This window comes from Alteromonas aestuariivivens (assembly GCF_003367475.1).
GTDB lineage: Bacteria > Pseudomonadota > Gammaproteobacteria > Enterobacterales > Alteromonadaceae > Alteromonas > Alteromonas aestuariivivens.
The window spans coordinates 634,387-683,359 of sequence record NZ_QRHA01000001.1 but is presented as its reverse complement, the minus strand read 5'-3'; the positions used below and the strand labels follow the sequence as shown (position 1 = coordinate 683,359).

At 51.1% G+C, this 48,973-nt stretch carries 44 protein-coding genes (1 of these 44 cut by a window edge); 18 read left to right on the top strand and 26 right to left on the bottom strand.

What is annotated here, in order from left to right; all coding sequences use genetic code 11:
* Positions 1-386 precede the first annotated feature (386 nt).
* The 4 genes from pssA to rluD all read right to left on the bottom strand — a co-directional run bounded on the left by pssA (position 387) and on the right by rluD (position 5,762).
* On the bottom strand, positions 387-1,232 hold the full coding sequence (pssA, locus tag DXV75_RS02860; RefSeq protein ID WP_115591693.1) for a CDP-diacylglycerol--serine O-phosphatidyltransferase: 846 nt from the start codon (positions 1,230-1,232) through the stop codon (positions 387-389).
* Between the two features lie 155 nt (positions 1,233-1,387).
* Positions 1,388-3,958: an ATP-dependent chaperone ClpB gene (gene clpB, locus DXV75_RS02855; RefSeq protein ID WP_115591692.1), complete on the bottom strand. Its 2,571-nt coding sequence runs from the start codon at positions 3,956-3,958 to the stop codon at positions 1,388-1,390.
* A gap of 101 nt (positions 3,959-4,059) precedes the next feature.
* Positions 4,060-4,779, bottom strand: a complete 720-nt coding sequence (pgeF, locus tag DXV75_RS02850; RefSeq protein ID WP_245953091.1) for a peptidoglycan editing factor PgeF — start codon at positions 4,777-4,779, stop codon at positions 4,060-4,062.
* Positions 4,779-5,762: a 23S rRNA pseudouridine(1911/1915/1917) synthase RluD gene (rluD, locus tag DXV75_RS02845; protein WP_115591690.1), complete on the bottom strand. Its 984-nt coding sequence runs from the start codon at positions 5,760-5,762 to the stop codon at positions 4,779-4,781. Before rluD ends, pgeF begins: the two co-directional genes overlap by 1 nt.
* A 174-nt stretch (positions 5,763-5,936) precedes the next feature.
* Here rluD and DXV75_RS02840 point away from each other — a divergent pair, with 174 nt between their 5' ends.
* The gene (locus DXV75_RS02840; RefSeq protein WP_115591689.1) at positions 5,937-6,704 is read left to right on the top strand and encodes an outer membrane protein assembly factor BamD; all 768 of its coding nucleotides are present in this window, start codon (positions 5,937-5,939) and stop codon (positions 6,702-6,704) included.
* A 56-nt stretch (positions 6,705-6,760) separates the two neighbouring features.
* Here DXV75_RS02840 and DXV75_RS02835 read toward each other — a convergent pair whose 3' ends face one another.
* The 3 genes from DXV75_RS02835 to DXV75_RS02825 form a co-directional block, all read right to left on the bottom strand.
* Positions 6,761-7,444, bottom strand: a complete 684-nt coding sequence (locus DXV75_RS02835) for a ChrR family anti-sigma-E factor (RefSeq protein ID WP_115591688.1) — start codon at positions 7,442-7,444, stop codon at positions 6,761-6,763.
* A 4-nt stretch (positions 7,445-7,448) separates the two neighbouring features.
* A complete protein-coding gene (locus DXV75_RS02830) occupies positions 7,449-8,048 on the bottom strand; it encodes a sigma-70 family RNA polymerase sigma factor (protein ID WP_115591687.1) in 600 nt (199 codons plus the stop codon).
* Positions 8,049-8,162: 114 nt separating this feature from the next.
* Positions 8,163-8,738 (bottom strand): LON peptidase substrate-binding domain-containing protein, encoded by a 576-nt coding sequence (locus DXV75_RS02825; RefSeq protein WP_115591686.1) that lies wholly within the window; start codon positions 8,736-8,738, stop codon positions 8,163-8,165.
* Positions 8,739-8,887: 149 nt separating this feature from the next.
* Between DXV75_RS02825 and DXV75_RS02820 the strand changes: the two genes are divergently transcribed.
* The 6 genes from DXV75_RS02820 (at position 8,888) to DXV75_RS02795 (ending at position 14,231) form a co-directional block, all read left to right on the top strand.
* The gene (locus DXV75_RS02820) at positions 8,888-9,319 is read left to right on the top strand and encodes a nuclear transport factor 2 family protein (RefSeq protein ID WP_115591685.1); all 432 of its coding nucleotides are present in this window, start codon (positions 8,888-8,890) and stop codon (positions 9,317-9,319) included.
* Entirely contained in the window at positions 9,316-10,044 is a 729-nt protein-coding gene (locus DXV75_RS02815; RefSeq protein WP_115591684.1) for an SDR family NAD(P)-dependent oxidoreductase, read from the top strand. The genes DXV75_RS02820 and DXV75_RS02815 overlap by 4 nt, the downstream gene beginning before the upstream one ends.
* 18 nt (positions 10,045-10,062) lie before the next feature.
* Entirely contained in the window at positions 10,063-11,331 is a 1,269-nt protein-coding gene (locus DXV75_RS02810; RefSeq protein WP_115591683.1) for an NAD(P)/FAD-dependent oxidoreductase, read from the top strand.
* Entirely contained in the window at positions 11,331-12,065 is a 735-nt protein-coding gene (locus DXV75_RS02805) for a DUF1365 domain-containing protein (protein WP_115591682.1), read from the top strand. Before DXV75_RS02810 ends, DXV75_RS02805 begins: the two co-directional genes overlap by 1 nt.
* The gene (locus tag DXV75_RS02800; RefSeq protein WP_115591681.1) at positions 12,065-13,324 is read left to right on the top strand and encodes an SAM-dependent methyltransferase; all 1,260 of its coding nucleotides are present in this window, start codon (positions 12,065-12,067) and stop codon (positions 13,322-13,324) included. Before DXV75_RS02805 ends, DXV75_RS02800 begins: the two co-directional genes overlap by 1 nt.
* Before the next feature lie 118 nt (positions 13,325-13,442).
* Positions 13,443-14,231 carry a substrate-binding periplasmic protein gene (locus tag DXV75_RS02795; RefSeq protein WP_181898333.1) on the top strand — a complete coding sequence of 263 codons (789 nt, stop codon included), beginning with the start codon at positions 13,443-13,445 and terminating at the stop codon, positions 14,229-14,231.
* A gap of 74 nt (positions 14,232-14,305) precedes the next feature.
* Here DXV75_RS02795 and DXV75_RS02790 read toward each other — a convergent pair whose 3' ends face one another.
* Both DXV75_RS02790 and pomA read right to left on the bottom strand, forming a co-directional pair.
* Entirely contained in the window at positions 14,306-15,244 is a 939-nt protein-coding gene (locus tag DXV75_RS02790; protein WP_115591679.1) for a flagellar motor protein MotB, read from the bottom strand.
* Positions 15,245-15,249: 5 nt separating this feature from the next.
* Complete coding sequence (pomA, locus tag DXV75_RS02785) at positions 15,250-16,011, bottom strand: flagellar motor protein PomA (RefSeq protein ID WP_115591771.1); 762 nt, start codon at positions 16,009-16,011, stop codon at positions 15,250-15,252.
* A 249-nt stretch (positions 16,012-16,260) separates the two neighbouring features.
* Between pomA and xseB the strand changes: the two genes are divergently transcribed.
* The 3 genes from xseB to dxs all read left to right on the top strand — a co-directional run bounded on the left by xseB (position 16,261) and on the right by dxs (position 19,373).
* Positions 16,261-16,506, top strand: coding sequence for an exodeoxyribonuclease VII small subunit (gene xseB, locus DXV75_RS02780; RefSeq protein WP_115591678.1), 246 nt, complete (start codon positions 16,261-16,263; stop codon positions 16,504-16,506).
* Between the two features lie 73 nt (positions 16,507-16,579).
* The gene (locus DXV75_RS02775) at positions 16,580-17,470 is read left to right on the top strand and encodes a farnesyl diphosphate synthase (protein ID WP_115591677.1); all 891 of its coding nucleotides are present in this window, start codon (positions 16,580-16,582) and stop codon (positions 17,468-17,470) included.
* A gap of 37 nt (positions 17,471-17,507) precedes the next feature.
* Positions 17,508-19,373: a 1-deoxy-D-xylulose-5-phosphate synthase gene (gene dxs / locus DXV75_RS02770; RefSeq protein WP_115591676.1), complete on the top strand. Its 1,866-nt coding sequence runs from the start codon at positions 17,508-17,510 to the stop codon at positions 19,371-19,373.
* Positions 19,374-19,486: 113 nt separating this feature from the next.
* Here dxs and DXV75_RS02765 read toward each other — a convergent pair whose 3' ends face one another.
* From DXV75_RS02765 to lpxD, 10 genes are all read right to left on the bottom strand, one after another.
* The gene (locus tag DXV75_RS02765; RefSeq protein ID WP_115591675.1) at positions 19,487-19,972 is read right to left on the bottom strand and encodes a phosphatidylglycerophosphatase A family protein; all 486 of its coding nucleotides are present in this window, start codon (positions 19,970-19,972) and stop codon (positions 19,487-19,489) included.
* Positions 19,972-20,937, bottom strand: coding sequence for a thiamine-phosphate kinase (thiL, locus tag DXV75_RS02760; protein ID WP_115591769.1), 966 nt, complete (start codon positions 20,935-20,937; stop codon positions 19,972-19,974). Before thiL ends, DXV75_RS02765 begins: the two co-directional genes overlap by 1 nt.
* Positions 20,938-20,991: 54 nt before the next feature.
* Positions 20,992-21,414 (bottom strand): transcription antitermination factor NusB, encoded by a 423-nt coding sequence (gene nusB, locus DXV75_RS02755; RefSeq protein WP_115591674.1) that lies wholly within the window; start codon positions 21,412-21,414, stop codon positions 20,992-20,994.
* Between the two features lie 15 nt (positions 21,415-21,429).
* Positions 21,430-21,903 (bottom strand): 6,7-dimethyl-8-ribityllumazine synthase, encoded by a 474-nt coding sequence (gene ribH, locus DXV75_RS02750; protein ID WP_115591673.1) that lies wholly within the window; start codon positions 21,901-21,903, stop codon positions 21,430-21,432.
* Between the two features lie 113 nt (positions 21,904-22,016).
* Positions 22,017-23,114: a bifunctional 3,4-dihydroxy-2-butanone-4-phosphate synthase/GTP cyclohydrolase II gene (gene ribBA / locus DXV75_RS02745; RefSeq protein ID WP_115591672.1), complete on the bottom strand. Its 1,098-nt coding sequence runs from the start codon at positions 23,112-23,114 to the stop codon at positions 22,017-22,019.
* Positions 23,115-23,145: 31 nt separating this feature from the next.
* Positions 23,146-23,811 carry a riboflavin synthase gene (locus DXV75_RS02740; protein ID WP_115591671.1) on the bottom strand — a complete coding sequence of 222 codons (666 nt, stop codon included), beginning with the start codon at positions 23,809-23,811 and terminating at the stop codon, positions 23,146-23,148.
* Between the two features lie 19 nt (positions 23,812-23,830).
* Complete coding sequence (gene ribD, locus DXV75_RS02735; RefSeq protein WP_115591670.1) at positions 23,831-24,913, bottom strand: bifunctional diaminohydroxyphosphoribosylaminopyrimidine deaminase/5-amino-6-(5-phosphoribosylamino)uracil reductase RibD; 1,083 nt, start codon at positions 24,911-24,913, stop codon at positions 23,831-23,833.
* An 84-nt stretch (positions 24,914-24,997) separates the two neighbouring features.
* A complete protein-coding gene (gene nrdR, locus DXV75_RS02730; protein ID WP_115591669.1) occupies positions 24,998-25,447 on the bottom strand; it encodes a transcriptional regulator NrdR in 450 nt (149 codons plus the stop codon).
* A 54-nt stretch (positions 25,448-25,501) separates the two neighbouring features.
* Positions 25,502-26,758 carry a serine hydroxymethyltransferase gene (gene glyA, locus DXV75_RS02725; protein WP_115591668.1) on the bottom strand — a complete coding sequence of 419 codons (1,257 nt, stop codon included), beginning with the start codon at positions 26,756-26,758 and terminating at the stop codon, positions 25,502-25,504.
* 128 nt (positions 26,759-26,886) lie between these two features.
* Positions 26,887-27,915, bottom strand: a complete 1,029-nt coding sequence (gene lpxD / locus DXV75_RS02720) for a UDP-3-O-(3-hydroxymyristoyl)glucosamine N-acyltransferase (protein WP_115591667.1) — start codon at positions 27,913-27,915, stop codon at positions 26,887-26,889.
* A 353-nt stretch (positions 27,916-28,268) separates the two neighbouring features.
* Here lpxD and ettA point away from each other — a divergent pair, with 353 nt between their 5' ends.
* The gene (gene ettA / locus DXV75_RS02715) at positions 28,269-29,936 is read left to right on the top strand and encodes an energy-dependent translational throttle protein EttA (protein WP_115591666.1); all 1,668 of its coding nucleotides are present in this window, start codon (positions 28,269-28,271) and stop codon (positions 29,934-29,936) included.
* A gap of 105 nt (positions 29,937-30,041) precedes the next feature.
* On the opposite strand, the gene DXV75_RS02710 is transcribed toward ettA, so the two are convergent.
* A complete protein-coding gene (locus tag DXV75_RS02710; RefSeq protein WP_181898332.1) occupies positions 30,042-31,451 on the bottom strand; it encodes an arylsulfatase in 1,410 nt (469 codons plus the stop codon).
* A 106-nt stretch (positions 31,452-31,557) separates the two neighbouring features.
* On the opposite strand from DXV75_RS02710, the gene DXV75_RS02705 reads away from it, so the two are divergent.
* On the top strand, positions 31,558-32,574 hold the full coding sequence (locus DXV75_RS02705) for a Kelch repeat-containing protein (RefSeq protein ID WP_115591664.1): 1,017 nt from the start codon (positions 31,558-31,560) through the stop codon (positions 32,572-32,574).
* A gap of 80 nt (positions 32,575-32,654) precedes the next feature.
* The gene (locus tag DXV75_RS02700) at positions 32,655-33,815 is read left to right on the top strand and encodes a glycoside hydrolase family 43 protein (RefSeq protein WP_115591663.1); all 1,161 of its coding nucleotides are present in this window, start codon (positions 32,655-32,657) and stop codon (positions 33,813-33,815) included.
* A 46-nt stretch (positions 33,816-33,861) separates the two neighbouring features.
* Here DXV75_RS02700 and DXV75_RS02695 read toward each other — a convergent pair whose 3' ends face one another.
* Positions 33,862-35,292 carry a sulfatase family protein gene (locus tag DXV75_RS02695; protein WP_220272496.1) on the bottom strand — a complete coding sequence of 477 codons (1,431 nt, stop codon included), beginning with the start codon at positions 35,290-35,292 and terminating at the stop codon, positions 33,862-33,864.
* A 13-nt stretch (positions 35,293-35,305) separates the two neighbouring features.
* A complete protein-coding gene (locus DXV75_RS02690; RefSeq protein ID WP_220272495.1) occupies positions 35,306-37,198 on the bottom strand; it encodes a glycoside hydrolase family 2 protein in 1,893 nt (630 codons plus the stop codon).
* Positions 37,199-37,432: 234 nt separating this feature from the next.
* On the opposite strand from DXV75_RS02690, the gene DXV75_RS02685 reads away from it, so the two are divergent.
* From DXV75_RS02685 to DXV75_RS02665, 5 genes are all read left to right on the top strand, one after another.
* On the top strand, positions 37,433-38,998 hold the full coding sequence (locus tag DXV75_RS02685; RefSeq protein WP_115591662.1) for a glycoside hydrolase family 27 protein: 1,566 nt from the start codon (positions 37,433-37,435) through the stop codon (positions 38,996-38,998).
* Positions 38,999-39,057: 59 nt separating this feature from the next.
* Entirely contained in the window at positions 39,058-40,323 is a 1,266-nt protein-coding gene (locus DXV75_RS02680; RefSeq protein WP_115591661.1) for a nucleoside hydrolase-like domain-containing protein, read from the top strand.
* A 72-nt stretch (positions 40,324-40,395) separates the two neighbouring features.
* On the top strand, positions 40,396-41,514 hold the full coding sequence (locus DXV75_RS02675; RefSeq protein WP_115591660.1) for a family 43 glycosylhydrolase: 1,119 nt from the start codon (positions 40,396-40,398) through the stop codon (positions 41,512-41,514).
* A 12-nt stretch (positions 41,515-41,526) separates the two neighbouring features.
* Positions 41,527-41,892 carry a hypothetical protein gene (locus tag DXV75_RS02670; RefSeq protein ID WP_115591659.1) on the top strand — a complete coding sequence of 122 codons (366 nt, stop codon included), beginning with the start codon at positions 41,527-41,529 and terminating at the stop codon, positions 41,890-41,892.
* 353 nt (positions 41,893-42,245) lie between these two features.
* Positions 42,246-42,662: a hypothetical protein gene (locus tag DXV75_RS02665; protein WP_115591658.1), complete on the top strand. Its 417-nt coding sequence runs from the start codon at positions 42,246-42,248 to the stop codon at positions 42,660-42,662.
* Between the two features lie 345 nt (positions 42,663-43,007).
* On the opposite strand, the gene DXV75_RS02660 is transcribed toward DXV75_RS02665, so the two are convergent.
* The 4 genes from DXV75_RS02660 to DXV75_RS02645 all read right to left on the bottom strand — a co-directional run.
* Positions 43,008-46,265 (bottom strand): TonB-dependent receptor, encoded by a 3,258-nt coding sequence (locus DXV75_RS02660; protein WP_115591657.1) that lies wholly within the window; start codon positions 46,263-46,265, stop codon positions 43,008-43,010.
* 331 nt (positions 46,266-46,596) lie between these two features.
* Positions 46,597-47,262 carry a ThuA domain-containing protein gene (locus DXV75_RS02655; RefSeq protein WP_181898331.1) on the bottom strand — a complete coding sequence of 222 codons (666 nt, stop codon included), beginning with the start codon at positions 47,260-47,262 and terminating at the stop codon, positions 46,597-46,599.
* An 80-nt stretch (positions 47,263-47,342) separates the two neighbouring features.
* Positions 47,343-48,140, bottom strand: coding sequence for a 3-keto-disaccharide hydrolase (locus DXV75_RS02650; protein WP_115591655.1), 798 nt, complete (start codon positions 48,138-48,140; stop codon positions 47,343-47,345).
* A gap of 10 nt (positions 48,141-48,150) precedes the next feature.
* Positions 48,151-48,973 carry the 3' portion of a sulfatase-like hydrolase/transferase gene (locus DXV75_RS02645; RefSeq protein ID WP_115591654.1) on the bottom strand. 818 nt of this gene lie beyond the right edge of the window, so only the last 823 of its 1,641 coding nucleotides appear in the window; the start codon falls outside the window, past its right edge; its stop codon occupies positions 48,151-48,153.

Below are 48,973 nucleotides of genomic sequence, written 5' to 3'. Positions count from 1 at the left end.
AGCCATGATCAAACTCTTCAATTAAATAGTTCGAAATTTATGAATCGTCGGTTGACACTCGTTAACGAGTGCCCACACAGATTGTCTTGTTATCAATTTTTAAAGAACAGGGCCGTTTCCGGCTTGCCCGAGCTGCGCTGTAGCGCTTGTCTCAAGCGGGATGCGTATCTTACTCTGCATCCTTTTTTTGTCAACCGAATTTTTTAATTTTTTCTAAAAACTTTCGGAGGACTTTAACGCTTCTGGTGAGGTGTTTTGTGTCTCTCCCGAAGCGAGGCGCGCATTCTACATCCGTGACGCTTTAGGTCAACCCCAAAACAAAAAAAACATAAAAAAAGCGACCCGCTCGGTCGCTTTTTGAACACTCTGTGCATTACACAATCAATTTAGCTGTTGGATGGCTCATGCGTGTCATTCTGGTTGCCAGATTTATCGCCTTTCTGGCTGTCAACTTTGGCACTTTTACTGTCGCCGATATCAAAATCGGCATCTTCTTCATGATCACCGACCACATCCTTTAATGTAACCTTATCCACCATGCGGAATGTATTGATTGGGCCCGCCAACGCGTAAAGAACAAAAACCAAAAACAACACCAGGGCAGGTTCAGTCGCTACCACCACAAATATCAACATGATGATCAACAAAGCAACGAATGGCACTTTGCCGTTCCAGTTCACCTCTTTAAAAGAGTTATATTTAAAGTTACTGACCATCAACAAGCCGGCTGCGGTAGTAACAAAAGCCACGATCACACCATAATCGTTGCCATTCATGCCATACTCGACACCCACCCAAACCAGACCGGATACCACTGCCGCAGCAGCTGGCGAAGCCAGGCCCTGGAAGAAGCGTTTATCGGCAATACCAACCTGGGTATTAAAACGTGCCAGCCTCAAAGCGGCGCCTGCGACATAAATGAACGCCGCCAGCCACCCCAGTTTGCCCAGCTCGCTTAGACCCCAGTTGTATGCAACCAATGCCGGTGCCATACCGAAGGACACCATATCGGCCATTGAATCGTATTCTGCACCGAACGCACTTTGAGTGTTTGTGATGCGTGCGACCCGGCCATCCAGACCGTCAAATACCATGGCAACAAAAACCGCTACCGCGGCTGCCTCAAAGTGGCCATTCATGGAAGAAACCACTGCGTAAAAACCGGAGAACAGGCCGGCTGTCGTCAGTAGGTTGGGGAGTAGGTATATCCCCTTGCGCTTGTTATCTGACATAGTTCCTCATTAACTGATTACTGCTTCCCCTATTATTTCATAACCACCCTTCATCTCATAGCCCTACAAATTATTAGGAATATTACCCGGGTGCTCACACTTGTCGGCCTGCATTGAATGAAAAAGGGCTGCCTGGTTCGGCAGCCCCTTCATTACTAAACGATACTCAGTTCGTCACCATCGGTGTCTATGCGTATGGTTGATTCTGGCATAATCTCCCCTGACAATAATTTTTGTGCCAGTGGATTTTCAATCTGGACCTGAATCGCCCGCTTCAGGGGCCGAGCACCAAACACCGGATCAAAACCGGCTTCAGCCAGTTTTTCCAGTGCGGATGCTGAAAGTTCCAGTTTATAGCCCTTATCAGCCAACCGATTGCGCAGAGAGGCCAGCTGGATTTTTGCAATCGCTTTAATTTGCTCTTTACCCAATGGGTGGAAAACCACAATATCATCTACCCGGTTAATAAACTCAGGGCGAAAATGTTGCCCGACTACGCCCATCACCCGGGCCTTCATTTCATTGTACTGGCTTTCCTGATGCTGATCCTGAATGATGTCAGACCCCAGGTTAGACGTCATAATCACCACGGTATTCTTAAAGTCTACCGTTCTGCCCTGGCCATCAGTAAGACGACCATCGTCCAGTACCTGCAGCAATATATTGAATACATCCGGGTGAGCCTTTTCCACTTCATCAAGCAGGATCACAGAATAAGGCTTGCGCCTGACCGCTTCAGTGAGATAACCACCTTCTTCGTAACCGACGTATCCGGGTGGTGCCCCCACCAGTCTGGCTACGGAGTGTTTTTCCATGAACTCGGACATATCAATGCGCACCATGGCCTCTTCGGTATCAAACATGAATCCGGCCAGGGCCTTGCACAGTTCCGTTTTACCCACCCCGGTAGGCCCCAAAAACAGGAATGAGCCTATCGGACGGTTCGGATCGGCAAGGCCAGCTCGTGAACGGCGAATGGCATTGGAAACCGTATTTACCGCTTCTTCCTGGCCTACAACTCGCTTGTGCAGCACATCCTCCATGCGCAGCAGTTTTTCTCGCTCACCTTCCAGCATTTTGGCGACCGGAATACCGGTCCAGCGCGAGAGCACTTCGGCAATTTCGGTGTCTGTTACCTTGTTCTTGAGCAGCAAAGTTTCCCGATTCTCAGATTCGGCGGCTTTTTCCAGCTTCATTTCCAGTTCTGGTATTTTACCGTACTGCAATTCCGACATGCGATTCAGATCGGAGGCCCGACGTGCTATCTCCAGGTCGAGTTTGGCCTGTTCCAGTTCGGACTTGATCGACTGAGTGCCCTGCATGGCATCTTTTTCTTCATGCCAGACCTTGTCCAGCTCGGCGTATTTGTTTTCCAGCTGTTCCCGCTCGAGCTCTATCATTTCCAGCCGCTTATGGCTGGCGTCATCGGTTTCCTTTGCCAGCGCCTGTTCTTCCAGTTTAAGTTGAATAATGCGCCGCTCAAGGCGGTCCATCTCTTCCGGCTTGGAGTCGATCTGCATGCGAATGCTGGAAGCGGCCTCGTCAATAAGATCGATGGCTTTGTCCGGAAGCTGACGATCACTAATATAACGGTGTGAAAGCGTGGCTGCGGCCACAATTGCCGGATCGGTAATGTCAACCGAATGATGCAATTCGTAGCGCTCTTTTAGTCCGCGCAATATTGCAATGGTGTCTTCGACACTGGGTTCATCAACCAGCACTTTCTGGAAACGACGCTCAAGGGCCGCATCCTTTTCAATATACTGTCGGTATTCATCAAGGGTGGTGGCGCCCACACAATGCAACTCACCTCTGGCCAGTGCAGGTTTAAGCATATTACCGGCATCCATGGCGCCATCGGATTTGCCCGCCCCAACCATGGTATGCAGCTCATCAATAAACAAGATCACCCGGCCTTCTTCTTTGGAGAGTTCATTGAGTACCGCTTTTAAACGCTCTTCAAATTCGCCCCGATATTTGGCCCCGGCAACCAAAGCTCCCATATCCAGCGACAGGACCCGTTTATTTTTCAACCCCTCCGGCACCTCGCCATTGATGATCCGTTGAGCAAGGCCTTCGACAATCGCTGTTTTACCCACCCCCGGTTCGCCAATCAATACAGGGTTGTTCTTGGTACGTCGCTGCAACACCTGCACTGTGCGGCGAATTTCCTCATCACGGCCAATGACCGGGTCCAGCTTGCCCTGCTCGGCTCGTTCGGTCAGGTCGGTGGTGAACTTCTCCAGTGCCTGGCGCACATCTTCGGCATTGGGGTCGGTAACCTTTTGCCCGCCGCGCATGTTATCAATGGCTTTTTCAATTTGCTCTTTACTGACATTCAACTGACGCAGAATGTCACCGAGACGTCCTTTGTCCTGAAGCGCGGCAAGTACAAAAATTTCCGAGGTGATGTATTCGTCTTTTCGCTGTTGAGCAATTTTGTCGCACAAATTGAGCAGCACGCCACTGTCTTTACCCAATTGCACATCTCCGCCAATACCCTCAACCCGGGGTAAGCGATCTACCGCTTCACTCAGCGCAGAGCGCAGTGCATTAACATTTACGTTAGCCTGATCCAACAACGGACGCACAGAGCCACCCTGCTGATTCAGCAAGGCGGTCATCAGATGGACTGGTTCAATAAACTGGTGATCGCGCCCCAATGCCAACGATTGAGCATCGGAAATTGCCAACTGGAACTTACTGGTAAATCTGTCTAAGCGCATGGATTCATTCCCCTGCAAATAACCCTGCATAATTTATGGGTTCAGTTACAAAAGGATTCAAGCCAACAGACTAAATTCTACACACATCTTTTTGATGTGAATCAAAGCATACCGATGACAGAGACCTGGCGGCCGGTTTGTGTCAGTCCCTGATGCTGGGCCCGGCGGTGAGAATAGAATTGCGTTTCGTTCGAATAGGTGCACAGATTGGATTGCACCACGTTAGAGATACCGCATTCCTGCAACTGAATTGCAGCGATTAATGGCAAATCAAGCCAGGCTTTGCCTTGGTCTGGATGCGAAACCAATGCATCAGGCCAGGCCTCAAACCGCCGGGCCAAATTCAGGGGGACTTCATAGCACCCTGCAGAGATTGCCGGACCGACCCAGGCCATCAGGTGTTCCGGCCTGGACTCCATTTGCCTCACCGTTGAAGCAATGATTTCAAGTTCCAGCCCCTTCCAGCCGGCATGCACCGCAGCAACCTCTGTACCTAGCGTATTACACAGAAGAACAGGAACGCAATCCGCAGTCATCACCGCACAAAAAAATTCGCTGCTGCGACTGATGGACGCATCAGCCCGGCGCTCAACTGCAGGAAAAGTAACACAGTGGTTACTGTGAACCTGCTCGAGCCAGACGATTTTATCTGAATGTGGCAGCCGCGCCCTGTTTGATAATACGTGGGCGGGGTTGTCCCCAACATGATCCCCCACATTCAGACTGTCATAAGGAGGCAGACTCCCCCCCCCGTTACGCATTGTGGTATAGGCAACCACATTATCGGGCGCGTTCCACTCAGGCCTTATCAAGGGTATCACTACAGGTCAAAATCCGGATTCTGGCGGGTATCTTCACGCACCTGCCCGATAAGATGGACCATGTCGTCAGGCAACGGTGCCTGCCAGGTCATCCATTCATCAGTTTCCGGATGAAACAGTGACAATTGCACGGCATGCAGAGCCTGACGATTAAAACCTCTCAGTGCTTCAACAAACTCCGGGGAAGCTCCTCTGGGTAGCCTGGGCCGACCACCGTAAACTGGGTCACCCACCAAAGGATGCTTGATGTAGGCCATATGTACCCGGATCTGGTGGGTACGCCCGGTTTCCAGTTTCAGTCTTAAATGGGTGTAAGCACGAAACTTCTCCATAACCCTGTAGTGAGTCACTGCCGGCTTGCCCGTTTCCCGTACAGCCATAAGGGTGCGCTTGGTAGCATGGCGTCCAATCGGGGCGTCCACCTCACCGCCTGCAACCATGGTTCCCATCACCAGCGCTTCGTATTCACGACTCATCACCCGGTTCTGCAACTGATCAACCAAATGGGTTTGCGCCGACAGGGTTTTAGCCACGACCATCAGCCCTGTGGTGTCTTTGTCCAGCCGGTGCACAATTCCAGCCCTGGGCACTGTATCAATGTTGGGAACATGGGCCAGCAAGGCGTTTAAAATGGTTCCGTCATGATTGCCTGCGCCGGGATGAACGACCAAATCCGCAGGTTTGTTGATGACCAGAATACTGTCGTCTTCGTAAACGATATCCAGAGCGATTTTTTGTGGCTGGCTGGATACCTGAACTTCGACGCGCGCTTCTATCTCTATTTGCTCGTCGCCAAACATCTTTTGCCGCGGAGTGGTGAGCACCGCCCCGTTTACGCTGACATTGCCATCCAGTATCCAGGTTTTTAATTTGGAACGTGAATACTCGGGGAACAAATCCGCTAAAACCTGATCTAACCTTTGCCCAAAATGGTGAGACCCCGTCACAGCGCTCAAGCTCACCTGGTTGTCCGATTGACTCATAACATCCGTCAGTTGTGGTAAAACCGCTATTATAACAAGCTTTATTCTGCTTCACTGTATTGTTTGGCAGTTTTGTATGGAGTTTACAACTTTGAGTGCGTTAGAATGGCAGGAATCTTAGTAATTCAACACGCATAACACAGAGTACGGTTAAGCAGGAAAACAAAAATTATTATGAAATCACTTCGTTTAATGATGCCACTGGTTGTCGGTATCATGGTCTCAGTGACCGGATGCAGTTCTTCCGATGAAGCAACTGAGCAGGCCGCCATGGTGAACATGGGTGAACAGGCCCTCTATGCAAAGGCCAAAGCCAATATAGAAAACGGCAATTTCAGCGCCGCCGCACAAACTCTGAGCGCCCTGGACTCTCGCTACCCTTTCGGGCCACTTTCTCATCAGATCCAACTGGACCTGATTTACAGTTACTATAAATCCGGTAAAACCCAGGAAACCCTGGCAACCATCGATCGCTTCCTTCGGCTAAACCCGAATCATTCCGATGTGGACTACGCCATGTTCATGCGTGGCCTTACCAACATGGAAGCCGACAATAATATGTTCCAGGAGTTGCTAAGTATTGACCGGGCCGACCGTGATCCGGCGAAATCCCGGGAAGCATTTGAAGATTTCAGAAAACTGATTGAGCAATACCCCAACAGCAAGTATTCCGCCGATGCACGCAAGCGAATGCTGTATATCAAGAACCGGCTGGCGAGATATGAAGTTGCCATCGCGAGATTTTACATGCGCCGTCAGGCATACGTAGCGGCTGCCAACCGTGGCCGTTATGTGGTTGAGCATTATCCGGATTCAGACCAGGTCCAGCAGGCCCTTGAGATTATGGTTGCCAGCTATGACCAACTCGGGCTTGAAGAACTGAAGCAAAATGCAATAAAAACGCTGAAGCTGAATTACCCGGACAGCGACTTTATCGGTTAAAACTCAAAAAAGCTCCTTCGGGAGCTTTTTCATTGGTGAATCGTCTTGCCTTACGCCTATCTGAAAAACAAATGGCTGAAAGGATTTAGCAGACGAGCCAAACCGGACGTAAAATGCAACGGCTGATCCAATACACTGAACACCAGGCAACCTTCTGCAAATTCCGTTTTTGGTGCATGGGTGTGCTCTGAATCAAGGTAGATGAAATCACCAGTGTCATAGTCGTTCAGACCATCACTGAATTTTCCATCCAGTACCAGTGTGAACTCTGTCCCCCGGTGCGTGTGCTCAGGCACACTGCCCCCTTTTGCCATGTAGATAAAATTGGCTACCCCGTGGCATCCCAAATCAACAGGCGCCTGCCACAAGCGCCCGACAAGACTGGTCCAGTTACCGGTTTTTCCGGCCAGATTTTGTAAGGTTCGGGGCAAACGAAAAGATTTTCCATCCAGTTCTAACGAGGTTTTGGACGGTGGTTTGAAAAGCACCTCGCCAGACTCGAAAGCGGGTGCTGCTGGAAGTTGGGTGATACGCGCGAACATCGCATCGAAATCCGGCCCTGCCTGCACGACATCGGTACCGAACGCAGTTTCAGCCTGGTCCGCAGTCTCAGAATCCACAACACGACGACAGTGATCACACATGTCGCAATGCGCTGCAATGAGAATGGACTCAGAATAAGACAGGTTGCCCTCAACGAACTTAACCAGTTGTTCAAGGCGTGGATGACACCTAATCATGCAATCACAACATACTCTTCAGTCGCTGCAAGGCCAGGCGAGTTCTCGACTTCACGGTTCCTAACGGAATGTCCAGTTCATCGGCAACTTCCTGCTGCGATTTACCGTCTATGTATATCGCTTCAATTACAGCCTTTTGCTTACGGGGAAGTGAATCAAACAAAAACCCCACCTGCTCGAGTGTAATTTGCTCGTCCAGCGAGGTTTCATTAACGTCAGCGGTTTGCTCGCACAATACCGGCCATAAATCTTCTGAGCAAATTTCTTCCTTTCTGTTCTGGAGTTTCCTCAACATATCAAACCGAATATTTCGGGCTATCGTAAATATCCAGGTGGAGGGAGATCCTTTTTCAGAATTAAACAGATGGGCTTTCTGCCACACATTCGACATGGTGTCCTGAACCAGTTCCATGGCGAGCGCTTCGTTACCCATCTGCTTGAGCGCGTAAGAGCGAAGTCTGGGAGCAAAATAACCAAACACTATTGCGAACGACACCTTACACCGCTTTTCGGCAACGGCGACGATGTGTTCTGCCATTTCCGCTGCACATTCTTTAGGTTTTACGACGTTATTACTTTGTTGTGATGGAATTCCAACTAACATAAGTTTTGTCCGCGTTTTTCTTTGCTGTATAAATATGGGCTACGAGCCAAACTGGAAACAGGATCACTGCGAGAGAAAATTCCGCTTTTCCAACACCCAAAGTCGCTATGGTTGTCACTGCACCAATGCTGTTAGATAGTTTAGCAGTTTCCTGCAATCCTTTTGGACTAAAAAATGCTGCTTTTGTTTCGCATCAACCGGCAACAATTCCAGCCAGCGGTGAATTACCCAAATAGGATCGTCGAACGCGGGGTTGTCATACATCGCCGCCAACTCATCATAACGGTCAAAAATTTCTTTCAGACGCTGATCCATTGGTGCAAGCTGCTCAGGGGTGATATCACAGGTCCAGGGTTCCAAAGCCCTGCACTCTCCGACTCGTAATCCATCGGCTTCAGTTCGGATATTCCTGACCTCAACAGCATACAGACCCGCTACCCTGATACCCAGCAAACCATCGTCCAGCAAATCAAAATCCACCACCTGGGCATAGGTTCCAATGGGATAAATATGTTCATTACTGGTTTTATCACCATTGGCATTGAGCATGCACAGAACGAATCCTGTATTGTTGGCACAGGAATCCTTGACCATACGGACATACCGCGGTTCGAATATGCGCAACGCCATTCTCCCCCCCGGCAACAGATGTGCCGACAACGGGAACAGAGGCAAATACTCTGGCTTCATAATATTCCCAATTCTTTTTAGGCTGACTACGCAACGGCGCAGGATTTGGATCCCAAAACGGTCTCAGTCATCATTACAAGTTTGTAATACTATGATCCGCAGTCACTTTTCTGTTGTAATGGATTCAGAACCAACCATCGGGCCGACCAATGACTATTACTGAACGATTCAGCGCAATGTACCGCGACTTTACCAATTTGGATCTGAATGAACTGAAGACGATTTATTCACCCAAAATTGAATTCATCGACCCGATAGCTCACCACCATGGCCTGAGCGCGTTAGAAGAGTATTTCGCCAACATGGTAACCATGACGGATTACTGCAAATTCGATATTCACGCTGTAACTGCATGCCAGCCCAATGAGGACAATTTCAGTTACATCATCAACTGGACCATGCACGCTCGCCCGGCATCCCTCAAAAAGCACATTGAACTGCCCGGCATATCACAATTAAAAGTCGATAGTTCAGGTATTTATTATCATCGGGACTATTATGATGTGGGTCAAATGGTTTATGAGCACATTCCGGTGGTGGGGTGGCTGGTCAAAAAGATAAAAGGCAGATTGCAGTCATGAAAACTATCCTGATTACCGGAGCGACATCCGGTATTGGCCAAGCGCTGACACTGCACGCTGCAGCTAAAGGCCACCAAGTTATCGCCTGTGGGAGAAATGCAAAGGCGCTGGAACAGCTGGCAAAGACAGATAATGTGACCACCTGCCAGTTCGACGTTTCAGACCGTCAGGCCACTATCACTGCCATTAACGCATTGGATCACAGCTACATTGACATCGCGGTGCTAAATGCTGGAACCTGTGAGTATGTGGACATAGACAATTTTGATTCAGCCATGTTCCGTCGGGTTTTTGAGGCCAATTTTTTTGGCGTTGTTTATTGCGTTGAAGCATTGTTGCCCAAGCTGACCAGAGGCTGTCAGATTGCAGTAGTCGACAGCATGGCCCGCCTGCTTCCGTTCAGTCGAACCCAGGCTTACGGTGCCAGTAAAGCAGCAGTGCACTATTTTGCCAAAAGCCTGGAGGTCGATTTAGCCACCAGGGGTATTCGGGTTCAAACCGTATCCCCGGGGTTTGTAGAAACCCCACTAACAGATAAAAACGATTTTAAAATGCCCGCCCGAATTTCCGCCGAGCGGGCTGCAGAAGATATGCTGAACGGTTTGCTCAGTAAACACAGCAGCATTTACTTTCCAACCCTGTTTGGTTGGATGCTCAGGCTGCTCAATCAATTGCCAGCGAAATTGCAAAGCCATATATCCAGGGCCTTGCGCAAGCAACAGTAAGTCATCAGGAATACGTGAATGAAGCAACGAATTGCGATTATAGGGTCAGGGATATCAGGATTGACCTGTGGTTATCTTCTCAGTCAGCGTTACGACATTACGTTGTTTGAAGCCAACGACTACCTGGGTGGACACACCGCCACAAAAATCGTCAACATTGAAGGAACCCGATACCCGATTGACACCGGTTTTATAGTCTTTAATGACTGGACCTATCCAAATTTCATTGCCCTGATGGACAGGCTGAATATTGAACGTCAGGCAACCGAAATGAGCTTTTCCGTGCACAGTACCAAAGCAAATCTGGAGTACAACGGGAATACTCTGAATTCATTGTTTGCGCAGCGGAGAAACCTGCTGCGCCCCAGGTTCTGGCGCGTTGTAAGAGACATAGTCCGGTTCAATGCCTTATGTAAAACAACCATCAGTCAGCGTAACGAACCTGCCGATTCGGTAACGCTGGAAGAATTCGTCACACGCCACAAACTGTCTGCTGACTTCTGTCGCTATTATCTCTATCCAATGTGCGCGGCAATCTGGTCGTCAAGCCTGGAACAGGTTAAACACTTCCCTCTACGATTTTTCCTCAAGTTCTTTAACAACCACGGATTGCTGAACATTACCAATCGCCCTCAATGGTATACATTGAAAGGGGGTTCCCATAGCTACATAGAACCGATGACAGCTCCCTTTCACCGCGGCATACGCCTGAATACCCGGGTCACCGATGTGCAGCCACTGGAAAGGGGAGTCAGTGTGACTGATTCAACCGGCAGGCAGGACACCTACGACCACGTAATATTTGCCTGTCACAGTGACCAGGCACTCAAATGTCTGGCTAAACCGACACCTGAACAAAAAGCTATCCTGGGAGCAATCCCCTATGCGTCAAACGAGGTGATCCTGCACACCGACATCAATCAGTTGCCCCAACGACGCCTGGCCTGGGCGAGTTGGAATTATAGACTCAAGGAAACCCAGGAAGAGCAAACGGCACCCGCATCCGTCACCTATAATATGAATATTCTGCAGAAAATCAGCGCGCCGGTGACTTTCTGCGTAACTCTGAACAATTCGGAAGAGATCGACCAGAGCAAAATTCTTGGGCGGTATCGCTATGCGCACCCCCAGTTCAGCCTGCAGATGGTCAGTGCCCAGCAACAGCGCCAGCAAATATGTGGTGCGAACAACCTGCATTTTTGTGGCGCCTACTGGTACAACGGCTTCCACGAGGATGGGGTGCGCAGCGCACTGGATGTATGTGAGCGATTTGGAGTAACACTCTAATGGACAGCGCCATATATTGCGGCCAGGTATTCCACGCCCGCCACAAACCGGTTAAACACAGTTTTCGCTACAATATTTACCTGATGTGGCTGAACCTCGATGAAATCAGCCACGTGTCTGACAAGGTCCGCTATTTTTCAACTTCTGGATTTTCCCCACTCAGATTTCGGCGCCGTGACTATGTGGGTGCGCCCGATGACAGCCTGAAGCAGTCGGTCCTCAAAAAAATCTCTGAACTGGCCGGTCACACGCATCAGGGGGAGGTTTTTCTGTTGGGGCAGGTTCGCTGCTTCGGCCTCTATTTCAGCCCGGTGAACTTCTACTTTTTGCGTGGAACAGATGGCAAATTCAGCCACATGCTGGCCGAAGTCAGCAATACCCCCTGGAATGAGAGGCACTATTATCTGGTGGATTTGAAAGACCAGCAGGATACAGCCAAAGCATTTCACGTTTCGCCATTTAACCCCATGGACATGACCTACAAATGGCAGATATCGCAACCGGATGAAACGCTTTCTCTGATAATGAATTGTGAACAGAAACAACGGGTATTCAGTGCCGGGCTAACCATGAAGAAAATGCCACTGACCTCAGAAAATGTGCGCAGTTTGCTATTCAAAATACCCAGCATGACGATTAAAACCCTCGCGGGAATTTACTGGCAGGCTTTGAAGCTCTGGTTAAAACGTGCACCGGTTTACCCCCATCCTATGGACAGTCAGGAACAAAAATAATGCCTCATGCAGAAATAGTATCTTCCCCTCAATCTGAAGCGACGCTCTCAGACAAGCTGTGTCGAAGTGCGCTGTTTAACGTTCTGACCCACCTCTCCTATGGTCATCTTGAAATTATGGAAGGTGGGCATACAGTTGCACAGTTCGGTAACCCCGCCTCATCACTTAAAGCCAAGGTCAATGTAAATTCGGCAAAGGCCTATCGCCCGCTGTTGCTGGGTGGCAGCATTGGTGCTGGTGAGTCCTATATGGAAGGGCTGTGGGAAACACCGGATTTAACCTCTGTGATTCGAATTTTTGCACGAAATTTGAGTGCACTGGATAAGTGGGAAGCCAAATTCAGGTGGCTGACTCTGCCTGTTTTAAAGTGGCAGCACTTTCGCCGCCGTAATACCCACGAACAGGCCAAACGTAATATTGAGGCCCACTACGACCTGGGTAACCGCCTGTACAGCCATTTTCTCGACCGCAGCATGATGTATTCGAGCGCCATTTATCCGGATACCACAACATCTCTGAGCGAAGCCCAACAGCATAAACTCAGGGTAATCTGCGATAAACTGCAGCTCACATCTGACGATCATCTTCTGGAAATCGGTACCGGTTGGGGCGGGCTGGCAGTCTTTGCGGCCAGGCACTACGGTTGTCAGGTAACCACAACCACAATATCGGAAGAGCAATACAGTTACGCCCTTGACTGGGTGAACAAGGAGAACCTGCAGGACAGGATAACCCTGCTGAAGCAGGATTACCGTCAGCTCAGCGGGCAATACTCAAAACTGGTTTCCATAGAAATGATAGAGGCAGTAGGCAAAGATTATCTGGGCAACTTCGTTGAAAAATGCGCCTCTTTGCTGGCAAACAACGGGTTAATGCTGTTGCAGTCCATCACCATTGATGACCGCCGTTACGATAACTACGCAAGCAGCGTCGACTTCATCCAGAAGTACATTTTCCCCGGAGGCTTTTTACCATCATTACATGTACTTGCAGAACATGTGAAACGCTTCAGCGATATGACCATTCGCGACATCCAGGACATTGGGCTGGACTATGCCCGTACACTTAATGACTGGTACCAGGCTTTTGCCCGCTCGCAGGACGTTCTGGCTGAACAGGGGTACGATGAACGATTTCAGCGCATGTGGGTCTACTACCTGAAATACTGCGAAGGCGGCTTTTTGGAACGCACCATAAGTACAGTGCAGATGCTGCTGACCAAGCCGCATTACCGTGATGTTCTGAATCGGACAGGTTAAGCCCTTTTACCTGAATTCACGCCGGCTCTACCGCCAATTTCTGGTGTTTTTTTATGGCGTTAAACGTGCAATTAGCTTTAAAATGGCGTGTTAATATTCACCCTGAAGAGCAATTAATGTGAAAGGCAATGCAACTGTAACTTTATCAGTGATAGTACTGGTGGTTGCAGCTGGCTTAACCGGCTTCGCCAGTGCGAAGAATGAAAATGAAAAGATAAGCATTGTCACAGAACACTTGCCCCCTTTTCAGGTTGTTCAGGATAACCGCGTGGTTACCGGAATGGCCCATCAGGTTGTTCAGGCCATGCTGGGCAAACTGGATTATTCATTTGAGGTACGGGTCTATCCTTGGGCCCGTGCATACCAAAGAGCACTGACAGAAAAAAACACCCTTATCTATTCCATCGCCAGAACACAGGGCAGGGAAAACCTGTTCAGGTGGGTCGGGGAAGTCTATCGTCAGCAGGATTACCTCTGGTGTCTGAACGCCAATAACAACATCCGGATTGAATCGCTCGATGATGCCAAGCGCTACCTCATTGCGGTGCCCCGCAACGACAATCAGTACCAGTTCCTGACAAAAAATGGCTTTACGTCTCCAAACAATCTGTATCTGGTTACTGACTGGGAACAGGCCATAGGCATGCTGAGAAGTGAACGGGTTGACATGATAATGGGAACCACCCTGTCGCTGGCCTACTTTGCAGAAGATGCGGGTTTGAAGCTGGAAGACTTTAAACCCTGCCTACGAATAGATTCCCAGAGAGACGCTATGTTCATTGCGTTCAGCCAGCAAACTCCAGACAGGGTGTTTAACGACTTCAAGCAGGCGTATCAGACCCTTGTCGAAAACGGCACACTGCATTCCATTCAGAAGCGATGGGAAAATCCGCCGCCAAAACAGTAACAAAATACTCGCAATCAGCTGTAGTGTTTTGAGTAAGCATAAAAACGCCCAAAAACGGGCGTTAATCCAGACAATCAGGAAACTGGCTCGACGACTGAAATCGGTTTGGAAAGCATAGGTTTACCCTGATTGATGTTAATTTCAACCCGGCGATTTCTGGCCCGCTGATCGGCATTCTTGGCATCGGCGACAACCGGATCGGTATTGGCTTTGCCAACCACTGACATCCGGGATTCTTCAAAACCTGGAGCACGGCGCAGCTCTTCTGCTACCGCCACGGCCCGCTGGGCAGAAAGGTCCCAGTTGGAGCGATACAACTCATTAGATATATGCTGCCCGTCACTGTGACCGGAAATTTCTATTTCACCAGGAACGTCCGCCAGTAAGGTACCAATTTTTTTGAGGATTGGTTTGAACTGGGGCTGCAAAAATGCCGATCCCGCCGAAAACGAACCATTCTCTCGAATCCGAATGGTTATCTGCTGACCAAGAGATTCCATTTCAATGGCACCGTCCAGAATTTCCTTTTGCAGCTGTTGCGCCACTTTCTTCATCATCTCACTGACGTCTTCGTTGTCCTGGCTTTTCTGTGCGGAGGAAGTCTGCTCCATGGCCGTTTGCTGCGACTGTCCGCCACGCTGGGTTCCCCGCTGCTTCTGCCGGCCTCCTGCAGAGTCTTCTTCACCGGACTGAAACTCCAGCATCTGCTGGGTCATTTCTATGGTCTGTTGCTGAATGGTTTCAATCGGAGACGGGTCCGGCCGGCCGGGCCGAAATTCCATGGCAATGACACTGGTGCCTTTAGGGATATCCTTTACCTCAATTTTATTCTGCACTCCGAACGCAAACTTCATGGAGCCGGCTATCTGCTTAAACTTAAGTACGTCCATTTCAGAAAACGCCAGCAACAGTACAAAGAAGCACATCAGCAACGACATCAAATCAGCAAAGGTCCCCATCCAACCTGGCAACCCGGGAGGTGGGCATTTAGGGCAGTCGTCTTGATCAGCCATACTGCTTACTCGTCGTCACCAGGGTTGCGCTTACTGGCAGCGAGGTAATTTTTCAGCATTCCCTCGATCACTCTGGGGTTCTGCCCATCGGCAATACCAATGATGCCATCCAAAATCAGTTTCTGATTAAGGCGCTCCTCCTGCGCACGATTGCCCAGCTTTACCGCAATTGGAATGCAAATAACGTTGGCAAGAAATGCCCCATATAAGGTTGTCAGCAGTGCTACCGCCATTGCTGGCCCGATGGCTTTAGGGTCATCCATGTTCGACAGCATGGCAACCAAACCAATTAGCGTACCAATCATGCCCATTGCCGGAGCGATGTCACCCAGACTTTTAAATATTGTGGCACCGAAATCGTGTCGCTCACTGGTCATGGCAATGTCTTTGGCCAGGGTTTCGCGAACCACCTCGATGTCATGGCCGTCAACCAGCATATCGACCCCTTTTTGCATAAAAGGGTTATCAATTTCCTGTTCTTCCAGTGCCAAAAAACCGCCTTTACGGGCCGCATCCGCCATCTCGACAACGCGCTCAATAAGGTCTTCCGGCGTGTCAATTTTGAACATGAAGGCTTTTCCGGCAATCTTCCCGGCACCGAAGAATTGTCCAAGGGTAAACTGGGAAAGCACTACAAACAGGCTGCCACCGAACACGATGAGAATGGATGGCACATTCAAAAACATGTTCACTTCGCCGCCACTGACCATAGCCATTACGACAAAACCAATAGCACCCAAAATACCTATGACGGTTGCTAAATCCACCTGCTGTACCTCACTTCGCAACTACGCTGCTGGCAACACGCCACTGGGGCGAGTTATGGATAAAAATTAAACAGTTATGACACCAATCTACTTTGTGCCTGCTATTCTATCGGCAATTTTCAGGATTTCTATAACCAAAATTGTCCTCACGTATACGACAACGGGCATACAGGACAAACCATTTGACCCTGCGCCGCCCCTCAGTTAATGTGCGCTTTAATGCAATCAACACATAAATGCAGCGTTATTGTGAGCAAATCAGCACCTTCAACCCCAACATTTGAGCAAACGTTGAGCGAACTGGAGTCCATCGTTAATGAAATGGAACAGGGGGAATTACCTCTGAACGAGGCTTTGGAAAAATTTGAGCGTGGTGTAAAGCTTTCCCGCCTTGGCCAGCAAGCGCTGGATCAGGCAGAACAGAAAGTGAAAATTTTACTGAGTGAGCAAGGTCAGGAAACCTTGCAGGAATTCAAATCCGAAGACTCAGAGTAAAACCCTTCCCGTTCCAAGTATGAAAGCCGGGTCAGACCGGCCCTAATCTGTCGACTTTTCAACAGGCACTATTATGAATTTCAGAGATCTTCACCAGCAGGTCAAGCAGCATACCGATGACAGCCTGCTGAATCTGATTGATCTGCTGCCCGAACACGCTCCAAGACTGAAAATGGCAATGCAACACGCTCTGCTGGCCGGAGGCAAGAGAATGCGCCCTCTGCTGGTACACCTGGTTGGTAATACCCTGGATATTCCAAGGTCTGATCAACTGACCATCAGCATGGCTATTGAATGTATTCACGCGTACTCGCTGGTGCACGATGATTTGCCTGCCATGGATAATGATGATCTTCGCCGCGGGAAACCTACCTGCCACATTGCCTTCGATGAAGCCACAGCCATTCTGGCTGGTGATGCACTGCAAACCCTGGCCTTTACCATACTGGCCGACCACCCTATGAGCAGCTGCGGCAACAGTAAGCGTGCCCAGTTGATTTCAATTCTGGCAAAGGCCGCTGGATACCTGGGTATGTGTGGCGGGCAGGCGATTGATCTTGCCTCCACCGGCAAGACCATTTCACTGACCGAACTGACCCGCTTACATCAGCTCAAGACCGGCGCATTGCTGTGCGCATGTGTAGAAATGATCACCCTGGTCAGTGACAGCCTTGCTCCCCAGCACCGCGAGCAACTGATTGAATACGCACGTCTGATTGGCCTTGCGTTTCAGGTGCAGGACGACATTCTGGATGTTGAGGGCGACGCCACCCAAATAGGCAAACCGCAGGGCTCTGATATTGAGCTGGGTAAAAACACCTTTCCGCAGCTACTGGGTATGGCACCTGCAAAGCAGGAATTAGCCAATCTGCATGCGCAAGCGCTTCAAGCTTTGCACACTTTACCCTACAATACCGACTACTTAGCAGCGTTCACTGACCTGATGGTCAAACGGGACCACTGAAGCAGGCCGTGACAGGCGAATTTAAGAACGATTAAGAATGACTCTAGATTTAGCACATTATCCAAACCTGGCACTGGCTCATACGCCTGAAGAACTGCGTAAGCTCCCTCAGGACAAACTGAAAACCCTGGCTGACGAATTACGCCAATATCTGCTTGCCAGCGTAAGCCAGAGCAGTGGTCACTTTGCATCTGGCCTGGGTACTGTTGAACTGACCGTCGCTCTCCATTATGTATATCAGACGCCCTTTGACCGTCTGATCTGGGATGTGGGCCACCAGGCTTACCCGCACAAAATCCTTACTGGCAGGGCAGACAGAATGTCAACCATTCGCCAGAAGGAAGGCTTGCACCCCTTCCCCTGGCCTCCGGAAAGTGATTACGATACCTTCGCCGTTGGGCATTCCTCTACTTCCATCAGTGCCGCGCTGGGGATGGCTGTCGCCGCAGAAAAAGAAGCGCTGGGCCGAAAAATTGTTGCGGTTATCGGAGATGGTGCCCTAACTGCGGGTATGGCCTTTGAAGCCATGAACCACGCCGGAGACATCGATAAAGATTTACTGGTTGTTCTGAATGACAACGAAATGTCGATATCGGAAAATGTGGGCGCACTCAACAGCCACCTGGCTCGCCTGCTGACCGGAAATTTCTTTAATAAAATCCGTGACGGTGGCAAAAAATTACTCAGTAATGTTCCCCCCATCAAGGAATTTGCAAGCCGCGCAGAAGAACACCTCAAAGGTATGGTAGTTCCTGGTACCATTTTCGAAGAACTGGGGTTTAACTACATCGGCCCCATCGATGGCCATGATGTGAATGCCATGGTTGACACCCTGCGCAACATGCGTAAGTTCAAAGGGCCGCAACTGCTGCATGTAGTCACCTGCAAGGGTAAGGGCTACCCGCAGGCAGAAAAAGACCCGATTAAATTCCACGCGGTTCCCAAATTCAACCCAGCGGAACAATCTCTGCCAAAATCGGCTCCTTCAGCGCCCAGCTTTTCCGCTATTTTCGGCCAGTGGCTGTGCGACATGGCTGCCCAGGACCCCAAACTGATGGCGATTACTCCGGCCATGCGAGAAGGTTCAGGGATGGTGGCGTTTTCACAACAGTACCCCGAGCAGTATTTCGACGTTGCCATTGCAGAACAGCACGCTGTCACCTTTGCCGCGGGGTTGGCGAAAGAAGGCTACAATGCTGTGGTGGCGATTTACTCTACTTTCCTGCAGCGCGCTTACGATCAGTTAATCCACGACGTGGCTCTGCAAAATCTGCCGGTCCTGTTTGCCATCGATCGCGCCGGGATAGTCGGTGCCGACGGACCAACCCACCAGGGAGCGTTTGATATCGCCTTCCTGCGCTGTATTCCGAATATGCTAATAATGACACCGGCTGATGAAAACGAATGCCGTCAAATGCTGTATACCGGGCACAAGGCGCGGCAGCCTGCGGCAGTGCGCTACCCTCGAGGTGCCGGCAAAGGTGTGGTTCCCGATAGCGACATGTACGAAATTGAACCGGGTAAATCACGCACACTGCGCACAGGTAAAAAAGTCGCCATTCTCAATTTTGGCACCCTGTTGCCTTACGCTGAAGAGGCGGCAGAAACTCTTGATGCTACTCTCTACGACATGCGTTTTGTCAAACCTTTGGATACCGCCGCGCTGGACGAGGCAGCGAAAAAGCACGACCTGCTTGTCACGCTTGAGGATGGTTGTGTGATGGGGGGCGCTGGTAGTGCAGTGTCCGAATATCTGGCCTCTGGCCAGACCCTGAAACCAGTGCTTCATCTGGGTCTGCCAGACAGCTTTATATTGCAGGGCAGCCAGCAACAAATGTACGCCGAACACGAATTAGATGCGCCCGGAATTATCAGAAGAGTGCGCACTGCCCTGGGCGAATAATCCCAGCCCGTTGAATACTGAAATGGCCCTTAAAGGGCCATTTCAAAGTGTTGATAAATTCACGTTTTTCACAGTAAGCACTCAGCAGACGCTACGCTATCGGTTTTAGGTGCTTAAAAAGGCCATAGGTATAACGTGGTGTGCAAACACACACAGGCCATTACACCTGCCACAAGATCATCCAGCATTATCCCGGTACCACCGTGCAAACGCTTGTCAATCAGGCCAATAGGCCAGGGTTTGACGATATCGAAAAAGCGAAACAGTACAAAGCCCAGCGCCAGACTGGAGGCACTCAGGGGGACCAGCAGAAAGGTCACAAACATGCCCGCCACTTCGTCCCACACAATGGAACCGTGATCGTGCACCTTCATGTCATACGCGGTTTTTCCACAAATGTAGATACCGGCCACACTCAGTAGCACAGTAATGGCGGCAAACTGCCACGGCAAAAGAGCACCACACAACAGTAACAACGGAATGGCGGCCAGAGAACCGAAGGTTCCGGGCATTACAGGAATCAGCCCGCTACCAAACCCCAACGCACAAAAATGGATGGGGTTTAGCAAAGATATGCGCTTTCTGAATTCGGGCTGCATTAAAACTCGTGCTGGTAACCAGTTTTTTCGGGAGGCTGATAGGGCTCATCATACAGCTTCAGGTCGACTTTACCAGTCTGGCCGGTTACCTGCCCAATGCAGGTTGCTTTGACGTTGGTGCTGGCCAGTGAGGTCTCCAGGTTCCCGCGCTGCTCCTCGCTCACGGTAAACAGAAGTTCGTAATCATCACCGGATGTGAGAGCCAACTCGTAAGCTTGCTTGGCGCCAGCGTGCTGATAAAGCGCCCTGGATATGGGCAACCTGTCTACGTGCACTGTGGCTCCGCAACCCGATGCCTTAAGAATATGGCCCAGATCGGCCAGCATTCCGTCGGAAATGTCGATACAGGCATTCGCCGTTCGTCGCAGGGCTGTGCCGGCGGCGACTCTTGGTGTGGGATACAAATGGCGGTTTACCAGAATATCCCGCTCCGGAGACTGTGCCTCAACCTCACCTTTCAGTATCGCCAGGCCCGCACCGGCGTCACCCAGGGTACCAGTAACGTAGATCCAGTCTCCTGGTCTGGCTGCACTGCGCTTCAGTTCGCTGCCCGGCGGTATAAAACCCTGAGCGGTAATTGTCATTGCAAGAGGGCCGGTTACTGTATCGCCACCGATCAGTTGTACCGAATAATACTGGGTAAGCTCATGCAGCCCCTCGGCAAATTCTGCAAGCCATACCTCATCCATCTGTGGCATGGACAGTGACAAACTGATCCAGGCGGGCTCGGCTCCCATCGCAGCCAAATCACTGAGGTTAACAGCAACGGCTTTGTGAGCTACCGATCGGGCTGGCGCGTCTCGAAGGAAGTGTACTCCCGCAACCAAGGTATCGGTTGTAATCGCCAGTTGTTGATTCTCGGCCAGAGTGGTGATGGCACAATCGTCCCCAATTCCCACCAGCACATCCTTGCGTTGGTAACCGCCATTGGCAAAATAGCGGCCTATAAGGTCAAATTCTTTCACGTTATAATTCGAAGTAAAGTTAATGCTATGAAGCAGGCATGAACGGGGAATCACTTAACCCCGTTCATGCTCTCGTAAGGTGCGGACGGCCTTATCCAAAGCTCCGTTGATGAATTTGTGGCTTTCCTCGGCACCAAACGACTTGGCAAGTTCAATCGCCTCGTTGATGATCACCCGATAAGGCACGTCCATGCGCTCGGTCAGTTCAAAAGTAGCGAGGCGTAAAATGGCTTTTTCAATGGGATCGAGCTCTTCCGGCAAACGCCCAAGATAAGGTTTGATCGAAGCGTCCAGGACATCGGCCTGCTTAACCACGCCTCGCAACAGGCCCTGAAAGTAAACCATGTCCACTTTCTGCATGTCATTGCTGGTGGCCAGAGACAGTTCAATCTGCTCAACCGGATTTTTGCTCATTTGCCAGGAGTAAATCCCCTGCAGCGCGATTTCACGCGCTCTACGTCGTGCTGACACTTTCACGTAATAAACCTTTGTTTACAGGTCGTTTAATGATGAGATTACGTTCACCATCTCCAGCGCGCCCAGTGCTGCTTCAGCACCCTTGTTGCCCGCTTTGGTTCCGGAACGCTCAATCGCCTGTTCGATGGAGTCGGTGGTGATCACGCCAAAAGATACCGGCAGACCGTACTCCAACGCTACCTGGGCCAGCCCCTTGTTGCATTCACCGGCAACAAAGTCAAAGTGCGGTGTACCACCACGGATCACTGCCCCAAGAGCAATTATGGCATCAAATCCACCTTTTTCTGCCAGTTTTTTGGCAACCACAGGCAGTTCATAGGCACCAGGCACCCGAACCAGGGTAATGTCGTTTTCGTTTACTTCACCGTGACGCTCCAGTGTATCCAAAGCACCTTCCAGCAAACTTTCTACCACAAAGCTGTTAAAACGGGACACGATAACGGCAAATTTCTTACCGGTTGCGCGAATGTTACCTTCAATGACCTGCATGCGTATAAATCCTCGTGAAAAACGGCGCGCAGTATAGCACAACTGCGCGTAAACTGAATGGCTTGATTGTGTGTTCCGGTGCGGCTGTCGGCACCGATACACACCGGCAGACATTAATGAACGTACTCCACCACTTCCAGGCCAAACCCGGACAGAGCGTGATACTTGATAGGTTTACTCAGCAGGCGCATTTTCTTCACACCCAGTGTCGCCAGAATCTGGCTGCCCACCCCAACGGTTCTTGAGGACCCCTGCCAGTCGGCACCGGGAGACTGCTCACCGCGATCTTCTGCGGCAAAACGCCGAACCTGGTTTTCTACATGTTCTTCCTTGCCCAGCAGCACCAGCACTCCACCGTCGCTGGCAATACGCTGCATTGCCTCTGGTAGCGTCATGGAACGTTTAATTGAACGGGTTGAGCCGAGCAAATCACTGAAGGTGTTATGCAAGTGAACACGTACCAATGTAGCTTCATGCTCAAGAATGTCACCTTTCACCAGTGCGAAATGCACCTGATTGTCTATCACATCCTTGAAGGTATGCAGCTCAAAGTCTCCGTATTCAGTGGGAAGATGACACTGGGCGACTTTTTCGATGGTAGTTTCGTTAAGATTACGGTATTCGATCAAATCGGCAATGGTGCCTATTTTGATATTGTGTTTTTGTGCAAATGCTTCCAGCTCCGGTCTACGGGCCATAGTGCCGTCGTCATTGAGGATTTCGACAATCACTGCGGCAGGCTCACAGCCCGCCAGACGAGCCAGGTCCACACCGGCTTCGGTGTGCCCGGCACGATTCAGTACGCCACCATCTTTGGCTATCAGTGGAAATATATGACCGGGCTGCACGATATCGGTAGAGACAGCACCAGGGTGCACCGCAGCGCGTATAGTGGTGGCTCTGTCGGCGGCAGAAATGCCGGTGGTAACCCCACGGGCTGCCTCAATGGATACGGTAAAATTGGTTGAAAACTGGGCTTCGTTGTTATCCACCATTAATGGAAGCTTGAGTTTGCGGCAACGCTGCTGGGTCATGGGTAAACACACCAATCCACGGGCATGCGTCACCATAAAATTGATCGCTTCAGGAGTGACGTGTTCGGCAGCCATGATCAGGTCACCCTCGTTTTCCCGATCCTCATCATCCATCAGGATCACCATTTTACCCTGACGAATGTCTTCGATGATTTCTGCAGTGCTGTTTAATGCCATAAATTAATTCTTAAAAACCTAAATATTCGGACTACTTGCGAAGAAAACCGTTTTCTGCCAGAAACGCCATATCAATACCTTTTCCCTGAGTCGGCTGGGACGCTTTTTCACCCATCATCAATCGCTCAAGATAGCGGGCAATGACATCCACTTCCAGATTGACCCTGGTACCCGCACGATAGTTACCAATCACGGTCTCCTTGAGCGTATGCGGTATGATCCACAGCATAAATTCAGCGCCGTTGACCTTATTCACCGTGAGGCTCACACCATCTACGGTGATACTGCCCTTGTGAGCAATGTATTTGGCCAGATCATTGGGGGCCTTAACCCAGATTTCAACGTAGTCGCTGTGATCAATAATCCGGGTAATCTCCCCTACGCCATCGACATGGCCGGAGACAATGTGACCGCCGAAGCGGTCTATCGGGCGCATGGCCTTTTCCAGATTCACCTTCGAGCCCGCTTTATAATTAGCAAAGCCGGTAAGACGGATAGTCTCTGCCGACACATCGGCTGCGTAATAGTCATCACCAAAATCGACTACGGTCAGACACACACCGTTGGTTGCAATGCTGTCACCCAGAGCAACGTCTGACATATCCAACCCGCCGCTGGCGACAGTCAGACGGATGTCATCGCCTTTATTCTGGAGACTGCGGATGGTACCCAATGCCTGAATAATTCCGGTAAACATGCAATAACTCTCTTTTCGGTTATCCGGTGCGTCGCACCAGATAGGTCATTTTGCTATCATTGCCAACCTGGCACTGATGCTGAAGTTCCAACTCAATCGCCTGGTTCAAGGCTGTAAACTCGGGCAGTACCAGCATAGATCGGCCTTCGCTGCCCAGCAGTTTGGGTGCCTGATACACAATCAGTTCATCCACCAGGCCATCGGCAAAAAAAGCTCCTGCCAGTAACGGCCCGGCCTCAACCCACACCTCATTCAACTGACGCTGGCCCAGCTCCACCAGCAAAGCTCGTAAATCCACCTTTCCATTACGGCCAGTCGGCAAGTTTATCACGTTGTCGGATGCAGCCGCAGCACCGGACGCACTGGCAATCCAGGTGGTAAAACCGTCCCGAAACAATTGCAAAGTCTCGGGCAGACTGCCAGCCGTATCTACCACTATGCGCACTGGCTGGCGCAGAGTTTCGAGAGGATATTCGTCAAAACGGGCCTGTTGTTCGCGCACCAGTAAACTGGGGTCATCCGCCAATGCGGTGCCGGAACCAGTCAGGACCCCACAACTGGCGGCGCGGTGCAACTGCACATCGCGCCTGGCTTGCGGGCCGGTGATCCATTGACTGACCCCATTGGCGAGGGCAATTTTACCGTCCAGACTGATAGCCATCTTCACCGTAATCCACGGCAACCCGGTGGTCATGCGCTTGATAAACCCGCGATTGAGCTGCTCTGCCTGCGACCTGAGGACATCACACACCACTTCAATACCGGCATCACGCAAACGGCGGATACCCTGTCCACTCACCTGTGGGTTCGGGTCGGTCATGGCTACAACCACACGGCTTACCCCCGACTCAATCAGGGCATCAGCACAGGGTGGCGTGCGCCCGAAATGACTACAGGGTTCCAGAGTGACATAGGCCGTACCGCCATTGGCCCGCTCGGCCGCCTGGCGCAAGGCGTGCACTTCAGCGTGCGGGGTGCCTGCCTGTATATGGTAGCCCTGCCCCACCAGTTCGCCAGAAGCGTCTAAAACAATGCATCCCACTCTGGGATTGGGAGACGTAGTGAAACGCCCTTTTCGGGCCAGTTTGATGGCTTCTGCCATCCAATGGAAATCAGTAGCGGAAGAGAAGTTCACAGCTAACTCCTCAACACTCTGTAATTGAGGGGAAATTCAATATGGCAGCCATCAGTCGCCGAGCTTGGCAATTTCTTCTCCGAATTCCCGAATGTCTTCAAAAGAACGGTACACAGAAGCAAAACGCACGTAAGCTACCTTATCCAGTTCTTTCAACGCATTCATGATCAGATTGCCCAGTAATTCGCTGGCCACTTCCCGCTCTCCGGTAGCGCGAAGTTTGGATTTGAGGGACAACACGCACTGCTCAACTTTTTCGGTACTCACCGGCCGCTTTTCCAGCGCACGCTGCAAGCCGGCGCGCAGTTTGTCCTCGTTGAAGGGCTCACGGGAGCCATCCCGTTTGATAACCCTAGGCATCACCAGTTCCGCGCTTTCAAAGGTAGTAAAGCGCTCGTGACACACAATACATTCCCGGCGGCGGCGCACCTGATGTCCCTCGGCAACAAGGCGAGAGTCAATGACTTTGGTTTCCTGAGCGCTGCAAAACGGGCAAAACATGGGTTGTCCTCATTGGGCGTTGCCCCCGAATGAGAACAACGCCACGACTGACTATCAGGCGTAAACCGGAAACTGCTCGCACAGTGCCAGAACTTCCTGCTTAACGCGGGCTTCAACACTCTCGTCACCCAGGTTATCCAGTACGTCACAAATCCAACTGGCAACCTGTCTGGCCTGCTCTTCTTTGAAGCCGCGGCGGGTAATGGCCGGGCTGCCAATGCGCAGACCGCTGGTTACAAACGGTGAACGGGGATCTTTGGGAACCGAGTTTTTGTTTACGGTGATGTTGGCACGACCCAGCGCGGCATCGGCGTCTTTACCGGTAATGTCTTTGTCGATCAGGTCCAGCAGGAACAGATGGTTATCAGTACCACCGGAAACGATTTTGTATCCGCGCTCCTGCATTACCGCCACCATAGCTTTAGCATTGGTGACAACCTGTTGCTGATATTCCTTGAATTCCGGCTGCAGGGCTTCCTTGAACGCCACCGCTTTGGCCGCGATCACGTGGCACAGCGGGCCCCCCTGATTTCCAGGGAACACTGAGCTGTTAAGCTTTTTGTAAATGTCTTCGTCGCCACAGGCAGACAAAATCAGACCGCTACGGGGGCCGGCCAGAGTTTTGTGCGTGGTAGTGGTAACAACGTGGGCATGTGGCAGCGGGTTAGGATACACACCTGCCGCTACCAGGCCCGCTACGTGTGCCATATCCACCAGCAGGTAGGCGCCTACTTTGTCAGCAATGGCGCGAAAACGCTGCCAGTCAACAATGCCGGAGTACGCAGAAAAACCGCCAATGATCATTTTCGGTTTGTGTTCTTCGGCCAACGCTTCAACCTGCTCGTAATCGATTTCGCCGGTTTCTTCATTCAGACCGTACTGAACCGCATTGTAGGTTTTACCTGAGAAATTAACGTGGGAGCCATGCGTCAGGTGACCACCTTCAGACAGGCTCATACCCAGAACAGTGTCACCGGCATTCAACAGCGCCATAAAGGCTGCAGCGTTAGCCTGTGAACCGGAGTGAGGCTGCACGTTGGCGTACTCCGCACCGAACAGTTGCTTGGCACGATCAATCGCCAGTTGCTCAACCACATCAACGTGCTCGCAACCGCCGTAGTAACGCTTGCCAGGATAACCTTCAGCGTATTTGTTTGTCAGCTGTGATCCCTGCGCTTCCATGACCCGGGGGCTGCAATAGTTTTCTGAGGCAATCAGTTCAATGTGGTGTTCCTGACGCTCATTTTCTTTGCTCATGGCTTCAGCCAATTCCGGATCAAAATCGGCAATGGTCATTTCACGAGGTAACATGAAGGCTCCTTAACTGCGTAAATGCGATGGCTTTAAACGAAGGCATATTCTATTCATTTTGACCAGTATGTATACCGCTTTGTGGCCGATTTATACCAATCGGCCGTGAATTTCACCGTACAGTCGGTTCAGGCCTTATTTTCCAATGCTTTAACCCTATCATACAGGGCATCAATCTGGCGTAATCGTACGGCATTCTTGCGCCATTCGCGGTTGGGCATGGCCGGTTGGCCGGATGAATACACACCAGGTTCGGTAATGTCCTGCACCACCATGGTATACCCGGTGATCTGCACTTTGTCGCAGATGCTGATGTGACCATTCACCCCGCATCCGCCACCGATAATCACGTATTTACCGATATGGCAACTGCCGGCAATACCGGTCGAACCGCAGATGCAGGAATGATCGCCAACAATGCAGTTGTGCGCTATCTGCACCTGATTGTCGATAATGACGTTGTTGCCGATGATGGTATCGTCCATGGCCCCGCGGTCGATGCTTGTTGATGCGCCGATGCTGCAGTCATCTCCAATCAGCACCGTGCCGGTCTGTGGTATGGGAACCCACACGCCACTGTCGTTGGCAAACCCGAACCCGTCGGCCCCAATTACGCTCTGGCTGTGAATGGTTACCCGCTTGCCAATCTGAACGTCATGGTAAATCGTCACATTGGGGTAAATCCGGCTTCCTTCACCAATTTTCGCTCCCTTGCCGACAACGGTATTGGCACCGATAACCACATTGTCGCCCAGTACCACGTTGTCCTCGATGATCACATTGTGACCAAGCGCCACATTGGCCCCCAAAGAGGCCGACGATGCGACCACCGCTGAGGAAGCTATGCCATCTGCGGTAGCTGGCGTGGTATCAAATAACTGTGCGATGCGGGCAAACGCGGCATGAGGATTGTTGTGTAAAAGGCCTGGTACCGGACTGTCGCCAGCCATTTTGGGCTGCAGAATAACTGCACCGGCCTGGGTACTGGACAGTTGCGGCTTATATTTGGTATTGGTTAGAAAAGAGATTTGCTGGCCTGTGGCTTGAGACAGGGTTCCTACACCTGATATGGAAACGTCTCCGTCGCCCTGGACCTGCCCGCCTACATGTTCTGCCAGTTCAGACAGGGTATAGGCCGTTTTAGCTTGATTGGTCATCCGGCTTCCTTAAAAGAGCAATTTGGCGCATATGCTACTGTAAAAGCGCCATTTCGTCGCCCTGAAAACTGCGAATTTTAAGCACTTGGGCAATTTTACAGCACAATACTGTGAACACTGCAGGCTAAAACCCGAAAAAGGCCCACACCTGCGTAACAGTCCTGCAGCTTCCCTGAGAATAGCAACTATCAACGGATTGGTATAAATTCTAAAGAGCACCTATTTTTACCTCAGCAAGTTTCTGTTACCCTTCCGCGCTTCAGAGGCAATTGGTCTTGGGTATTCTGTTGTGTATCGTTAAGATCGGCCTCGTAACCGGATACAACAAAGCTTTAATTTCCCAAGGACATTCCATGTCACAATACGTATATTCCATGCACCGGGTGGGCAAGATCGTTCCGCCCAATCGTCACATTCTAAAAGACATTTCCCTGAGCTTTTTTCCTGGCGCCAAAATTGGTGTTCTGGGTTTAAATGGCGCTGGTAAATCCACCCTGTTGCGCATTATGGCGGGCGTGGATACCGAAATTGAAGGTGAAGCCCGGCCCCAGCCAGGCATAAAGATCGGCTATCTGCCGCAGGAGCCAAAGCTCGACGAATCCAAAGACGTACGCGGCAACATTGAAGAAGCGGTTGCCGATGTGGCTTATGCGCTCAAACGCCTGGATGAAGTGTACGCGGCCTACGCCGAGCCGGACGCCGACTTCGACGCACTGGCCAAAGAGCAGGGGGAACTGGAAGCCATCATTCAGGCCAAAGACGGCCACAATCTCGACAATGCCCTGGAACGTGCCGCTGATGCCCTGCGCCTGCCCCCCTGGGACGCCGATGTCAGCAAACTGTCTGGTGGTGAACGACGCCGGGTCGCCCTGTGCCGCCTGTTACTCGAAAAACCCGACATGTTGTTGCTGGACGAACCCACCAACCATTTGGACGCTGAGTCCGTGGCCTGGCTGGAACGCTTCCTGCACGATTACGAAGGCACCGTGGTTGCTATCACCCACGATCGCTATTTTCTCGATAACGTTGCCGGCTGGATCCTGGAACTGGACCGAGGCCATGGTATTCCTTGGGAGGGCAACTACTCTTCCTGGCTGGAACAGAAGGAAAAACGCCTGGAACAGGAAGAGCGCACCGAATCAGCCCGACAGAAGTCCATGAAACAGGAACTGGAATGGGTTCGTTCCAACCCGAAAGGTCGCCACGCGAAAAGCAAAGCCCGTATGGCGAGGTTTGAAGAGCTATCAACTTCCGATTACCAAAAACGTAACGAAACCAATGAACTATTCATTCCACCGGGCGAACGCCTTGGAGATAAGGTCATTGAAGTATCAAGCCTGAAGAAATCCTACGGCGATCGGGTATTGATTGACGACATGAATTTCACCGTACCCAAAGGTGCAATTGTCGGCATCATCGGTCCCAACGGCGCGGGTAAGTCCACCCTGTTCCGCATGCTGACCGGCTCCGAGCAACCAGATAGCGGAGAAATCGTGATTGGTGAAACCGTTCAGATCGCCAGTGTTGAGCAGTTCCGCGATCACATGAACGAAAACAACACGGTGTGGAAAGAAGTATCCAACGATCAGGACATCATCCGCATCGGCAATTTCGAAATTAACAGCCGCGCCTATTGCAGCCGCTTTAATTTCAAAGGCACTGACCAGCAGAAATTCATCAAGGATTTGTCCGGTGGTGAGCGCAACCGGGTGCACCTGGCCAAGCTGCTTAAAGCCGGCGGAAACATGTTGCTGCTTGACGAACCGACCAACGATCTTGACGTGGAAACCCTGCGGGCACTGGAAAATGCCCTGCTGGAATTCCCCGGCTGTGCCATGGTTATCTCGCACGACCGCTGGTTCCTTGATCGGGTAGCCACCCACATCCTGGATTACCGCGATGAAGGTAAGGTGAACTTCTTCGAAGGTAACTACAACGACTACGAAACCTGGCTTAAAAATACCTACGGTCAGGATGTGGTGGAACCACACCGCCTCAAATACAAGCGTATTGCCAAGTAATCATCACACCCAAAAAGGCCCGCTAACTGCGGGCCCAATAGTATAACAATATCCCACGTTTCAAACTAAACACTCTGCAAATAAACGCCTTTCCAACAGAGCCTATTAAAACGTGATGATAGGTGGCCAGTGTTCGCTTTCGCTGCGTGCACTGCGTAGGTAAGCCCACAATTCCTCGACCAGTTCAGGATGGTCCTGGCTGACATCCCGCTGCTCAGCCACATCGGCAGCCAAATCGAACAATGCCAATCTGGTTGGGTCTTCATCCCGCACGATACCTTTCCAACGGCCATCCTTAAGTGCCACCACACCGGTATCGCGACCTTTGAATTCCCAATACAGGTATTCATGAGGTTTGTAGTTTTGTGTTTGTTGTTGCCATAGCGGCATCAGAGACTGACTGTCGGTACCTGCCGGGACCGGTTGACCCGTAATGTCGGCAAACGTCGCCATAAAATCACCAAAATAACCCACTTCATTACTGACCACATTCGCAGGAACCGTGGCCGGCCAGCGGACAATGAGAGGCACACGAATGCCGCCTTCCCACAACTCCATTTTCCAACCCTGCAGAGGTGCGCTGGGAGAGAAGAAGTCCATAGGTTCTGCATGGTCAACGTGAGGACCGTTATCGGAACTAAAGATAAAAATGGTGTTGTCCTCCATGCCTAACTGCTTTACCTGCTCCATCATGGCACCAATATCCCTGTCCATGCGGGTTATCATCGCTGCATGACGTTTGGAACCCAGTTGCCAGTCGGTACTCTCGTATTCCCCCAACTCAGGTACTTCGGCACCATCGGCCCGGCGTATAGTAGTGGCCTCATTATTCGAATGGGGCACATTGGTGGCATAGTAAAGGAAAAATGGCTGCTGCCGGTTTTGCTGAATGAAGCTCAACGCTTCATCAATGAATAAATCAGGGGCATACACTTTTTTGTCAACGGCCACCCCCGCTCCGTACAGATGTCCATTGCCCATAGGGCGCACGGTGTTAGGCAATCCGACCTTTAAATCATTGCGCCACAGAAATGTGGGATAAAAGTTGTGCGCGTGATGCTGGCTCAAATAACCGAAAAAGTAATCAAAGCCTTGCTCATTTGGGTGGCCCTGCGTGTTGTTCATGCCCAGCCCCCACTTGCCAATAAGCGCCGTACGGTAATTGGCCTGTTTGAATAATTCCGCCAGTGTAAAGTCCTCGGCATACAATTCCTGTCGGCCGTTATCTTCTGGAAATGCGTTACCCCGCACCCGTGTGTGCCCAGCATGCTGGCCGGTCATTAATACACTGCGCGACGTCGCACATACCGGCGCTCCGGCGTAGAATTGCGTAAAACGCATCCCTTGTTCAGCCAGCTTATCCAGATTCGGCGTATGAATTTTCTGCTGACCGTAGGCACCAATTTCGTTGTAACCCAGATCATCAGCCAAAACGAATATGACATTCGGAGGATGGCGCTCTGCTGTTACCGAAAACGAAACACATAACAAATATGCAAACCACAGTTTTTTCACTACTGGACACCCATTGTTAATATTGTAATATATTTGTAATTCATAATAGAGATTTCCTTCGGGCTGTGCAAGTCGGACATATCTCATTGTCAACAAGGCCTTTACTATGTCACGTCCCTTTTCCCGGTACTACGTTCGGCTGCCGTTATCCCTTTGGTGTGGATTGCTTTTAGTCCTCTTTAACCAGCACGCAACGGCGCAATGGCAGGCGTTCAGTGCAAGTGGCGAGATGCACCCGCGCCATGAGGCCGGTTTGGTGGTGGTGGAAAAAAACCTCTATTTGCTTGGTGGGCGCCGTATTCAGCCACTGGATATGCTGGCACTCGACTCAGGAAAATGGATGACACGGGCAGCACCTCCTATCGAACTTCATCACTTCCAGCCGGTTTTCTGGCAGGACAGGATCATCATTGCCGGTGCTCTGACCGGCCCTTACCCTGGGGAAAAGCCGGTGCCCAATATTTATTTTTACTTCCCGGCCAGAGACAGTTGGCAGAAAGGACCTGAGATTCCGGAGTCCAGGCGTCGGGGTGCGGCCGGGGTGGTGATAGTTGGTGATGTGCTGTATCTGATTGCAGGTACCACCAACGGCCACATCAGCGGCTACGTGAACTGGCTCGATGCATTTGATCTCAAAAAACACACCTGGCAACAGCTGCCCGATGCACCTCATTCCCGGGATCATTTCCAGGCCGCCGTTATTGGCAACAAGCTGTACGCCGCCGGGGGGCGGCAAACCTCCCAGGCAACCAAAGAGGTATTTACCCGTCTTATCCCCCAGATCGATGTTTTTGACTTACAAACCAACCGCTGGAGCGTTCTGCCACAGTTGCTGCCCACTCCGCGGGCAGGAAACTCCACACTGGCGGTGAACGGTAAACTGCTGGTTGTGGGTGGAGAATCCCAACGCAAATCACCTGCACACAATGAAACCGAAGTCTACGACCCCGAAAATCAGAAATGGCTGAGTTTGCCGGGCCTTTTACAAGGGCGGCACGGCTCCGGTCTGGGCATCGCAGATGGGTACATCTGGACGGCCAGTGGCTCCGGTGCCAGGGGCGGAAAACCGGAGCTCAACAGCGTTGAGCGCATGCCATTACCGGAAATCGTAAACGGCTTGTGAGAAAAAATTCCCACTTCGCAGTTCACATAGAATTAATATTATATTACATTTCAACAACAATTAGACGGTCAGGAATTATTATGAAGCCATCCCACGCCGCGTTAGCCGCTATCAGCGGCCTGTTTACCCTCAGTTCATGCAGCAATACGGTACCTGTGGCAGCCACACAAACTGAATATTTTGAGTACCAGAACCCAATCACGGCAGGTATTGACCCGAACGGTCTGCGTGATTGTCAGGTTTTCCGCGAAGGTGACTGGTGGTACCTGACAGGGACCAGCTATCCTCACTGGTCCCGACAGGAGACCGATGGAGAACTTAACCAGGGGGTTGTGCTGTACCGCTCCAAAGATCTCAACCACTGGGATTTTGTCGATTATGTGGTTGAACGCCCACAACCCGATAAATGGTATTACCGCCGCTTCTGGGCACCGGAAATTCACAAAATTGGCGGAAAATGGTACGCCCTGTTCAACGCCAGAAACGACGAACTCGGTTATGAGGGTCAATACACCGGCTACGCGGTCGCAGAAAACCTTGAAGGCCCATACCGGGTTGTCACTGAAGAGGCTCCGCTCACAAAAGGTAACGACCTTACGTTTTTTGAAGACGACGACGGCAAAGTTTGGGCGTTCTGGAATCAAGGCAGAGGGTTTGGCATCGGATTCGCCCAAATAGACCTGGAAACCGGAACCTTCCTTACCGAACCGGTCAGTGCAATCCAGCCTGGCAAAGTGGACTATGCGCTGAATATGGACGGTTCACGTCAGAAAACACCGGGCTACGATGGCCGGCCTATCGACAAGGTAGAGAAATATTACGAATGGGATTCCATCGGCATCGAAGGTGCTTATGTGATCAAAAACGAAGACACCTACTACCTGTTCTACTCCAGCTGGACCCGTGGGTATGAAATCGGTTATGCCACGGCGAAAACTATTACCGGCCCCTGGACCAAGCATCCGAACAACCCATTTTACGGTGCCCAAAACCAGGAAATGGCCGAACAGCGTGGGTTCAAATACGAAGGCGATACTGCCAACCCATTCAACCAGGTAGGTCACAATGAAGTGTTTACCGGTCCGGACGGACGCTTGTGGCTGTCTGCCCATGGCATCATCGAAGGCCAATCACCCATGCTGGTCATTGACCCCATCTGGTTTGACGCTGACGGTAATCTTCAGTCTGATGGCCCGACTTACACCCCACAAAGGGTGCCGCTGAGACCACGCTCCCGTTAAACGCTAAACCGCCGCAATATTTCCTGCGGCGGTTTCGTTAATGCCCTCATTCATATTCCCATTTGTACTGCCAGGGGTCTGAAGTTTGCTGCTGAAACTGACGGATTTTTTCGATTAGCGCCTGTTTGATGTGCTGATAATCCGGATGTTCAGCAAGATTAATGGCTTCGCTGCCGTCACCGCGCATGTCATAAAGCTCAAACGGCTGTCGGTGCAGGTAGGCATCCACGGTGCGTTTGCCAAACCGAACCAGCTCCCGCTCCGTTGTGCCCTGCCAGGTGCTGGATACATAGAGATCTGAGGCAAACGGGTATCTCAGACCGGCGGCAATATTCCATATCAGCTTAAAATCCCGGGTGCGTACCGAACGCATCGGATAGTACATGGTGAGTTCGTGAAACGTATGCGAACCATATACTTCATCAAACCCCGCTGTCTTATTCGGGGCCTTTAATACCGGGCTGATGTCACGGCCATGAAATTCGTCGCCCGGCACTTGCACCCCAGCTAGCGATAAAATGGTAGGGGTAATGTCCGGCCAGCTGACCATTGCCTCAGTCGCCCCCCCCGCCTGGGAATAATTGCCAGCCGGTTTGATCACCAGCGGCAGACGTACCCCAGGGTCATAGAGCGTAGTTTTGGCGCCGGGCATGGCAGTTCCATTGTCCGACAAATAAATGATCACGGTATTTTCATACTGGCCGGCAGCTTTTAGCATTCGCACCAGTTCGCCCATGGTTTCGTCCACCCGCCCAACTGACTGATAATATTCCGCCAGTTCCCGGCGGGCTTCCGGAATGTCCGGCAGGTAATCCGGCACAATGACATCTTCGGCTTTGTAATCCAGCCGCGCCAGCCCCTGCCCTTCGTCGTCTGCGGCGTTACCAAAGGTATTGTCCCCGAGCGAGTTGGTGAGATGAGCTCTGTGGGGATCGTTGGTTGCAAGATACAGGAAAAAAGGCTGGTCACCGGCGCTTTCTATTAGTGCCTGCGCCGCTTTTGCCATGCCCACACTGTTGCGCTCCTCACGACCCAGAGTGGGGTCCGGTTTTACTTTCAAAAACTGGTCAAAGCGGTAGACTTCCCTGGGCCCGAGATGAAACTTGCCCACCTGGGCAGTTACGTACCCGACCTCCGACAACCTCACCGGCAGGCTACGGACAGACTCAAAGGTACTGAAATGATGGTAGCTGTGCTCATGGCCATACTGGCCGTTAGCGTGGTTATGCAGGCCGGTCAGCAATACAGAACGGCTGGCACTGCAACTGGCGGTAGTGGCGTAGGCATGGTTGAACCGCAACCCTTCACTCGCCAGTTTATCCAAATGAGGAGTTCGAATCGCCTCGTTACCATAGGCACCAAATGCCTCACGTCCGTGGTCGTCCGCCACCATCAGAATGATGTTAGGCCGCTGGCTATCCGGCGCAGCGAATGCCCCCACCGAAAACACAAGTAACAATACCAACATGCGGGCCATATTGAATTCCCTCTTAATTAGACACACTTTCAGGCCCTCCGTCCTCACTGAGAGCTTTGGGAGCCGATGCAACCGAATCGCCCAGGTCGTTCTGCCACAGCGATAAATTGGCTTCGCGTACCTTTTTATGGTCGAGCTTTTCTACCTTGCGATCATAGGTGTACAGACCGTTCATTTCGTTTTCGACGTCAGTCCACTGCGTATATACGGCCCCCGACAATTCATCGTTATGTTTAAATTCGTTCAACATGCCAATGAAGCGCAGATATTCCTCTGTTGCCTCCGGTTTACCAGCGTAATTGTGGTGAACCCACTCGCCGTCGCTGTCCCACAAATGGCCGGATATTTTGTAACCAATGGCCCCGTACTCACCGTTCACGACCGCACGGCGATTGTTGGCAAACGGGTTGGTGGGTGGGCGATAATGATGATTGTCCTTGATGTGGCCCACTTCGTAATCTATGTCAGGCTCACCGGCATCAATACCACTGTTACCTGTGACCAGGCGGGTCTGATCCAGAGCCATCACATTCCGGGTGATCCGCTCTACGTCGTACGCCCCCCAGTGTTCGTTGAATACCACCCACTGAATGATCGACGGATGATTCCAGAACGACTTGATGATTTGCTGGATTTCGGTTTCGAACTGGGTTTTCTCTGACTCAAACCGGGGTTTGAAAGTGCTGGGCAAATCCTGCCATACCAGCATGCCGAGTTTGTCCGCCCAGTAATACCAGCGCTGGGGTTCGACTTTGATGTGCTTGCGGATCATGTTAAAGCCCCAGTTCTTAGCCTGTTCGATGTCCCACCTGAGCGCTTCGTCTGTCGGTGCAGTGTAAAGCCCATCCGGCCAGTAGCCCTGATCCAGCGGCCCGAACTGAAACACAAACTTATGGTTCAGGGTCAGCACCTTTACCGCTGATCGACGGTTGCGTATCCGGTCCTCAATGGCAATTTTCCGCATCGCAAAGTAGCTGGTGAACTGGTCCAGAACCTCGTCGCTGTCACTCGCCAACAACTCCAGTTTCAGGTCGTACAGATTGGGCGAATGGGGCCACCATAGCTGCGGCTGGGGAATCTCCAGCACCAGGGGATCAAGCCGGGAGCCAACAGCCTGCGCAACGGGATTGCCCTGCCAAAAAGCCGTAGCCCTCAGCCTTAAGCCATCCCCATGGTGAGAATCAACGTCTGCCTGTACCGTCAGTGTCTGCCGGTCAATGTCACTGACTGCCCTGTGGGCAGTGATGTAACGCTCACCTACTGGTTCCAGCCAAACGGTTTGCCAGATCCCCGAAACTGGTGAATAGGTATAACGGCCTGGGTCAGCAAAGCGTTGGTTAGCCTGTTTCCCTAATGCGACGCCCTCTGCGGAACCCGGATCGTACACATTTACCGCCACCTCCTGCTCCGCTCCAACAACGATAAAATCGCTGATGTCAAAAGAGAAAGGCGCAAACCCGCCCTGATGCTGACCAACAAAACGCCCGTTTACGAACACCTGCGCCTGCCAGTCCACCGCACCGAAGTGCAGTAGCAGACGTTTGTCCTGCCACGCGGCGGGCACACGAAAAGTGCGTTTGTACCAGGCCCGGTGCGTGTTCAGTACCTTGCGCTGACCTGATAATGCCGACTCCCAGGCAAACGGTACCAGAATGGTCTCAGCCAGAGCCTGCTGCGGATAGGCATCGCCGGGCCCGGCCTGCTGAAACTGCCACACGCCATTCAGGTTCAGCCACTGTGAGCGCTGCATCAGCGGCCTTGGATACTCGCCCAGCACCGAGCCAGGGTCGACATCAGAAGCCCAGGGGGTTGCAAGAGGAACATCGGCAATCTGCCAGTCAGGGCGTGCCCCGTGCGCCAGATTCACCACCAACCAACAACAGAACAGCGTTACGGCTTTCTTCATTCGATTCCCCTCCCGGTAAGTGTTCTTCACCATTCCGGTTAGCATCCTCAACGGCCATTCCCGGCTGAAATACCCTGTTCAGCTGGAACCGGCCAGACACCACGGCATTTGTTAATGCTCTGTGAGACTATGAGTGGATTTTTACCGAAAGCATTTACAACAGAATTATTTGTATTATTATAACTTTAATTTTTTAACGTATTGTTTGCAACATAAAAGCAGGGCAAAGTCATAATGAATCAACTCAAACCTACACTGCTCGCGGCCTTACTGGGCAGCGCACTGTTAAGCGGCTGCCAGGCCGACTCTCTGGAGGCCTCTGCGGCCATTTCAACGCAGGAAAATTCGGGCCTGCTCACCCAGGTTGCCGAAACCCCGCCAATGGGCTGGAACAGCTTTGATGCCTGGGACAGTCGCATAAATGAAGAGGATTTTCGTAAAACCGTGGATTTTATGGCTGACAACCTGCTGGAACATGGTTGGGAATACGCAGTGATTGATTACATCTGGTGGAATCCTGCTCCGGGCGCGCACAACACCCCGGAGAATTACGAGCGCCGAATTGGTCACCCCAACATTCGCCTCAACGAAGACGGTTCGATGAAATACCCCGAGGCGGTAACGCTGGACGAGTATGGCCGCCTCCAACCCGCCCCGGAGCGCTTTCCCTCTTCAGCAGATGGCAAGGGTTTCAAACCACTGGCTGACTATGTGCACAGTAAGGGCATGAAATTCGGTATTCACATCATGCGTGGCATGCACAGACAAGCCTGGTACCTGGATACGCCGATTCTGGGTACAGACAAAACTGCACGGGACATTGGCAAATTCAATGATCATGCTGGCTGGCTCAATAATATGTTCGGCATTGACTACCGTCTGGACGGGGCCCAGGAATTCTACAATTCCCTGTTTCAGCAGTACGCAGAATGGGGCGTTGATTACATCAAAGCAGACGATATGATGGGCATATGCGGGGCGCCGTTCCACAGTTACTACGGCGGCGAAATTGAGATGATGCGCAAGGCCATTGATAACGCCGGTCGCCCGATGGTTCTGAGCCTTTCCTGTGGGGAAGCCCCCATTGCCCAGGCCAACCACCTGGAACAGAACGCCAACATGTGGCGGGTATCGGCCGACTTCTGGGACCGCTGGGTGGATTTGCGCCGCAGTTTCCAATTGATGGATAAATGGTCACCGTTTATTGGCGACCACACCTGGCCCGATGCCGATATGATCCCGTTTGGCCGTCTGTCACTGGATGACCGCCCCCACGGTAAAGAGCGCATGTCGAAATTTACCCTGGAAGAACATTACACGCTAATGACGCTGTTCACCATCGCGCGCTCTCCATTGATGATTGGCGCAGAACTGAACACCACGCCAATGGAAACCATCGAGACCTTCTTCAAAAACGATGAAGTGCTGTACGTAAACCAGCACAGCCGCAACAACCGTCAGATCATCCGTGTGGATGAAGAAACCGACAAATCCGGTAACGTTAACAAATACTACGCCGCCTGGATTGCCGAGGACCCAAGCAATGGCGACTACTTCATTGCCCTGTTCAACCTTGGGGACGAAGAAAAAGCCGTTGGCTTCGAGTTCAATATGGAAGACATGCGCGGTGCTTACAAAGTCAGGGATCTTTGGAACAAAGCAGACATCGGCACCGCTGAGCAACGTTTCTCCAGGGTACTGCCCGCCCACGGAGCAGGCCTGTACCGCTTCAGCAGAATACCCGGCTCTTCCGAGGCCTGGGTTCCGCCCAAAGGTCCTGTCAAACACAACAACCAATAAAAGATAATAACTCACTTGCGCCCATTAACATGGGCGCTTTTTTTTGAAGAGGAATAAGCATGAAACGCAGCTTACTGCTGGCCGGACTGTTACTGGGTAGTGGCCTGTCACTTGCCCAGAATTCCAACGCTGAACAAACCCAACCTCACGTATGGGTGTACAGTGACCTGTCGGACCCCAGAGACCGCCGCAGCGGTGGCCACCCGCAAAACGACCCGGACGACATCGTTTCACTGGCGTCGCTGTTACTGAGCAGTAACCGTTATCACATTGCAGCGGTTGTCGTCGGCTCGACCAATCGCAAAAATCTGCACAATCCACTGCCGTTTTTAGAACAAACCTTTATTCCTGCCTATCAGCACGACAGAAAGGCGCTCATTGAACATTACCCGGACATGCAGGCGACGATTCCTTTTTACTGGTCATCGCTCACACAACAGCCACAGCCACATAAATTTGACCCGCAACGGGATTACACTGATCTAACCGAGTTTCCTACTGTCAAAGCGCTGGTGAAATACGCCAGGCAACAGCCGGTCTGGGTGTTGAACTGGGGGCCAATGACAGAATCAGCCATTGTGGTAAAACACCTGCTGGATACCTCCGCAACCGACACACTGAAAAACCTGCGATTTGTCTCACACTGGACCAAGTCCAGCCTCGCACAGGGTAGCCCGCAGGCGCCTTTTGATGTAGCCAATTGCCGCGACGATGGCGCAGCCTGCCACTACCTGCACGAGCAAGCGGCTCAGCAATCCGGGGTTTTTCTGATTGAATTGGGTGCAGTGGGGCAAACCGGCATTGTGAACGGAAGCAACCAGTGGAAGGAAAAAGCGGAATTTGACCTCAGCCGGCTGGGACAGATTTTTTACCGTGCAAAATACTATTTCGGCCAGCCCGATCAGAGTGATGCCGCCACCCACTGGTTATTGAGTGGCATAGATGGTTTGTCGGCGAGCCTGTATCCTCAGGATGGTGGCCTGTCGCAGCAGCTCGAAGCAGACAATCAGCAGCGGTTCTATCAGGCTGCTCCCGCCATCATGGCCGACCTCAATCATCGCAGCCAGCTGGCGGCCGGGGAGCCGTTTTCAACCGCACACATTGCCGAATACTTCACCTATGTCTACCGCAAGCGTGATCATTACGAACTCTACCTGCCTTACAATGGCATGAACTACATGATCACAGATGCCAGCGGCAAGCAGGTGGAACAGGGGCAATTGCCCCGCGGTAACCATCGTCTGGAAGGCCTGCCAGTTCAGGAAGAAAAGGCTTACCAGGTAACCATAAGTTACCAAAACTGGCAAAAAACGTACTGGCTGTAATCAACCTGACCACTCTTTTGACCCGGTTTGAACAACTAAAATGGGCCAGTAATACTCAAAAGGAATAACATTATGTCAAGCAACCAAATATTGAGGTTCTGGTTTGCGCTGCTAATACTCAGCGGATGTGCGGCACCTCAAAACGAGGCCTCTTCAGATAGAGCAACCGACACGCGCTTCCACCTGCAGGCGGAAGCCAGGAAGTCACTGATTAAACACGATAGTGCGGTGCATCTCGCCTTCCCAAACTTCATCCGTGATCCTTACATCATATTGGGGCCGGATAATTTCTACTATCTAACCGGAACACGGCTTCACCACATTACCGGAGGCGCAGCCGAAAACTATCGTCAGGAGGGCGTTGAGATATGGCGAAGCCCCAACCTTGCTGACTGGGAACTGTTAGGAGTTCCCTACCGATTGGGCCAGTTACCCTGGGTTGAAAAATTCAATAACAATCTGGCTGAGCTTGGACGGCAGCACCAGACCCCTTTATTATGGGCCCCCGAACTGCACTGGCTGGACAATCGCTGGTACATAACCCACACCACCAACGCCCAACAGGCCGTTATTGTCGCCTCTGACAATATTATGGGACCATATAAGGAAACTACCGAACCCGCAGCATTGGGTCACCGACATGATCCCAGCCTGTTTCGGGACACCGATGGCCAATCGTACCTGCTCTACAGAGCCTGTGAATTAATTAAAATGGAAAACCAATTCTCAACCATTAAAGGTGACCCCATTGTAATTTCACCGTCTGATCGCAAAATCGGCCACGAGGGCTGTTATCTCATCCGGCACGCAGGAAAGTATATTATGCTCGGCACGGCTTGGAGCACAGATTCTATGCGCAAAGGCAGTTACAACTTATACTATACGACAGCGGACAACATCCAAGGTCCCTACGGCAAAAGACAATGGTTGGGGCGCTTTTTGGGTCATGGAACGCCTTTTAAGGACAAGAACGGTAACTGGTGGATGACGGCATTTCTAAATGGTAAATACATCAGCCATGAATCTCTGACAGCTTTGGAAAACCAGCATGACAACGCCTATACCATTAATCCCCAAGGCACGACGCTGGTACCTTTTGAGCTTTCTACTGACCCTGACGGCAATATTGTCTTTACCATTAAAGACGCACGTTACCGCGACCCGGGCCCTGAGGAAGTGCAACAATTCTAGAGGCAAGCAAGGATGATTCAACATATTTCACTTTTTTTAGCAATCTTTGCTAATCCAGCGGCTGCTATAGAACAATCGTATCCACTAGTCTGGAGCCCGGATAAAACGGCAGTGGCCTTCTGTGCAAATGATGCAGCATCAGCTTGCTATATAATTTGCAACGACAAGGTGACAAACGTCAGTGAAGTTGAAAAGGCAAATCTTGGGAAGATTGGTCATTACCAGTATGACAAGGTAGTAACCTACCCGATAAGTTGGGAATCAAATGGCAACCTTGGCTGTATGTTCTGGTTCCAAACTCATGCGTGGATAGATGGGCAACGCCATACAGTCAAAGAACCCGCAACCGTATCAAGCGGTGAATACCGGGGAAGGTAGATTAAATCCGTGCAAAACCGGCGGTCAGGTTAGGGCTTAATTATAACAACTTAAGACTGCACCAGGGGCGCAGTCTCTCTTCCCTTGGTTTATTAGGCACTGTGCCCTCACCCATTCTTTTTCGTTTGATTTCTCAACAGGTTCCCAAACCGCTTATTTGAACGATATTCAGGCAAACACTATCACCCCTGCCTATATTCCCTTGCCTCCCCCCTGTGGGTTAACTAAGATGCCAGCGCGTGATACCAAATAAGTATCTGCAAAGTTCCCCGCCCAAACTTATCTTCAGGCCAGGTATTATTACACTGAGCCAGGATAGAAAAATTTAACAATGACAATATTTGGTTATCTTTATGAAATTACTAGCAGTACGCCTCGCAGTAGCGTTGTCTTTGGTTTTACCCTTCTCGGCTTCCGCAACTTTTAAAGTCGGCCTTGGAATTGACAAAGGCCTGGGAGTGACGGCACAAATCGATAATGTGCAATTATTTGCCGGAAACGACGGCGTAAGTGCTGACTATCTGTTTAAAGCGGGCAATTTCGAGCAAACAGCTCCGTTAAGTTGGTACCTTGGCGCTGGCGCGTACATGGGTGAACATGACTACGGATTGAGAATGCCATTAGGTATCAAGTTTTATTTCGCCAGAGGCTGGGAGCTGTACGGGCAACTGGCACCGCAACTGGAAATGCATGACGAGGATCACCGCCAGAATGATGACGAAATCCAATTTGGGCTAAGTAGCGCGATTGGTGTGCGTTACAGCTTCTGATGTTGCACGGGCATTGTCCGGCCTGGTGTGGCCATGCCAACGTCTCAGGCTTTTGTGAAGAACACTCACCTATCTGCCCTTCATACAACAAAGGCCCGTAACGGGCCTTTCAGACTGATGACAAACTACTGTGCTCGAAATTGCGGCGTCAAAAGTCTTCTCAAAATCCTCATTTACCATTTGTAAACTGCGGTTTTTCGGCGACTTTTTCCTCGCACTTTCTTCGCTCGCTACGTTTGTCTCCAGTCTGCAGAGTGTTTAATGTGAATAGCCAAACTTTATCAACACTCTGAAAGGCCCGTAGCGGGCCTTTGTATTTTGGTTAAGTCAAAACCGGGCTGCGGTTTAGAACATGTTACCACGCCAGCTTATACCTAACTTATACAACGAGCCAATATTGCTGAATGAACGGGCATACTTGGTTTCGTCCTGAATACCCACGTAGCTGTACTCCGTTTCAACGTTAGCATTTTGCGCTTGAGCGTATATACGCAAGTTGTTTTCGAAGGTGTAACTCATGGACAGGTCGAGGCGCCCAATGGCATCCTTAAACACCGGAATAGTCGGCGAATAAGCGATGTATTGTTCTTGACCCAACGCCAGAGCACCAGGGTCCTGCGTGTACAACTGGGGGTCCGTCACACCCAGTGAATCTCCATCATAGAAAGAATCACGGTAATTATACGCAGCTCGGAATGACCAGCCGTTTTTCTCATAGAACAGAATCAGGTTGTAACTGTTTTCCGACAGTCCAGGAACTGGTAGAGCACTTCCGGTCAGTTCATTAAAGCCAGACTTCTGTGAACTGTCCGTATAGGTGTAGTTCGCCACCATACCCAAGCCATCAAACGGCGCGGGCAGACTGCTAAACTGGGTTTGGTAGGCCAGTTCGATACCGTCAACCGTTCCGTCGCCACCATTGATTTCACGGCGCATGGAAACCAAATCGGAGCCAATGGTGACAATATCGTCATCATCAGTGTCGGATTTAGATTGTAAGGTGAAAAACTCGGTTTGCAGGAAGTCTTCCAATTCTTTATGGAAATACGCCGCAGAAATACTGGTAATTTCATCCAAATACCACTCCCAGCTCACATCAAACTGCTTCGCTTTTAAGGGCTCCAGATTTGGATTACCTTCATTACCGGTACCGCCACCGCCCTGAGGAATGCTGCGTGCGGGCGCCAGGTCGCCCGGATCAGGACGGGTAATGGTCTCTGCGTAGGCAAAGCGCACAAACATGTTCTCTGCAACATTTAGATTAATGTTGGCACTGGGCAGCACGTTGGTGTAATCATTTTCCACACTGCGACGAGTCACAACAGCAACCAGTTGCGCATCCACTGCACCGGCTTCCGTGCGCGGAATGTTGGCCGGGTTGGGCAATTCACCAGCGGCAGCTGCTCGTGCTTCTTCAGCGTCAATGTCATTGCGATCAGCGTAGTAGTAGCCCTCACTGTCTATGACAAAATCTTCACCATAACCGTCAGCAGTCACCTCGGTTTTCACCACACGGACACCGGCATTGGCACTGTATGGCAGGCCAAAAAGAGTACCGTCAAAGTCCGCCATGAAGTACACCGCCTGAGTTTCCTCAGTAATGTCATAGGGGTAGGTCAGGTTGGGTTCCCAGCGCCATGGTAGAACCGTTCTCGACTCGTTTTCAAAACCTGGGAAATAAGTGTCCAGTACCTCAGTCCACAATCCCCTGTCGTAAACTGGCTCGATAAACCCTGTGGTCACCTGGCCACTGAAATCGGTAAGGAAGTCACCGGTAGGGCGGAAGAAGCGATCCGCGAGTCCATCCAAATCTTCGTTAATCAATACCAAATCGGTGCGGTTGCCGTCTGTATCGTTACCATTACCGTTCCAGTCAATGCCGTCCGAGTTCAAATAGGCTCCACTTCGGATGGAATGGTTGTTCCAACCCGCGCCCTGCAAACGAGACTCTTCCCGATCGGTGGTAAATTCCGCCCAGCGGCCACCAAATTTAATACCAGACAAATGGTCGCCATCAATAAAGTAACTGAAATCCAGTTTAAAGCTTTGCTCCTGGGTGTTACGGTCGGTCAGCAAACCGGAGAAGTTATTCCAGTTAAACAGATCCACATTAGCCAGAGTCGCCTCTTCTGCCGGGATACCCAGTTCATTGGCAAACTTCTCCATATCGAAATAGTACTGGCCCATTTCGGTGGCATCAGTAAGATCGAACACCACATCCGGGTTGAGTCCCGATTCCATCATTTGTCCCGGGTTGTCCGGATCTGGCACAAGGAAAAGATTTCTCACACCAACGTTGTAGGAAGTATTAAGGTTGTCTCGGTACCAATCAGATTTCGACAGCGCGTACTCGGCTTCCATTAGCAAGGAATCATTGATTTGCCAGTTGGCTCCCAGGCCCTGTGCGATTTGGGTTTCTTCTATGATTTCAAAGTTGGCTGCCGCACGACCCGGCGCACCGCCGGGAAAAGCGAGGCGACCGGCGTATATGATACCGCGCTGCAGCGTACCTTCCGCCGGCGTACCGTTCTGATCAAAGAACTCGCCCTCACGGGCCTGACGTTCAAACAAATCTATCTGATAGTCATCTACCGACTGATAGCGGGCCTGACCGTTTTCCGCAAACATGATTAGACGGGCCTGGCTACGGGCGCGTTCGAATTCCTGATACGTAGTATTGCTGTAGAGTTCCAGGCTGTCGTTAACCTGCCACTGGAAGGTAAGATCCAAACCTTTCTTGTCAATAGTGTATGGGCGGTTTTCTACGTTTGCCTGACGAGGGGAGTAAACCAGAAACTCATTGGGTTCAAAAACATGATCGGCCGGTAAATTGCGGTCCTGGTTATTATGAGCGGCCCGCCAGTCAACTGCCATGCCTTCAACCTGAACATTGCGCTCTTCCGCAAACACATTAAGTAGCACACCAATTTCACCGTCGCCATCCAGTTCCCACTTGTCGGTAACGAAGCCTTTGGCTGCGTAGCCGGCATCGTCATGCAATGAATCCTGTGTGCCTTCTACCGCTGCGCTGATGGTCGGATTTTTAAAGTCCAGTGGCTGGAAGGTATTCAGCCGTACCGTTGCACCAATCGCCCCTTCCACCATATCCGCCGTGGGCGACTTAATAACTTCGATGCCTTTGAACAAAGAAGAAGATGTAGTGTTAAAGGCGTTTACACGGTTATCAGAGCCCGTTCCTACCACTGAGCGACCATTGATTTCTACCCGGTTCTGGCTCAGACCGCGAACCTGGAAGTTACCACCGGAGCCGTCGTCGGTACGCCCAATCTGGACACCAGTAATACGCTGCATGGCTTCGGCGACGTTGTCGTCAGGCAGTTTACCAATGTCTTCGGCGGAAATGGCGTCCATAATCTGGTCGGCGGCACGCTTGGCCATGATGGCGTCTGACAGAGAGCGACGAATACCGGTCACTTCAATAATTTCAACGGTTTCACTGCCGTCAGTTGCCTGAGTTTCGGTTGCTGCCTGTTCCTGGGCAAGCGCACCGGATGACAAACCAAACACCAGCAGCGACATAGACGTCGCACGCATTAGGCTGGTATTCAGGGTCAGTTTGTTGTGCATGGTTTTTGACTGCATGTTGTCACTCCCTTATATCGCTGTTCTCAAACGTCTAATCAGCGAACTGTGTGTTAGTGTGGGTTAAACAGAATGTGCTTTTTCATAACAATTAAAATATATAATACAATATAATAATTAAAGCGCAATCTATCAGACCAAAAAAATTTACCTTTTCTTTACATAGTCAAAATCGATCATCAAAAAATCATATAAATGCAGAAATAACCAACTTTGAGCGCTTCATTATGCGCAATAATGGTCAACATTTGACCATTATCATTAATAATAAAATATTATATATTCAGTTATCGGCGATGACTTTGGCCGTTAAAGAAATGGCTCGAGGTGGTTACTGAGGAACAGGTGGCTGATTTACTGCAATGATCCCACCCCATAGGTGCTGCAAAAACAGCGGGTCCTGATAGGACTCTGCGGTATGCCCCAGAGCCGTGTAAAACACCCTGCCCTTACCAATCGACAGTTCCCAGGCAAGCGGTCGAAGTGACTGTTTGGCATTCTCGTCAGAGCGTTTATAGCTGGTCTCATCCACCCAAAGCAGGGCCTGGATGGCAGGATTGAGGTACTCCAGTTCATACCACTCATCCTCTTTCAGCCAGGGATCGGGGAGGAACTCTATTGAGGGATGAGGATGGCCATCCGGATGAACCAACCCTTCCCTTACATTGGGGTGATTGGGATGGCCGATAAAACGGGCGCCCACCAACTGCCCGTACCAAGGCCACCGTTTTTCCGTGTCGGTGGCCGAATGGACACCCACAAAGCTGCCGCCGTTACTTATATAATTTTCAAACGCATGCTGTTGCTGTTCATCCAGTACATCTCCAGTGGTTAACAGGAACATCACCGTTGCATAGCGGGAAAGGTTTTGCGGATTAAAATCCGACGCATTCTCCGTGACTACCAACTGGTAGCCATAGCGGGGAGTCGACTGAGTAAGGGCAGCAACCGCTGGTTCAATTGCCTTATGGCGAAATCCTTCTGTTTTAGTAAACACTAAAATGGATTTAGTCTGCGGTGTCGCCTGACAGGCGCACAGCAAAACCACAAAGCAAAGCATGAACCTGGGCAGACATTTCATGGCAAAAACTCGCTGGCCGGAATGAACTCATTTAACGGCAGGATCTCGATATTACGATAAAAAATCTCCGCCGTTTCCGATTGCAGACCTATCAACCCAGCGCTGTGATCAAAATCAGTGGCGTAATTGACAACCACCCCGTTGAGTTTGTGAATGGCGTATTTATCTGCCATAACGATAACCTCAACCTGGTTCCATTGACCGTCCAATGCGTGATAAGGGGCATCCTTCAGTGCACGATGCTCGCCCAGGCGAATTTCCTGCGGTTTGCCTCCTTGCCAGGGTGCGACAAAGTTCTTGCCTTCATCGTCGGAAAACCACTGCATGGAAACGTTCGATGCCCAGAAGTCACCGGTGTGGTTGGTGTTAGTGGTGTGATCATAGCGAATTTGGTATTCCAGACCGAAAGGCCAGATCTTGTCGTTGTAAACATGATAGTACATCCCAGCGTCGTACTGAAACTGCCTGAAATTATTCATTATTTTTTCGCCCCATTTGTACTCGAAGCGAAAAATATAACGGCTGTATTCCGTCTGGGTATACATCAGACCATGGGTGGCACTGCCACTGTTGAGGGAAAATTTGTCCGGGTGATGACGAAATACGTGCACCATTCCATCGTGCACGCTGAACACCTTTTTAGCTTCCTCGGCATCCCCTGAGCGAATTTTGAGATCCCAGTTACTGAGGTCCTTGCCGTTGAATAGCGGCAGCCATTCGCCCTTCGGCTCAGTTGCCACAACCGACGCGGTAAACATAGATAATATCAACAGTAGGCGCTTATTAAAGTGCATGGGTTAGTCCTTATTTTTGATTAGTCTTATGATACCCGGCCGGGTTTGCCAGTTCCTGTTCCAGCGCGCGGCGGTATTTTTTTAGAATTGGTTCAAAGGCAGGAAGGCCCGCGAGGTTAATTTGTTCTAGTGGATCACTGATCATCTGGTACAGTTCCTCATCACCGTTGGCATAACGCAGATAGCGATACTGTAAATCCCTCAAAGCGTGATTGCCCTCACCGTTGGTGTTCAGGATCACACGATCCCGGGTGGCCTGTGGCTGCTTCAACATATCGGTAAGGTCCTCACCATATACATGTTCAGGTCGCCCCAGGCCTGCCAGAGAAACCACTGTCGGGTAAATGTCCTGCAGGCTGACCGGGGATTCAACCGTCTGATTTTTTTCGCGTCGCGGATCAATGATCAGCAGATTGGCGTGGTTCGCCGCTTCCCATAAGGTGATCTTGCCCTCACGGAACTTATCGCCCACGTGGTAACCGTGATCACTCCACAGCACCACTATGGTGTTATCACGACGCGGGTTACGGTCTATGGCCTCCCTGAGTACCCCCAAGGCCCGATCCGCATAGGCAATGGTAGCCAGATAGGCCTGAAACTTTGCCTTCCAGGCATTCAGATCCCCGCCCACGCCATCCAAAGTCAGACCATACTGCAGCATGTCCTGAAAGCTGCTCTTACTGACCAGGTTCTTGCCACTGTCAGCAAGATCACGGGCATCCCACTCAAGCCACGCCATTAACTCATCATCAATTGCCATCTCTTCGAGAGGAAACAAATCGTAATACTGCTGCTCCACCACCCAGGGTAAGTGGGGTGCGAAGATGCCTGCA

Coding starts and splice junctions, on each gene's coding strand:
- DXV75_RS02765 (WP_115591675.1), bottom strand. CDS start 19,972: ATGCAGCCCGAATTCAGAAAGCGCATATCTTTGCTAAACCCCATCCAT.
- DXV75_RS02820 (WP_115591685.1), top strand. CDS start 8,888: ATGACTATTACTGAACGATTCAGCGCAATGTACCGCGACTTTACCAAT.
- pssA (WP_115591693.1), bottom strand. CDS start 1,232: ATGTCAGATAACAAGCGCAAGGGGATATACCTACTCCCCAACCTACTG.
- DXV75_RS02650 (WP_115591655.1), bottom strand. CDS start 48,140: ATGCACTTTAATAAGCGCCTACTGTTGATATTATCTATGTTTACCGCG.
- DXV75_RS02840 (WP_115591689.1), top strand. CDS start 5,937: ATGAAATCACTTCGTTTAATGATGCCACTGGTTGTCGGTATCATGGTC.
- DXV75_RS02675 (WP_115591660.1), top strand. CDS start 40,396: ATGTCAAGCAACCAAATATTGAGGTTCTGGTTTGCGCTGCTAATACTC.
- DXV75_RS02835 (WP_115591688.1), bottom strand. CDS start 7,444: ATGATTAGGTGTCATCCACGCCTTGAACAACTGGTTAAGTTCGTTGAG.
- ribBA (WP_115591672.1), bottom strand. CDS start 23,114: ATGGCATTAAACAGCACTGCAGAAATCATCGAAGACATTCGTCAGGGT.
- DXV75_RS02815 (WP_115591684.1), top strand. CDS start 9,316: ATGAAAACTATCCTGATTACCGGAGCGACATCCGGTATTGGCCAAGCG.
- DXV75_RS02665 (WP_115591658.1), top strand. CDS start 42,246: ATGAAATTACTAGCAGTACGCCTCGCAGTAGCGTTGTCTTTGGTTTTA.
- clpB (WP_115591692.1), bottom strand. CDS start 3,958: ATGCGCTTAGACAGATTTACCAGTAAGTTCCAGTTGGCAATTTCCGAT.
- rluD (WP_115591690.1), bottom strand. CDS start 5,762: ATGAGTCAATCGGACAACCAGGTGAGCTTGAGCGCTGTGACGGGGTCT.
- DXV75_RS02805 (WP_115591682.1), top strand. CDS start 11,331: ATGGACAGCGCCATATATTGCGGCCAGGTATTCCACGCCCGCCACAAA.
- glyA (WP_115591668.1), bottom strand. CDS start 26,758: ATGTTACCTCGTGAAATGACCATTGCCGATTTTGATCCGGAATTGGCT.
- DXV75_RS02695 (WP_220272496.1), bottom strand. CDS start 35,292: ATGGCCCGCATGTTGGTATTGTTACTTGTGTTTTCGGTGGGGGCATTC.
- DXV75_RS02700 (WP_115591663.1), top strand. CDS start 32,655: ATGAAGCCATCCCACGCCGCGTTAGCCGCTATCAGCGGCCTGTTTACC.
- DXV75_RS02810 (WP_115591683.1), top strand. CDS start 10,063: ATGAAGCAACGAATTGCGATTATAGGGTCAGGGATATCAGGATTGACC.
- DXV75_RS02660 (WP_115591657.1), bottom strand. CDS start 46,265: ATGCAGTCAAAAACCATGCACAACAAACTGACCCTGAATACCAGCCTA.
- DXV75_RS02740 (WP_115591671.1), bottom strand. CDS start 23,811: ATGTTTACCGGAATTATTCAGGCATTGGGTACCATCCGCAGTCTCCAG.
- DXV75_RS02705 (WP_115591664.1), top strand. CDS start 31,558: ATGTCACGTCCCTTTTCCCGGTACTACGTTCGGCTGCCGTTATCCCTT.
- lpxD (WP_115591667.1), bottom strand. CDS start 27,915: ATGACCAATCAAGCTAAAACGGCCTATACCCTGTCTGAACTGGCAGAA.
- DXV75_RS02680 (WP_115591661.1), top strand. CDS start 39,058: ATGAAACGCAGCTTACTGCTGGCCGGACTGTTACTGGGTAGTGGCCTG.
- nrdR (WP_115591669.1), bottom strand. CDS start 25,447: ATGTTTTGCCCGTTTTGCAGCGCTCAGGAAACCAAAGTCATTGACTCT.
- DXV75_RS02825 (WP_115591686.1), bottom strand. CDS start 8,738: ATGAAGCCAGAGTATTTGCCTCTGTTCCCGTTGTCGGCACATCTGTTG.
- DXV75_RS02685 (WP_115591662.1), top strand. CDS start 37,433: ATGAATCAACTCAAACCTACACTGCTCGCGGCCTTACTGGGCAGCGCA.
- DXV75_RS02775 (WP_115591677.1), top strand. CDS start 16,580: ATGAATTTCAGAGATCTTCACCAGCAGGTCAAGCAGCATACCGATGAC.
- dxs (WP_115591676.1), top strand. CDS start 17,508: ATGACTCTAGATTTAGCACATTATCCAAACCTGGCACTGGCTCATACG.
- ribD (WP_115591670.1), bottom strand. CDS start 24,913: ATGGCAGAAGCCATCAAACTGGCCCGAAAAGGGCGTTTCACTACGTCT.
- ettA (WP_115591666.1), top strand. CDS start 28,269: ATGTCACAATACGTATATTCCATGCACCGGGTGGGCAAGATCGTTCCG.
- DXV75_RS02790 (WP_115591679.1), bottom strand. CDS start 15,244: ATGGCTGATCAAGACGACTGCCCTAAATGCCCACCTCCCGGGTTGCCA.
- DXV75_RS02800 (WP_115591681.1), top strand. CDS start 12,065: ATGCCTCATGCAGAAATAGTATCTTCCCCTCAATCTGAAGCGACGCTC.
- DXV75_RS02830 (WP_115591687.1), bottom strand. CDS start 8,048: ATGTTAGTTGGAATTCCATCACAACAAAGTAATAACGTCGTAAAACCT.
- DXV75_RS02690 (WP_220272495.1), bottom strand. CDS start 37,198: ATGAAGAAAGCCGTAACGCTGTTCTGTTGTTGGTTGGTGGTGAATCTG.
- ribH (WP_115591673.1), bottom strand. CDS start 21,903: ATGCAGGTCATTGAAGGTAACATTCGCGCAACCGGTAAGAAATTTGCC.
- DXV75_RS02670 (WP_115591659.1), top strand. CDS start 41,527: ATGATTCAACATATTTCACTTTTTTTAGCAATCTTTGCTAATCCAGCG.